Raw genomic sequence first — 57,671 nt, 5'->3', positions numbered from 1 at the left:
CGGCGTTTCCGGAGTTGTCCAACCAAGACTACCACCTTGTGCTGCAGAGTTCGGATCACTTGAAAGTTTCAGGAATTCTGTAAATTTAGCAGGAGTAGCTTTTACGATAGCTCCGATAGAGTCTGCCAATTTCTTAGCCTGCTCTTTGGATCTTGTCACTCCTTCTCCTGCAGGGCTTCCTTTGAAAGCAATCAGGATGTGTCTTGATAATGTAGAATCAGAAGTCTTTTTACCTACCAGTTTAGAAACTACATAGAAGTTTTGTTCTTTGTAAGGACCAAAAGTCTGTCCGATAGCAGCGGTTGCGATCTGACCTTGTATCGTTGCAGGCAATTGGGTAGGCTTTACATACTGAGGGTTGAAAGGCATATCAGAATTAGCCATTACAAACATCGAATCGTTCTTCGTGTTCTGGAAATTTTCTGTACCTCCGCTAGCGTCTGTACCTCCTGAGTATAATTTTGTAATTTCTTTCATCGCTGCTGCATCATCTGCTGCACTTGGCTTAGAAGGGAAATATACAATACCAAGATTTCTGCTTGGCTCAGCTTTAAACATTACAGGGTGCTGTTTGATGTAATTGGCAAGATCTTCTGTACTAACGTTAATTTTAGTTTTTTGAAGATATGCCGCATAATCAACCTTTACAAAGTCGATATCAGCAAGCTGATCTCTCTCCTTCATCATCTCTTCAGCTTCTTTTTTACCTGTTGTAATCCCTGCTGAAATATTGGTAAATACCTGTCTTGCCATCAATCTGTATTCAATAGTCTTTCTTGTCTTCAACCATTGAGTATATCCTTGAGGATTGGTATTTTTTAATGTTTCAATTTCTTTCTTTAGCTCTTGAGTTTTAAAATTACCTTTCTCATCAAAGAACTGTTGATTCTGAGCAAACATTTGATCATACTGGATCTGACTCCAGAAATAATCATCCGTCATTTCAAAGCCCAATTTCTCAAATTGTTGCTTGATAAGTTTAGATTGTACAAGTAACTGCCACGCCTGCTCTTCAAGACCGTTTTTCGGACGACCCTGTTGCTCAGCCTGTTGCTGCAACACGAAAAGCTGATCATTGAACTCTTCGCGGGTGATTTTCTCACCGTTTACTTTTCCTAAAACGTCAGGATTTTTACCAAAAACCTTGTCGATACTATCGGGGTTCACCAAAAACGCCAAAAGCGCTAAGGCTATTACTCCCATTAAAAGCCAAGGCTTACTCCTAATCTGTCCTAAAATTGCCATTTTATAAATTATAGTTTTTTATCAGTTTGCGAAAATACACATTTTTAAGAAATTACAGAAGCAGAAGTTCTTTATTTTGCTTTTTAATCTCAAAGATTATTAAAAAAAGGAAATTTTGACCATATTTTTTAGCAAAAAACAAATGGCATAAGTATTGTGCAATCTAAGACATTATAATATGCTACACGTTTTCAGGGCATATTATAAAAAATCACTTTAACGATTAAAAACGAAAATGACAATTTGTCATTCGATTAATTATGACAGAATTTGAAGATATTAGTTTAGAGGAAATGATCAGCGACGGATTTGACATCGTAACTGAGGAAATCAATCTTTCCGATTTTGCGGAAACTGATAAAAATTCCGAACAGAAAATATTCCCTATACTTCCTGTAAGAAATATGGTCATGTTTCCCAATGTGGTAATTCCTATTACAGCAGGAAGAAAAACATCAATACAGCTTCTTGAAGAAGCCCAGAAAAACGGAGATTTCATAGGAATTGTAAGCCAGAAAAATTCAGATCTGGAACAACCTACAGAAAAAGATATTTATACTACTGGTACTTTAGCAAAGATCATTAAGATCATTAAGCTTCCGGAAGGCAATATAACGGCTATTACAAAAGGATTTCACAGATTTAAGATCAAAAGAATCCTTGATAACCAGCCCTATTTCAAAGCTGAAATTTCAAAATTAAAGGATTCGAGACCAAAAAACCAGGAAGAATACGAAGCATTACTGGAAAACATCAAGGAACTGGCCCTTAAAATTATCGAGCTGGATCCGAATATTCCTAATGCAGCCAATTTTGCGATCAAGAACATCAATAACAACGATGACCTTCTTAATTTCATCTGCACGAATGCCAATTTCCCATCTTTGGAAAAGCAAAAGCTGCTTGAGGAAAAAAGCCTGATGGAAAGGGCTAATAAGTGCTACGAAATGATGCATGAGGATTTCAGAAAGCTTGAATTAAGAAACCAGATTCATCAGAAAACATCAAAAGACCTTGATAAGCAACAGAGAGAATACTTTCTGAATCAGCAGATCAGAACGATCCAGGAAGAACTTGGAGGCGGTCCTGAAAGTGATGTTGAGGATTTTATTGCCAAAGCAAAAACTAAAAAATGGAGCCGTGAGGTAGAGGAACATTTCCAGAAGGAAATCAACAGGCTACAGCGTCAGAACCCTAATTCCCCGGATTATAATGTACAAAGAAATTATCTTGATTTCTTTACAGATCTGCCTTGGGAAACGTATACAAAAGATATTTTTGATATCGCAAAAGCTGAAAAAGTTTTAGACAAAGCTCATTTCGGACTTGAGGATATCAAGAAAAGGATTTTGGAGCATATGGCTGTTTTAAAATTGAAAAACAACATGAAATCTCCTATTCTATTATTGGTAGGGCCTCCGGGAGTAGGAAAAACTTCTCTTGGAAAGTCTATTGCTGATGCTTTAGGAAGAAAATATGTTAGATTATCTTTGGGCGGGCTTCATGATGAAAGTGAGATCCGTGGACACAGAAAAACCTATATAGGTGCTATGGCCGGAAGAATTCTGCAGTCTATTAAAAAAGCAGGCACTTCCAATCCTGTAATTGTTCTGGATGAGCTTGATAAAATTTCCCAAGGAATTCATGGAGATCCGAGCTCAGCACTTCTAGAAGTTCTTGATCCTGAACAAAATAAGTCTTTTTATGATAACTTCCTTGAGATGGGCTACGACCTATCAAAAGTAATGTTTATTGCCACTGCCAATTCATTGTCAACGATACAAACTCCTCTTTTAGACAGAACTGAAATTATTCAGATTGCAGGATACACTTTAGAGGAAAAGATTGAGATCGCCAAAAGACATTTAATTAAGAAACAGCAGGAAGAAAACGGCCTGGATACCAAATCATTCAAGCTCGGGAATGCTGAACTTAAGCACATTATTGAAGCACATACTTCGGAAAGCGGAGTAAGAACTTTAGAAAAGAGAATTGCTTCTATTGCGAGATGGGTAGCTTTACAAACGGCTTTGGTAAAAGACTACGATCCAAAAATTTCGCTGGAAAAAGTAGACGAAATTCTTGGAGTTCCGAGACCGAAAAGCTTATCTGAAATTACGGGAGTTCCCGGAGTAGTAACAGGTTTAGCCTGGACCAGCGTTGGTGGAGATATTCTTTATATTGAAAGTATTCTTAGCAATGGTAAAGGATCATTAACAATGACCGGTAACCTCGGAACAGTAATGAAGGAGTCGGCAACAATTGCTTTAGAGTATATTAAAGCCAGACATGATGAACTGGGCATTGCGCAGGAAGATCTGGATAAGAAAAACATTCACGTACATGTTCCTGAGGGAGCAACTCCAAAAGATGGCCCATCAGCAGGTATTGCGATGTTGACTTCTATTGTTTCTTCTTTTAAAAATAAAAAAATCAAACCTCACCTTGCCATGACGGGAGAAATCACTTTGAGGGGGAAAGTACTTCCTGTAGGCGGTATTAAAGAAAAACTTCTTGCCGCAACAAGAGCCGGTATTAAGGATGTAATTCTTTGTGAGGCCAACAGAAAGGATGTAGAAGAAATCAAAAAAGATTATTTAAAAAATCTGAAAGTACATTATGTCAACAGAATGGAAGAAGTCATTGATATTGCCATTGAAAAATAAAACAATTTATAACATATTAACTTCTCAATAAAGAAACACGTCCCGGTAACCGGGACGTGTTTCTGCTTTTGGATAAAATATTCCTATTTATGCTCAGGTGGAATAAAATTTGATATAATACCGGAAAAATATACCCTAATTGAGTTAAAAATTTTTCAATTCAGAAGGGATTTCTTATTTTTATTCCACACTGCACATTTCACATTATGAATTTTCTTAGACTCCCTTTTCTGGTTAAACTTACATTGGTGGTTATTTCCATCATTGCTATTGGTTACCTTTTAGTACTGGAACAGACAATTATAGCTCCGTTCTTCTTTGCATTCCTTATGGCCATGCTTTTTTTACCGGCAGCCACTTTCATGGAAAGAAAACTGAGGTTTCCAAGGTCTGTATCCACAATGACTTCAGTTTTTATCATGTTGGTCATTTTAAGCGGGATTATTTATTTCTTTACGACGCAACTTTCGGATTTCAGTAAGGATATTCCTCATCTTAAAGAACAGTTTACAACCGTTTTCAATAATCTTCAGCATTGGGTATCCAAAACATTTAACGTTAAAGTTGATGAACAGGTAGATTATATTAATCAGGGGCTTAATAAACTCCTGTCTTCTTCGGGGGCTATTTTAGGATTTACGTTTGGGATATTCTCAACGGGGTTCGGCTTTATTCTTTTTTTCACTTTGTTTTTTATCTTCATTCTTAATTACAGAAGATTGCTGAATAATTTTATAGTGACTGTTTTCAATGAAAGACACAAAGCAAGTGTGCAGGAGGCGGTAACTGAAATCCGTATTATGACCAAGAAGTATATCTTCGGGCTTTGTCTTCAGGTTATTATAGTATCCATTCTTACCGCTACAGTTCTCACTATCTTAGGGGTAAAGTATGCTATCCTTTTAGGGGTTTTAACTGGTTTATTAAATGTGATTCCTTATTTGGGAATTTTCATGTCGCTTATTATTTCTTGCTTTATCGCTTTTGCCACTGCTACTCCATCCACGTGTATTTATGTAGCCATCGGATATATTGGCATTCATGCTGTTGACGGAAATATTATCCTTCCGTTTGTAGTGGGATCAAGAGTAAAAATTAATGCACTGTTTTCTTTTATAGGAATCCTTTTAGGAGAACACCTTTGGGGTATTGCTGGAATGTTTCTTTGTATTCCGGCCATTGCGATCATTAAAATCATCTGTGAAAGAGTTGATGATTTAAAACCTTGGGGAAAATTACTGGGAGAAGAAGAAAAACCTCATAAAAAGAAAAAAAGTTATAAAATTTCTAAGAATATTACCTTAAAAGAAATGGACTAGAACATAGATAATCAATGATGAGTAATGAGTAATGAATAATGATAAATCACAATCTATCATATAATCATCGGTTCTGATTAATTAAAGTTTACATAAAAGACTGCCTTTTTCCAAGGCAGTCTTTTTGTTTATTATTATTAAAGTGCATATCGTATTCCTTAGCTGGTTTCGCGCCCGTCACTCTTACACTCTTAAAAAAGCTAGTCCACCAGCACAAATAGGAATTACACCAAAATCATCATTAATCACATAATTACAACAACCGCATATTTTTTCATTAAATTAAATAAATATATTTCATTTTTATCATACATTTGATGTAAAATATTTAATTATGAAAATCGTAAAATTCATTCTTTGCCTGCTTTTCGGACTTATGTTTATCAATGCCGGGCTAGACAAGTTCCTTCACTACAATCCGGCTCCTAAACTCACGGATGCCCAAATGAAATTGTATGCTGCATTCGGTGAAATCGGCTGGCTGCTGCCCTTGGTGGGAGTCGTAGAAATTATCGGAGGATTATTATTTATCTTTCCGAAGACAAGAGCATTGGGAGCCATCATTATTTTACCAGTTATGGTTGGAATCCTGATTCATAACCTTTACAGAGATCCTTCCTCAACCGGAATTAGTATTTCTTCCGTACTTTTCCTGATCAATATCTGGATGATTATTGACAATAGAGAGAAATATAAAAAACTGGTGAGTTAATACACCTCAGATTGCAGGTAGCAGATTATCAATATTAATCATCTGCTACCTGCTATTAATACATTATACGAAAGCACTGAAGCCGGTAATTGATCGTCCTACGATGAGCGAATTGATTTCTTTTGTTCCTTCGTATGAATAGATCGCCTCGGCATCTGCTACAAATCTTGCTACATCATATTCCAGCAGAATTCCGTTTCCTCCCATCACTTCACGTGCCCTGGAAACGATATCCCGGGTTCTTAATGTACAGAATACTTTGGCAAGCGAAGCGTGTTCGTCTTTTAAAATACCTTCGTCCTGCATTTCGGACAATCTGAAAACCATAGTCTGCATAGCGGTAAGATTAGATAACATTTCCACGAGATGTCCCTGTATCATCTGAAATGAAGCAATAGGCCTTCCAAACTGCTCCCTTGTTCGTGTATATGCCAATGCACTTTCATAAGCTCCCCTTGCACACCCTGTGGCCATCCATGCTACTCCGGCACGGGTCATTCGCAGTACTTTTCCTGTATCTTTGAAAGAGTTTGCGTTTTGTAAACGGTTATCCTCTGTAACGACGCAGTCTTTCAACGTGATCAATCCGTTCTGAACAATTCTTAACGCCATTTTTCCCTTGATTTTTTCCACAGAATACCCGGGATTATCTTTTTCTACAATAAAACCTTTTACTTCTCCGCTATCCAGATCCCTTGCCCAGATAATAACGAGATCTGCAAAAGTTGCATTTCCTATCCATTTTTTCTGCCCGTTAAGAACCCAGCCTTCCTCAGTTTTTTTACAGGTAACGGTTAGTCCTCCGGCTGCACCGGATCCTACTTCCGGCTCTGTAAGTCCAAAAGCCCCGATTTTTTCAAACTTCTGCATTTGTGGAAGCCATTTTTGTTTTTGTTCTTCCGAACCACAGATATAAATTGATCCCATCGCCAACCCGGACTGTACTCCAAAAAAGGTAGCGATAGAAGCATCAATTCTGGCCATTTCCATTGCAATAACACCTTCCATCAGAAAAGGCATTCCGGGGCAACCATATCCTTCATAGGTAACACCACAGATATTCAGTTTTTGAAATTTCGGAATCAACTCGAAAGGAAATTCGTCTCTTAACCAGTAATGATTCACCAGAGGCTTCACTTCTTTTTCCATAAAATCTCTTACTTTAAGCTGAATTTCCCGTTGTTCAGGGGATAGTGTATGGTAGATATCATAAAAATCTCCGTCAATAGGGGGAAGTTCTTTCTTTTTTTTATCAGGATCAAGCATTTTCACCAATCCTGCAAGCTGTTTATCGTCGAGTTTTGAAAAATTATTCATAAGTTTTGGCAAATCCACTTTTTGGGAAATGGTGCTCAACTGATCAAAATCTATAGAAGTGAATAATCCGATTGCGTTTCTGATTTTAGAAAAGGTATTTGACATAATGATATATTGTGATTTGGTTTGTAAAAAGATAAGCAAATTTTGCTCCGAAACCAATTCACCATCATTACCTGTATTTTACAAACAACTTATTTACAGTAGGTTACTTCGGAAAATCACTTTACATTTTTTTTACTTCTGATTTTCAATCATTACAAAAGATCCATGCAGAACTTTGACTCAAGCAAAACATAAAGATCAACACTATGAAAACAACGTACATCAGATTATCAATATCAGCCATGATCCTTTTGGGAATATATTCATGTAAAAAAGGGGAAGCTTCTATCAATGGCCCGGAAACCTATACTTCTGCAGATTCAGCCAGTGCTATGGCATCAGACAGTGTTTCTTCAGCAGCGAGCATGAAAGTAGAAAACAAACAGTTTATCAAAACGGCAGACGTGAATATGGAAGTAAATGATGTCTATAATGCCACCATTTCTATTGAAAAATCAGTTCAGGAGCTTGGCGGTTTTGTCATCAACAGCAATCTGCAGAGCAACGTGATATCACAGGACACCTATAACACCTCGGATGAGGAAGCCATGTTGATTAAGAAATACCAGACGGAAAATAAGATGCAGGTCCGGGTACCTACTGAAAAGCTAGGGGAATTTTTAACATTTATCAATACTAATAAGCTATTTCTTAACTCAAGAACCATCAACGCTGAAGATGTTACATCCAATATCAAATACTCTGAATGGGAAAGCAAAAGAAATCAGAAAACCTCCGAAAATATAGACCAACTTAAAGCTAATAAGGATAAAGTAAACCTGGACGACGAAAATATGTCGGAAGGAAATCTTCAAAAACTGGCTAATATAAATATGACAGATAACCTGAAGTACAGCACTGTAGACATTTATATTAAAGAGCCCAAAGTACGTATCGCAGAAATCGCTGTTACCAATACCAACAGTATTGATAATAAATACAGATATAATTTTCTCTATGATGCAAAAGACGGGTTTGTGTACGGCTTTTATCTGATTCAGAAAATCATCGTTGCCATGATCAATATCTGGCCGCTCCTGTTAATTGCCGGTGGAATCATCTATTTTTTAAGAAAAAGAAAAGTCACCAAATCGGAACCTTCTAATGCACAGAAATAAGACTATCCTAACCTAAGCGTTATCATCATAATTTTAGATTTTACTGAAAGCTATCTTTTTTGAGATAGCTTTTATACATCCGGCAAACAAATTCTATGTTGACATACTCCTAACTGAAACTAAAATTTATAGTGTTTTGCATGATTGTTTTTTAAAAAATTGTTATTTATCATCTTCAAATTTAATTGAGGTTTTATTTTTCCTTAAATTTGCAAATCAGAAATAAAGCATTATACGTTTAAAAATTTTTAATCAGTTAATTTATTTCTGAACCCATTTAATTCCCAACATATGCTATCAAAAATAAACCCTATACAAACCAATAGCTGGAAAGCCCTTGATGAACATTTCGGAGGAAATGACTTTGACTTAAGAACTCTTTTCCAGTATAATCCTAACCGTTTTACAGAATTTTCTTTGCAAAAGGATAACTATCTTTTTGATTATTCTAAAAACTTAATCGATTCAAGAACTAAAGACCTTTTATTGAATCTGGCCGAAGAATGCCAGTTAAAAGACGCTATTTCCAAAATGTTCTCCGGTGACAAAATCAACGAGACAGAAGGAAGAGCTGTTCTGCATACAGCATTAAGAGACTTCTCAGATCGCGAAATTTTTGTGAACGGAGAAAATATCAAACCACAGATCAAAAGAGTTCTTGACCATATGAAATCTTTTTCCGGGAAAATCATTTCCGGAGAACATAAAGGTTTCAGCGGAAAAGAGATCACAGATGTCGTTAATATCGGTATCGGAGGGTCAGACCTTGGTCCTGTAATGGTTTGCTCCGCTTTAAAGCATTTCAAAACAAGATTAAACGTTCATTTTGTTTCCAATGTAGATGGAAACCATATCGCCGAAGTGGTAAAAGGCCTAAATCCTGAAACTACTTTATTTATCATTGCTTCCAAAACCTTTACGACCCAGGAAACGATGACCAATGCGAATTCGGCAAAGGACTGGTTCCTGAAAGCCGGAAAACAGGAAGATGTGGCAAAGCACTTTGTTGCCTTATCTACTAATATTGAAGAAGTGAAAAAGTTCGGAATCGCAGAAGAAAACATATTTGAGTTCTGGGATTGGGTAGGCGGAAGATATTCGTTGTGGAGTGCCATTGGATTAAGCATAGTACTTTCCGTAGGATATGAAAATTTCGAACAGCTTTTAAGAGGTGCTTTTGATACCGATCAGCACTTCCAGACAGCTGATTTCTCTGAAAACATCCCTGTACTAATGGGACTGTTAGGAATCTGGTATCGCAATTTCTACGCAGCGACAACCTATGCAATCCTGCCTTATTCTCAATACCTCGACAGGTTTGCAGCTTATCTTCAGCAGGGAGATATGGAAAGTAACGGAAAATGTGTGGACAGAAACGGCGAATTTGTAGAATATGAAACCGGACCTATTATCTGGGGAGAACCGGGTACCAACGGTCAGCACGCGTTTTATCAACTGATCCACCAGGGCACAGAACTCATTCCTGCAGACTTTATTGCCTATACACAAAGTCCGAATAAAGTTTCTGACCACCAGGATAAATTATTAGCTAACTTTTTCGCGCAAACTGAAGCACTTGCCTTCGGAAAGCTGGAAGAAGAGGTTGAAGAAGAGCTTAGAAATGCAGGAAAATCTGACGAAGAAATTGAAAGGTTGGTCAACTTCAAAGTTTTCCACGGAAATACTCCAACCAACTCCATATTATTCAAAGAATTAACTCCTTTTTCATTAGGTCAGCTTATCGCTTTGTATGAACACAAAATTTTCGTTCAGGGGGTGATCTGGAATATTTTCAGCTTTGACCAGTTTGGTGTGGAGTTAGGAAAAGTATTAGCCAACAAAATCCTTCCTGAACTCGAGAATAATGAAGCAGTAAGCTCTCATGACAGTTCTACCAATGGTTTGATCAATTACTACAAAGAATTTAAGAAGTAAAGTAAAAGTAAATAAATCTAATAAAGTAATAAAAAGTAAAAATGGCAGAAATTCTTGACGGACTGAAAGTATCCAAAGAAATAAAAGCAGAGATCAAGGTTGAAGTGGAAAAAATCCTTGAAAGCAAAAGAAGAGCACCTCATTTGGTTGCTATTCTTGTTGGAAACAACGGGGCGAGTAAGGCTTATGTAAACGCTAAAGTAAAAGATTGCGAAGAAGTTGGTTTTCAGTCAAGCCTGATTAAATTCCCAAGCACAGTTTCAGAATCTGAGTTATTGGAAAAAATCGATGAGCTGAATAAGTCTAAAGCAGTAGACGGTTTTATCGTTCAGCTTCCTTTACCGGATCAGGTTGATCAGGAAAAAATTATCAATGCTATTGATCCAAGAAAAGATGTGGACGGTTTCCACCCTGAAAATTTCGGAAAAATGGCATTGGAAATGGATACATTCTTACCGGCTACTCCTTTCGGGATTTTAACATTATTAGAAAGATATAATATTGAAACCAAAGGGAAAGACTGTGTAATTATCGGAAGAAGTAAAATTGTAGGGAGACCGATGAGTATCCTTATGGGAAGAAAAGATTTCCCGGGGAACTCTACTGTTACTCTTACCCACTCCTACACCAAAGATATTGAAGAATACACTAAAAAAGCAGATATCGTTATCACGGCTTTAGGTGATCCTCATTTCTTAAAAGGAGATATGATAAAAGACGGAGCTGTCATCGTAGATGTAGGAATTACAAGAGTAGATGACGATTCTCCAAAAGGTTACCATCTTGCCGGTGACGTAGATTTTGACAGCTGTGCTGCTAAAGCAAGCTGGATCACCCCTGTACCGGGAGGAGTTGGCCCAATGACCAGAGCAATGTTGATGAAAAATACAATCATTGCATACAAAACGTCGGTTTATAACGACTAATTTTAAGATGAATAAAGATCAAGATATTTTATTAAAAGAAGGTAAAATGCTCCCTGTGATGGAGCATTTTTACACTTTACAAGGAGAAGGAGCACACACCGGGAAAGCCGCTTATTTCATTCGATTGGGAGGCTGCGATGTCGGGTGCCACTGGTGCGATGTAAAAGAAAGCTGGGACCCGGATCTTCATCCGCTGATGAATGCTGAAGACATTGCGGAAACAGCAGCAAAACACTGTAAAACAATAGTTCTGACCGGTGGAGAGCCTTTGATGTGGAATTTAGACCTACTGACATCCAAGCTGAAAGAACTCGGATGTACCATTCATATTGAAACCTCCGGCGCATATCCTATGAGCGGGCAACTGGATTGGATTACGTTGTCGCCGAAGAAAACCGGGCTTCCAAAAGAAGAGATTTACCAAAAAGCTAACGAGCTTAAAGTCATTGTATTCAACAACCATGATCTTACCTTTGCTCAGGAGCAGGCGGCAAAAGTATCTGAAAACTGCAAACTTTATCTGCAAAGCGAATGGAGCAAGAGAAATGAGATGTATCCTAAGATCACAGATTTCATCCTGGAACATCCTGAATGGCAGGCTTCAGTTCAGACCCATAAATATCTGAATATCCCGTAAAAAAACGTACATTAGCTTGCCGTATCTGATAACCCCCGATAGATGCAGAGAATTCGATACTCTAGATACCTGAAATCGATTATTATTTTGCTTGACCTGATGGTTATTGCATCTATTTTTATATTCTTTTTTATAAGCAGAAACGAAAGTTTAAAATACAGTGAAGAAACCTGGTACCAGAATGTTTTTTCTCTGATATTGTTATTTTTGTTCTGGGTGCTTTTAAGCGGCAGGACAAAAATATACAATATCGCCAGGAACCTTACCTATACTTTATTCCTGGAAAGGCTTTTTACCCACTTCCTGTTTTTTATTCTCGGTGTCCTGCTTATAGGGAAAGTAAGCAAAAACGTTTTTTTTAATACAGATATATATTGGCTGTCGTTTTATCTTCTGATCTGCATCTTTCTGACCAAATCGCTGATCTATTTTGCCATAAAATATTTCCGCTCACTTGGGATCAACCACAGGAATGTCATGTTTTTAGGAGATAATAGTTCCACTGAAATTTTAAAAAGTATTTTTAAAAGCCGTAAAGACTATGGATACAGGATCTTTACCTATGAAGGCTCCGAGTCTAACATCCACGAGTTGGTCAGTTTCTGGAAAAGAAACGGGATTCATACGTTGTTTATATCGACGGAAAACTCGTATAATGAGGAACTGGAAAACCAGATTTTTAAGCTGGCTGAAGACAATAAGATTCACATTTCTTTGATACCAAGTATTACGCAGAATGATTTTTTCCTGTACGACCTTGGTTATATTCAAACACAACCGGTGCTGAATCAGGCAAGATATCCTCTGGATTATTATTCCAACTTCCTGATGAAAAGAACGTTTGACATATTTTTTTCTGTCCTGGTATTGCTTTTTATTTGTTCGTGGGCATTTCCCATTATCGCTATTTTAATCAAAACAACTTCAAAAGGGCCGGTTTTCTTTCTTCAAAAGAGATACGGTTTCCATGAAGAAGTTTTTAAGTGCATTAAATTCAGGACAATGGTCATCAATGATGAATCTGCCACTAAAACAACCATGGCCAATGATTCAAGAATAACCAGAGTTGGCAGGTTTTTAAGAAAAACAAGCCTTGATGAGCTGCCACAGTTCTTGAACGTACTAAAAGGTGAAATGTCTGTGGTGGGACCCCGTCCTCATATGTTGTCTGTAGATAATTATTACAAGCCAAAAATCGGAAGATACAGCTTAAGAAGTATGGTAAATCCCGGTATTACAGGCCTGGCACAAGTGAGTGGGTTGCGTGGCGACTATGGAGATGTAGAGGTAGATATGAAAAAAAGAGTTCTTGCCGATTCGTTTTATGTAAGAAACTGGAGCTTTGCTCTGGATCTTGTCATTATTCTAAAAACTATACTATTAGTTATCGGTGGAGATAAAAATGCAAAATAAGTTCAGGCTGATACTAAGATTGGTATAATTTTAACAGTAAATGACCATCAGTCTTTCATCTTGACACTGGCCTAATTAAATAAAAAAGTCTAATTTAGCGGTATGTTAAAAAAGTTTTTCACAGCAGTAGGGGAATATATAATCCTTCTGGGAAAATCCTTGCAGAAACCTCAGAAAATGAGGGTGTTCTGGAAGCTGTTCATGAGAGAAATTAATGATTTGGGAGTCAATTCTTTCGGGCTTGTAGTCTTCACATCGATCTTCGTGGGGGCTGTAGTTGCTATTCAGATGTTCAACAACTTTGATGCATCATCATTTCCCATTCCTCCTTCATTTGTAGGATATGCTACAAAAGCAGTATTGGTTTTAGAGTTTGCCCCTACCATCATCAGCTTAATTTTAGCCGGAAAAGTAGGTTCATATATTGCATCCAGTATTGGTACCATGAGGGTTTCCGAGCAAATTGATGCCTTGGACATCATGGGTGTTAATTCTCCCAATTTTTTAATTTTTCCAAAAATTATTGCGTGCGTCCTTTTTAATCCGCTTCTTATTGCCATCAGTATTGTATTTGGTATCGGCGGAGGTTATATTGCCGGAATTTTGACAGGAAACTGGACAGAGAATGATTATATAGTAGGGATCCAGATGTATATGCCCAACCTGTTCATCTATTATGCATTTGTGAAAACCATCGTGTTTGCATTCATCATCGCCACTGTACCTTCTTATTTCGGATACAATGTGAAAGGGGGATCGCTGGAAGTAGGTAGAGCCAGTACACAGGCGGTAGTATGGACCATGGTGTTCATCATTATCTCGGAATTAATTTTAACCCAATTAATATTAAGCTAATGATTGAGGTAAAAGATCTTAGGAAAAGTTTTGGAGATGTTGAAGTACTTAAGGGAATTTCAACGTCATTTGATAAAGGAAAAGTAAACCTGATCATTGGGCAGAGTGGTTCCGGAAAAACAGTTTTTCTTAAAAGTTTATTGAATGTTTATATGCCTTCATCCGGAGAAATTCTTTTTGACGGGAAGGATATCAATACGATGAACCGCGAGGAAAAGCAGCATCTTCGTTCAGAAATTGGAACGGTATTTCAGGGAAGTGCCTTATTTGATTCCTTAACTGTGGAAGAAAATATCATGTTCCCTCTTGATATGTTTACCAATCTGACGTACAGAGAAAAAAAGAAACGTGTTTTTGAAGTAATCGGTAGAGTTCACCTTGATAAAGCTGATAAAAAATATCCTTCAGAAATTTCTGGAGGAATGCAAAAAAGGGTTGCTATTGCAAGAGCAATTGTCAATAACCCGAAGTATCTGTTCTGTGATGAGCCCAATTCAGGGCTTGATCCCTATACATCGAAGGTTATTGATGATCTTCTGTATGAGATTACCAAAGAATATAATACAACTACCATCGTCAACACCCACGATATGAACTCGGTGATGACCATTGGTGAAAAAATTGTATACCTGAGATTGGGACTCAAAGAATGGGAAGGTAATAAAGATATTCTGATCACTGCAGGCAATAAAAATCTGATCGATTTCGTTTATTCTTCAGAACTGTTTAAAGAGCTGCGAGAATATTTACTTGAAAATAATAAAACGATTGAAAATACAATTACAAAAATAGACGATAATGAAAAAGGTACTTAGTGTAGCGTTAATAGGGTTTTCAATGTGGGCTTCTGCACAGATTTCACTGGCAGGTAAGGCTAATATAATATTTCCTACAGGCTCACCTTCGTGGTCAAATATCAAAGGAACCGTGAATGATGCTATTCAGGGAACAGGTAAAAACAATGTAGGGTTCAACGTGGGACTTTCATTAAAAGTAGGACTTCCTACTTCATTGTTTGTAATGCCTGAAATTTATTATACCCATTTCAAGAATGAGTTTACAACAGAGAACACTACGTTTGATGTGAAAAGCAACCGTATCGATGTTCCGGTTCTTTTAGGATATAATATTTTAGGTAATATGCTTGGCGTTTTTGTAGGTCCTGTCGGAAGTTTTAATCTGAACAAAGACAATACGTACAATGATTTTAAAGAAAATGCCAAAAATGATTTTACTGTGGGATACCAGTTCGGAGCTCAGCTTGAAATTAAAAAGCTGATTGTGAATGCGAAATATGAAGGAGCTTTCAGTAAAGATCAGAGAAACTTTATCAACAAAGTTTCAGGTTCTGAGATCAGATACGACAACCGTCCGAACCTGTTTATGGTAGGTTTAGGATATAAGTTTTAATCAACTATCGAAAATAACAACTGAAAAATCCTCAAGTCTAGACTTGAGGATTTTTATTTTGATTGTCCAGTTCAGCCTGGCGCTTTGCAATATCAGCAGCCTGCTTTTCCAGTTCTTCTTTCTCTTTTTGTAATTGCTTGAATTCTTTTTTCTTTTGTTCAGCTTTCATAGCACTTCCTTTGCTGACATAGCCAACCAGGCCACCGATGATAAGCCCTATCCCAACTCCTGCCATCATTCCCATGATATGAGAAATTTTAATTTGCTCTACGGCAAAATCAGTTGTAAGATAAAAAAGTAAAGCAGAAACAGCTAACAGTATAAGTCCGGTAATTGATAAACTCTTCATAATATTGTGTTTAGGTGGTTACATAAAAAAGCCTTACCAAATTTACTAAAAATTTAATAAGGCTTCACTCAAGATTAAAATTCTAATTATATTTTTCCTCCCGCAGCCTTATAATATTCCAAAGCTTTTGGTAAATCATTATTAATATCTGAGATTCTTGTTTCAGGATTTGGGTGGGTAGACAAGAATTCAGGTTGTCTTGCTCCGGATGAAGCTCCTTCCATTCTATTCCAGAAAGGAATGGCTGCCCTCGGGTCATATCCTGCCATAGACATCAGATAAAGTCCCATTTTGTCCGCCTCAGATTCCTGGTTTCTTCCATATTTCAATAAAGCAACCTGAGATCCGATCGGGTATACTTTCTGAAATACGCTTGCCCATTGTGCATTGGAGATTGCTCCTCCTAGAATTGCTCCTCCATACTGGGCCATCATAGCCTGGGAGATTCTTTCGTTTCCGTGTCCTGCCAGTGCATGGGATACTTCATGACCCATTACTACTGCAAGTCCGTTGTCATCTTTTGTAATAGGTAAAATCCCGGTATAAACGGCTACTTTACCTCCCGGCATACACCATGCATTGAGCTCATTGCTTTGCAAAAGATTAAATTCCCAACTGTAATTGGCCAGATCTGCTGACCTTCCTATACTCTGATAATATCTTTCTGCTGCGTTTTTAATTCTGTTTCCTACATTCACCACTCTCTTTGCATCTGATGTTCCGGTAATCACTTTACCTTTAGACAATGTCGTTTTATATTCCTGTGCAGACATTGTTAAAATTTCTGAATTATTGGCCAGCTGTAAAGACGATCTTCCCGTGATCGGGTTTGTAGTACAAGCAGCGACCGACAGAGCAATAGCTCCAATTCCAAATAGATGTGTAAATTTCATATTTTGAGTGTTAATAATTCAACCTTAACAATTTTTATTCCAAAAAACTCTTGAAAGAATAAATTTGCATACATTTTGCTATTTAAATGTAATAATTATTCAATTATGAAAAAATATATTTCTCTTCTGATGATCTTTGGATTTCTTTTCTTATTTCAGAGCTGTGCATCACAAGGGTCATTAGATTCAAAAACGGTGGATACTCTGGTAGACGCTCAGGAGTTTACCTTCAATGCACAGAGGGCAAATCCTATGAATTATGATGTCATCAATGTTATCAATTCAATTCCGAATTCTGCTGCAGCCCGAATGTTGAACCTTAACGGGGAATATAGCATTGATGTTACTAAAAAAACAGTTGATGTTGTGCTACCTTATTTCGGAAGGGCATTCAATACATCATATGGCAATACAGACAGTAACAGTTTTCGATTTACCTCAAAAGATTTCACTATCAATAAGTCTCAAAATAAAAAAGGAACATGGACTTTAAAGATTAAACCCAACGATGTAAGCAATGTGGATGAGATGAATATTGAAATTTTCAAAAACGGAAAAGCATTTGTCTCTATGAGAAGTAATGACAGACAGCCGATAACGTATGACGGTTACGTTTCAAAACTTGCCGTAAAGCAGGATAAGGCCAAACCTTAATTCCTATTTTCACTGGATAAAAATTTCTCAACAAATAATTTTGCTTCGGTACTTGGATTAGAAACCATTTCCGAAGCATTTTTTTTATGCATAAGATAAGCTTCTTCCACTGTATTGCTTTTTTTCATGAGCGATAAAATATATTCCTGAACCCAATATTCAAAACGTTTTTCTGCCTGTTGGGTACGGACTTCTTCAAAACGTCCGGCTTTCTTTTTGAGATCAATAAATTCTGAAATCTTATCATAAATTTCCTTCAGTCCTTCATTGTGTAAGGCAGATCCCAGTAGAACAGGAATTTTCCATCCTTTTTCTTTAGCGGGAATAAAATCCAGTGCCCGTTTCAGTTCAAGTCTTGTATTTTTGGCTTTCTGCAGGTTATCCTGATCAACTTTATTGATAAAAATGAGGTCTACCATCTCCATAATGCCTCGTTTTATGCCCTGAAGCTCATCTCCGCCTCCGATAATTTTTAAAAACAAGAAAACATCGGTAATATCAGCAACGAGAACTTCAGATTGTCCTACTCCTACGGTCTCTATTAAAATATAATCGTATCCTGCTGCTTCACAGATCATCATGGTCTCAAAAGTTGTGTTGGCGACCCCTCCTAAAAATCCCGAGCTTGGGGAAGGACGTATAAAGGCATTTTCTTCTTTTGCAAGTTCCTCCATTCTGGTTTTATCACCTAAAATACTTCCTTTATTGATTGAAGAACTCGGATCTATGGCGAGGACTGCCACTTTTTTGCCCTGAGCAATAGCCAGCCTCCCGAAACTTTCAATAAAAGTAGACTTTCCAGCACCGGGTACTCCTGTTACTCCCACTCTCACAGAGTTTCCGGTAAAAGGCATTATTTTTTTTAAAAGGTCCTCGGCCTGTATTCTGTGGTCTGCTTTTTTACTTTCAACTAATGTAATCGCTTTTGCAATCAGGCGTTTGTTTCCTGATCGTATTCCTTCTATTAGTTCTTCTGTAGAAAATTTCATTGATTCAAAAATAATAATTAAAAAGGGAATGATCAATACCTGTATTTAATGAAACGCAAAAACAGATTCCATATTTACAGTCATCTGTTGTTGATCCGGCACTACTTTAATTTTTATTTCTTCTAAATTAAAACTACATCACTCAGTATCAAAGGCCTGAGGAATTTATTACATTTGTTATATATCAAAATAATACGTATGAAAAGACTTATTGCTGTTGCATCATTTACGAGTATCCTGCTTGTTTCTTGTACACCTAAAGCATCAACAGCTGCTGCAACTGCCGGCACTTCAACCTCTACAGCAGAGCAGATTGCACAGGGGAAAACCATTTTTGAAAACTCTTGCGGAAAGTGCCATAAGCTGCCGGATCCAGCCTCACATAATCCTGTACAATGGGTGGGAATTATGAACTCGATGGCTCCAAAGGCAAAGCTTACGGATGAGCAGCATCAGTGGGTATACGATTATATCGTTTCTGCTAAAAAATAATCAACATCAAAAATAAATAAAGGTATGAAAAAGACAATTTTAATCGGCATTGCAGTTTCAGCTTTTTTGCTGTCCTGCGGACCTAAAAGTACGGCCGTAACAGGACCTAAGTATACCTCATCTGAAAAATTAGCTCAGGGGAAAACTATTTTTGAAAATTCCTGCGCAAAATGCCATCAATTACCGGAACCTACTAAACATGACAATCAGGGATGGATAAAAACATTGAGCAGAATGGCTCCAAAAGCGAAACTTAATGATGATCAACATCAAATGGTCTATGATTATCTGATTTCTGTAAACAAAAAATAAGCTTTCTCACGAAAGCTTATTTTTTGTTTTATTCATTATCTCATTTATCGTACGATCAATTTCTCAACCTGAGTTTTATCTCCCTGTTGGATATGAACCATATATACTCCTTTCTGGAATCCGTTGGTAGAAATTGCTTTCTTAGAACCGGCTTCCCTTGAATCGGTAAGCACTAATTTCCCTGACATATCAAACATTCTTATTTTAACTTCTTTTGAGGATTTATCGATATTTCCTACGAAAAATTCGTCATAAGTAGGGTTCGGGAAAACAACAAATTTATGATCTAAAGTCTTAAGATCTTGAGTTGCAAGTGTTCCGCATTCCGTCGGAACAGTGAAGTCCTGCACCTGATCGTTAAGGGCCGTACTACTTCCTGCAGAAGCATTTACGCCAAGACCTCTCTTAGCAAAAGCAGCCCAGATCATACACTTGTCTCCGCCAGCATTTCCAAGAGCATCAGCTTGAAGAAGGCCATCTCTTCCATCAATAAATGACGGATTACAGCTTTGTAATTTTAATCCATCTACTACTAATTGTAACACTTTAGCATTTCCGGAAGTATTGCTTGCTGTAACATCACTGTTGTATCCATATTTTTCTATATACTTCCAGGTAAGATCCCAGAGCATAGTAGCCCATACAAAACCTATAGAGTGGGATTCATTCATTGAATTGGTACTTCCATAGGTGAAACTATTGACTCCAAAATCAGGAGAGTATTTTGCAGGTCTGATCCCAACACCTGTAGTGGGCTCCCCGTTGGTGTAGGTTCCCATACCTCTGGCTAAAGCAGACGTATCACCTGGTCTTGTTGTAAGCATCAGGGCAAAATAATCTGACCAGCCTTCGCCCATCTGCTCTGCTGAATTTAGACAATCATACCCTTGACCTGTTAATCTATTTGAAATGCCATGTCCGTATTCATGGGCTACAATTCCATTATCTAAACTTGAATGTTTAAAACCGCTATAATCGAAATCTAATGTGACATTCACTGCTCCTGCTGTGGCCTGCGCCACAAGATATTCTCCTTCAGCTTTTCCCATCATAAGAGAAGGGATCGTGATTCCTGTAACCGCATTGTCCCTTCCCATAGAAATAGGATCGGCATTAACAGGATCATAGAGAATAGCTCCGATTGCTCCTGCTTCCTGCATTTTTTTTACTTTACTAGCAAAGCTGCAAGTTCCTCTTTTAGCAAGACCTATCTTCCCAGCCATACTTCCTGCAGCAATTGCAGTACAGGCATCGTCAGGTATTGCCACCATGATATTTCCTGTTACGGGAGGACCTCCCAATAAGAGAGAACCGAATGCCGCTCCGCCGGTAACTACTTTAGGCCTGCCTACCATAGATGAGGGGGAATTGTATTGATATCTGGAAATAGGATCTGCTGCACTTTGAGCTCTATCCCAGAGATACATTTGCATTCTCGGTGCTGCAAGATAGGTCTGACCGGAAATAACGACTTCATATCCTGAACTGAAATTGGCATTATTTAAACCACTTCCGTCAAATGCTTCCGCTCTTACGGCATCACCCTGCATTCCTCCTTTTCCGAAATTGTTGGTCTGATAATTCCTTGCTGGTTCGTTAAACCCGAATTTATAGAATATATCATGCATTTTATTATTCATATAAAATAATTGGGTTACAGCCGCATCTCTGTAGGTTAGTGGGTTTTCATATCTTCCGTCTGCAAAAGGAAAATTAAAGCTAAGACCACTTCCTCCATCTGGCGAATATCCTGCAGTATTGGTATTATTCTGGTCTGAATAGGCATAAACATTGTTCCCTCTTGTATTCGTATAGTTATTGGTACCATCCGAATGCCATCCTTCCGGAGATGCTGCTATATCCCATGGGTTATTTACTATCGAACGAGCTCCGAATGTAGGTGCTTCTACAGGCAATGCAAAAACATTGTAGGATGCATTAGTAGGTGCAAGCCAATTCATGAATGTATTCTGATCGGCATTTGAATCTCTTTTTACCAATTCAACGTTTTGCAGATGTGAGTCTGTGTTACCTTCAAATTTACAGCTGATTGTCATATTGCTTTTGCTTAATACTTCACCAGTCTCTGCATCAGCAACAACATGCCAGATATCTGACGAGCTTTTATCTGATACAAACAATTCTTTTGATAAAACATGTACTCCATTCTTTTCAAAATAGACATTAGGAAGATAGTCTATATTTGCAATATTCTCTAATCCAAGTCTTTGTTTCAATGCATCTTCGGAAAATCTCTCCTGTACCTTTTTTTGTAGAGCTACTGTTATATTTTTGCTAAAATCATTATTTTCAGAGATGATCTTATCTCCCTTAATGATTACTTTTCCCAGTGCATTATAAACTCTCAAGCCATCATACGTTTGTTGCACATTAACAACATTGGCTCCTAAACTTTCGGATGGATCTTCATTCAAAATGATAAATCCACTTTTATTATTAGCATTATTTTTTTGGATTAATTGTCCCTTGTTTTGATAATAGTCCTGAATTAATTTTGTTGAATTCTGAGCATTAAGTTGTGTAAAGCAAAAGAACACCGCCACAGACATTGGCAATAAAGATAGTTTTTTATTCATACAATCACTTTTTATCAAACAAATCTATAAATTATTTATAATATTTGCTTCTTTTTTCTGAAATATTACAAAAAAAGAAAACAGAATATGTTTTCCTTTTTTATAGTTATAGTGGTTTGAAATTTATCGTACGATCAATTTCTCAACCTGAGTTTTATCTCCCTGTTGGATATGAACCATATATACTCCTTTCTGAAATCCGTTGGTAGAAATTGCTTTCTTAGAACCGGCTTCCCTTGAATCGGTAAGTACTAATTTCCCTGACATATCAAACATTCTTATTTTAACTTCTTTTGAGGATTTATCGATATTTCCTACGAAGAATTCGTCATAAGTAGGATTTGGAAATATGATAAATTTAGTCTCTGCCATTTTGCTGTCCTGAACTGCTAAAGTTGTATTACATTCTTGAGGAACTGTAAAGTCTTCAACCTGGTCATTTGCCACTGTTTTAACACCTGCTGAAGCGCCTACTCCCAATCCTCTTTTTGCAAATGCGTTCCAAATCATACATTTATCTGCGCCTCCGTTTCCAACGGCATCTGCCTGAAGAATAGCATCTCTTCCGTCAATAAATGTCGGGCTGCAAGCCTGTAATTTAAGACCATCCATCACAATCTGAAGTGCTTTGGCATTTCCTGATGCAGGGCTTGCCAAAACATCACTATTATATCCGTACTTTTCAATATACTTCCAGGTAAGGTCCCAAAGCATCGTAGCCCAGATAAATCCGACTCCGTGCGGGATCACTGCAGTATTCGTTTTGGCATACGTATAATCATTTACTCCAAAATCAGGAGAATATTTAGCCGGTCTGATCCCTACTCCGGTCACAGGTTGTCCTTTTGGATAGGTACCTACTCCTCTTGCAAGAGCAGAGGTATCACCAGGTCTTGTGGTAATCATCAGAGCAAAATAGTCGGACCAGCCTTCACCCATTTGTTCTGTTGTATTGGTTGCAGAAAGACAGCTATATCCTTGTCCCGTAAGTCTGTTTGAAATTCCGTGCCCATATTCATGAGCGATAATTCCATTATCAAAACTTGAATGTTTGAAGCCACTGTAATCAAAATTCAATGTGACATTCACGGGACCGTTGTTCAACTCTGCGACCATAAATTCGCCTTCTGTTTTACCAATATTGATGGATGGAATGGTTACCTGGCTTCCGGAGTTTCCTACACCCATACCTACAGGGGCGTCAACAGCAGGCCTGTAAACAATTACTCCTATAGCACCGGCATTTTGCGCATTGAGTACTTTAAGTCCATATTCACAGCTCGTGCTTGTTATCAGAGCTATTTTATTGGTAAGACTTCCTGCTGCCGGCGCAGTACAAGCATCAGCAGGCACAGAAACGACAAGATCACCCGTAACGGCAGGGCCAAAAATAGGACCGAATGAAGCACCGGCGGTTAAGGCCTTAGGTCTGGTTACAATGGTTGCGGGAGCATTATATTGGTATCTTACAATTGGATCATCTGCTGTTTGTGTTCTGTCATACAGATACATTTGCATTCTTGGTGCTGAGACCTGAATTTGCCCCGAAGTAGTTACTCTTTCATATCCGGAGCTAAAATTGGCATTATTCAGACCACTTCCGTCAAACGCTTCAGCTCTTACTGCATCACCTCCAATTCCTCCATTGGCAAAGTTATTGGTCTGAAAATTCCTTGCCGCCTCAGTGAATCCAAACTTATAGAATATGTCATGCATTTTATTGTTCATATAAAACAAATTGGTAACGGCGGCATCTCTATAGGTAAACGGATTGGCATATCTGTCATCCGCGAAAGGAAAATTAAAATTCAGAACACTTCCTCCGTCCGGTGAATATCCGGGAGTATTGGCATTATCCTGATCAGAATAGGCATATACATTATTTCCTCTTGTATTGGTATAGCTATTGGTGCCATCTGAATGCCATCCTTCGGGGGAAGCTACCAGATCCCAAGGATTATTGACAATGCTACGATTTCCAAATGTCGGTGCCTCTATAGGGAGTGGAAAAATATCATAGGAAGCATTGGAAGGTACGAGCAGATTACCTGCTGTACTATTAATCGTCTCCTTAAAATTGATTGGTTGATCTACCATATTTTGAGATTCCTGAATCTCTCCAGATTTTTCGACTGAATCTGAGGTATGATCAAAATGGCAGCTCAATGTCATATTATCTTTACTGAGAATTTCTCCCGAACCGGCATCCAATATAATATGCCATACATCTGAAGAGCTTCCGTCTGATACAAAAATTTCTTTGGAAAGAACATATACTCCATTTTTTTCAAAATAGACATCAGAAGCGTAATCTGCACTTGCAATTTTTGTTAATCCCAGTTGTTGCTTCAGAAAACTTTCCGAAAATTTTTGTTCTTTTTGAAGAGCATTAGCAATCACTACATCTCTGCTGAAATCATTTTTTTCAGAAATAATCTTATCTCCTTTAATGATTACTTTTCCTAAAGCATTATAAAGCTTCAGTCCGTTGTAGGTTTGTTGTACATTAACAATATTGGCGCCCAGGCTTTTGGAAGGATCCTCGTTTAAAATGACCACGCCCACTTTGTCATTGCTGCCATTTTTTTGCGTTAGTTTCCCACTTTTTTGGTAATAATCCTGAATCAATTTTGTAGAATTCTGTGCATTTACCTGACCAAAGGCAAAAAACGCCGCTACAGAAATTGGCAGTAAAAATAATTTTTTATTCATATAATCGCTTTTTATTCGATAAATCTATGAATTATTTATACCATTTCAAACAATTGTATGAATTTTATAAAAAATAAAATTTTACCGTTTGCTCTTTTTCTTCTTGTCTGTAATAACTGACTCGCTTAGCCATTTTTACAAAGGTTCAAAAGCGCGGTTATATTTCTTCTTTTTTCAGACAAGAGTATTTCTTTTTAATTAGGGTCACTGCTATATTTTTTTAATTCATTTTTTAGGGTACTTCTCTTTTTTTTAAAGGATTTGTCTTCATAATTTTTTTTAAAATCTGTTCCGGAAAATGTCCGTACAGGGTTTCCACGCTGCACCTGTATCTGAAGTGTCCAGGTTTCTCTCATTTTCTTTTCCAATTGCTGAACGTGCATTGCCATCACTTTTTCTTTCAACCGGACCACAGAAAGTTTTTTATTCTCCAACTGTGATCGTGAATCCTGTACAAATACAGATTGTCTGCTTGGAATATGGGTAGCCCTCACTGCGGTATTGACTTTGTTTACATTCTGCCCTCCACTACCCTGGCTTCTTGCCGTCTGGAACTTAATATCTCTTTCCCTGAAATCTATCTTTTCAGGATTTTCCAATTCAAAGACCCCAATAAACCAGTTGCTTCTTTTGTGTAGTTTTCTGAAGGTACTCTTCCCTACCCAACAAATGCTTCCCACCCAGTTTTTTAAAAAAAGGGATAGTTCTTCTCCTTTTAAGAGAAGAGTTACGGATTTCAACGTCAGGTTTTCATCGCCGTTTTCACGATGGATGATTTCGTAGTCTATCTTATTTTGTATTGCTTCTTCAAGAAAAGTTTTCAGCACTTTGGCAACAACCCATTGACATTCTAAAGGTCCTCTTCCGGAAGTTATCTGTATTAATTTTTCCATGTTATTTTGGTATTTCGCTTAATCTGGGATGTCCTAAAGGATCAATTCCCTTTTGTAATAAATCTTTTGCAGCCATTACTGCCCAACATCTGTCACTGGAATGGATATTTCTGTAAAAGGAAAGCAGCAGCTCAGGTTCCACGATTGTGAACCCATTCGATTCTACCGTTTCCAGGTCATTTCTTTCAAAAAAATCGATGGTAATTCTGTGAAATTTTTCGTTTTCCAGTTCTACTGTTTTCTCATACCTGCGGAAGTTTTCCTGACTTGGTAAATGATCGTAGCGGGTCCATACTTTCTGAAATCCTTCATTCTGCAGGATCATTACAACCTCAGCTACGTTTTCCTTTTTTACAAAAACATCGATATCCTTGTGATCGTGAGCATGCTTATATTCTGTGTGCCCAGGTTCTGACATAAAATGCCAGGCCCATCCTCCTGATATGATAACTTTATTTTTAAGTTTATTTAAAATTTCAAGACCCAGCAGGATTCTGAATTCCGGCCATAGTTCTCCATATCTTTTTATGTTATGTGGTGCTCCCATTGCTTTGTTTTTTAAGTGATAAGGCAGGCATCTGATTATTTCCTGATTATCATAATCTGTTTATCGTCTTTTTTGTATTGTTATTAAAACCTAACAGGTTTTTGAAACCTGTTAGGTTTAGCCCCGATTGCAGCATTTGTCTGAGCTCATTTTTCTTTTGCAAAAAGAAAAATAGCGAGTGCGGAAAGCGGGATTAAGCTTCTGAATAGCCAAAAGCTATCGGTCCATTCTTACAATTCTCGGTTGAAATGTCCCCAGAATATCTACCAGCTCGCTTTGCGCGTTCATCACTTCATGAATGTTTTTATAGGCCATCGGTGCTTCTTCTGCATTTCCACCCATTAAAGTAACGTTCTTGAGTTTCAACTCTTTTTTGATATCGTTTTGGGTGAAAAGACTTCTGCATTCTCCTCTTGAATGGGCTCTTCCCGCACCGTGTGAAGCAGAATTCAAAGACTCCGGGTTTCCTTTTCCGCGGACGATAAATCCTTTTTCGGTCATTGATCCGGGAATCATTCCCAATTCATTTTCGTTGGCAGGAGTGGCTCCTTTTCTGTGAACAATAACTTCTTTTCCGTTGTGAATTTCCTTCCATGCAAAATTATGATGGTTCTCAATCCTGGCTTTCACTCTACCGCCGACGGCTTTCACCAATCTTCTGTGGATGTCGTCATGGCAGGCGGAAGCATAGTCTCCGGCGAGGTTCATGGCAGTCCAGTATTCCAATCCGAGGTGTGTACTGAGGTCAAGCCAGGCAAACTGTTGTGCTTCTTTGGGTAGAGGGCATTGGTCTGCAGCTACTCTTGAATAATACTGGGCAATCTCTGCTCCCAATCCTCTGGAACCGCTATGAGAAAGTATTCCCAGATATTTTCCTTTGGGAAGGCCGATCTGGTCTTCTTCTTCAGTGATTTCCACTTCCCCGAATTCTACGAAGTGATTTCCACCGCCGGAAGATCCCATTTGCTTGATGGCTTTACCTTTTAATCTTCTTAAAACCGGAATGAGATCAAAAGTATCCCTTTCGAAAATCTCATGGTCTATGTGAGACTTATGGGTCTCATACATTCCGAATTTTGTATGGTCTGCAAGGGCTTTTTCATATTTATCCCTAGCTCCGTTGAGATATGAAACCGGCGTATCCAAAATACTGAGGCTCATTCTGCAACCTATATCCATGCCTACTCCGTAAGGAATGACTGCATTTTCTACAGCAAGAACACCTCCGATCGGAAGCCCATATCCGCTGTGGGCATCAGGCATTAAAGCGCCCTGTGTAGAAACCGGTAGTTTCAGTGCGGTGTACAGCTGGTTTTTTGCTTCTTCTGAAATATTGTTCCCAAAGATCTGAAATGAGGCGCGCTGTGAATTCAGCTGTCTTTTTTCTGTCTTTTTTGAAGAAAGCAATGTTTCTGCGATCTGCCCGAAGGTTAAGTCTTTTTCAAAATTCTCCGGATTAATCAGAATTTCTTTTAAAAGAGATTTTACGTGATGAATATTTTTGGTTGCAAAATTTCTTTTCATGACTTCCAAAGCAACATTTACACTTTGATTGTTCGGATAGCCTAGTTTTAATATATCTTTTCCTTTTAGTTTTAAATTTCCCATTTTTTTGGTTTTAAATAATAGTCGGACTTATACGTCCTGAAAGCATTCTGCAATCTCTTTTGCAGAAAGTGCGCAGGTAAAATATTTCCCGCTTCTGATAAGATGTACATCTTCTTTTTGTGATCTCCACCGGTATGATTTACCATAGATTTTTTTGTGGATAATCCCTACTGTTTTATGCTGCTGCAGACAAGCTTCCAGCTCTGCAATTTCTTTTTCCATCTCAACGTCTACAGGCTTATAGTGGGTAATCATATTGGGTCTTATCCTTAAGGTAAACCTCCATGGCTCAGTAAATTCGTAGTATACTTCGTTGCATTTCCGATAAGGGCAGTATTCTTCGTATTTCAGGAAATATTGTCTTTCCCTTGCTGTAAGTCCGAGTTTCGGATCATTCCAGGACCAGGAAGAGATCGTCTTGAGCTTTTGTTCTTTTTCGACATATATTCCCCTCCCGAATTTCCTTTTCTTTTTGAGAAACTGGCGGCTTTCGGAGTACATCCAGGTATTGATTTTCTTTAGAATTTCTTCAAAAAATTCTCCATCTTTGGATCTCATGACGTCATCCCTGACGACAAAGAATCTTACAAATCCCCTTTGATAAGGACTATCTAAAGGAATCGGCGGAGTATTTCTCTTTATTTTCCAAAGTTCTTCACTACGTTTAAACTTTTTTCTGATCTGTTTTTCTACATCTTTTCTTTTTGTTCTTTTTCTGCTCCTCAGACTTCTTAAGCGAAGGGACAGAAGGTAATCATTTTCCATGTTAAGACACAGGATATCAGATACAAGACCAATAAATAAAGATCTGTTTTGTATCTTTTCCTTTTTTCAACTAAAATATTAGTTGATGCATTGACAATGACGGACATATATTGTTTTGAGATTAGACTCATCCAATTTTTTATCCTTTAACGACACTAAAAGATTTCGGGGAAACTTAAGTTTGAAATATTGCGCAATAAAAAACCCGAAATCTATACGACTCCGGGTGTTGATATATCTTTGTACTATTATTCTAAGACTGTACCAAACCACGAAGCCTTACCACGAAAAGTGGCAATCCAACTGTAGAATTCTGTTTATTTCTGAACATTGCTTCGTTGTTTTTAAATGGTTAAACTTGATTTTCAGGTGCAAATATATAACTATTTTTCAAATGTTCAATTTTTTAAATCTTATTTTTGTGAAAAAATTAATTTCATGCATAGACTTTTGTTAGGCTTACTTCCGTTATTGTTTATCGGGTGTAAGAAAGAATCCACAGCAAAAAAAGAAGAAGTAAAGGTGTTGGACAAGGCTTGTTATTCAACCGATTTCATGAAAAAAATCCTTGATCTTGATGAAATGAAGGAACAGGCTAAATTTCTGGATTCTCTGACTAATGGGAAAAGCGGCATTGCCTTTTTAGTAGACAGTACAAAGGTTAATGGTATCTGGAACTATTCTATTTCTGCGGGATATAACGGACCTGACCGTTTTGAAACGTATCATATTTTTCGGGCTTCGGGTAATGAATGTGATCAGCTGGAAATTATGGAGCCTGTTTCGGGAGATTATATATCTATTGAAAAATGGAGAAAGGCAACGACTGAGCCTGCACAGGAAAAATCCGGCTTACAAAAGGGAAAATACAGTTTGCCTTTAGAAAGTCTTCCCAGAGTAGATGTCAAGTTTATAGAAACCGATTTCTTACCGGAAGGTTCAGAACAATATACCTGTGGGGAACCCAAGTTCAGATATTTTCCGTTAACGCAGTATAAAGGGATGGAGCTTATTCTCGTTCCGATGGATTGCGGAGATTTTGATTACCGCTACTACCTGCTTACTGTAGTGAAAAACAGCATCATCGGTGAAGCTTATGTAGAAGGCATTTGGTTCGATCCTGGAAAGGATGATAAGAAAGAAGAGTTCAGCAGCTATGAAATCAGTAAAAGCGGTAAGGTGACCGTCACTACGGATCATACCTTAGATGGGGAGAGCCAAAGCATCACCAAAGCATATTACCAGATTTTAGATGACGGTAAAATTGTTGAAATCAAGAAATAAAAAAAGCTGCTTCAAAATTGAAGCAGCTTTTTTTATGGTATTGCCTGTCTACTGATTGGAAGACTGGGCTAATAATCGTTCTAAAATCTCAACCGCACATTTCGGAAGGTTGGTTCCCGGACCGAAGATAAAGTCGGCACCGTTTGCATACAGGAATTCATAATCCTGTTGAGGAATAACTCCTCCAACAACGATGGCAACATCGTCAGCTCCCAGTTTCTTAAGTTCTCCGACGACCTGAGGAACCAGTGTTTTGTGTCCTGCAGCGAGTGAAGATACTCCCAAAATGTGAATATCATTTTCTACCGCCTGTTTGGCTACTTCTTCCGGAGTCTGGAACAATGGAGCAACATCTACATCAAATCCCATATCGGCAAATGCGGTAGCTACCACTTTCGCTCCTCTGTCATGCCCGTCCTGGCCCATTTTTGCGACCATGATCCTTGGACGTCGCCCTTCTTCTTCTTCAAATTTCTGAGTCAGATTAAGGGCTTTTTCAAAGTATTCGTTTTTACCTGCATTCATGGCATATACTCCAGAGATGGTTTTAATGTTTGCTTTATATCTTCCGAAGGTTTCTTCCATGGCATCGCTCATTTCACCAAGAGTAACTCTTCTTCTTGCTGCTTCAATACACAATGCCAACAGGTTTCCTTTTCCTGTTTTAGCACTTTCACGGATATCGTTTAAGATTTGTGCCACGGCTTCAGGATTTCTTTCAGCTTTGATGGATTCAAGTCTTTCGATCTGTTTCCTGCGGACTTCTGTGTTATCAATATCAAGGATCTCGATGGCATCCTGCTTTAATGATGACCTGAATGAATTGACTCCTATGATAAATTCTTCACCACTATCAATCTTTGCCTGTTTTTTGGCTGCGGCTTCTTCAATTCTCATTTTCGGAATTCCGGCTTCAATGGCTTTGGTCATTCCGCCTTCCTGCTCTACCTCATCGATGTAGCGCATTGCCTCTTCAATCATTTGTTGGGTAAGGCTTTCTACTAAATTGCTTCCTCCCATAGGATCTACCACATCACATATTCCGCTTTCCTGCTGAAGAATAATCTGGGTATTCCTGGCAATTTTGGCGGAGTAGTCTGTAGGCAGGGCAATTGCTTCATCCAATGCATTGGTATGCAGGGATTGTGTTCCGCCTAATGCTGAAGATAGGGCTTCAATAGCTGTTCTTGTGATATTATTGAAAGGTTCCTGTTCTGTCAGTGACCATCCTGAAGTCTGAGAATGGGTTCTTAATGCTAGAGATTTAGGATTCTGAGGGTTAAACTGCTTTAAGAGGGTCGCCCAGATATATCTTGCAGCACGCATTTTAGCAATTTCCATGAAGTGATTCATTCCGATCGCCCAGAAGAATGAAAGTCTGGGAGCGAAATCATCTACATTCATGCCTGCTTTTATCCCTGTTCTTACATATTCAAGACCGTCTGCCAAGGTATAGGCCATTTCCAATACGGGAGTGGCTCCTGCTTCCTGCATATGGTATCCTGAAATGGAAATGGAATTGAACTTCGGGATGTTCTGAGAAGTATATTCAAAAATATCTGCAATGATCTTCATGGAAGGTGCGGGCGGATAGATGTAGGTATTTCTTACCATGAACTCCTTCAGAATGTCGTTCTGTATGGTTCCGGAAAGCAATTCCTGCTTTACTCCCTGTTCTTCGGCAGCGACAATATAGAAAGACAAAATAGGAAGTACGGCACCGTTCATCGTCATGGAAACAGAAATCTGGTCCAAAGGAATTTCGTTGAAAAGGATCTTCATATCTTCCACGGAATCAATGGCTACTCCTGCTTTTCCAACGTCACCTACAACCCTTGTATGGTCAGAATCATATCCTCTGTGTGTAGCAAGGTCAAAAGCTACTGAGAGACCTTTCTGACCGGCAGCGAGATTTCTTCTGTAGAAAGCATTGGATTCTTCTGCCGTTGAGAAACCTGCATACTGGCGGATTGTCCAGGGCTTTTGAACATACATGGTGGAATACGGTCCTCTCAGGTAAGGTTCAATTCCTGGAGAAGTCTGTGTTAATTCTTTATTTTTAACATCTACAGCTTTATAAGAAGATTTCAACTCCAATCCATCTTTTTCGAATGGATAAATTTCAGTTTCCTTTTCAGTGATGTTAAATTGAGGAGTTTTGTTCTGAACTTCCCGTCTCATACTTTCAGATTTATTAGATGGCTAAATTTAAGCATTTTTAGAATAATAAATAAGCATTGCTATTCTGATGATTACGTGAGTTTTAAATGATATTCTCTCAAAATTAAATTCTGTTTAAAAATCTCATCAAAAGGCAATTATCACATAGTTGTCCCTTATTTACAATATAAATTTCAGTACCTTTGTCACTGCAAACTATAAACTAAAAACCATGAAAAAATTACTATTTTCTGCTGTCGCATTAATGGCTGCAAACTTTGCTTTTGCACAATTAACTGTAGAACATTCGTTCACCAATGAAGATGCTTTCGTTTATTCCAGCCCCACAGAAACATTTTACGTTTCAAAGACCACTGATCATAAACTAAAGGTTTACAATTCGAGCTATGCACTTTATAAAACAGTAACCGTTCCAATGCCAGCAGGTTTTAATCGGTTAGATTTTTATGGCGAAGCATTTTCAATATCAAAAAATATATTTAATACTGACAGTAAATTTGAGTTTATGGTAAGCATTTCTAATGATACTTATACTTCCTATAAACTAATATTAATTAATGAAGATGGAACATTGATCAAGGATTTCCATACAGATCCCAATAAATTGTACGATGGAGGCTTTAACGTTTTTCATGATGGTGCAACGAATACAAATAAGTTAATAGTTCATAGTGGGACAGCCTTCAATAATAGCAGTATTCCACTCACCGAAGTTTATTCTTTACCAACTTCGGTTTTGACAGCTAAAGAAATTCAGGCCGGGAGTCAATTATCAGCATTTCCTATTCCTACTAATAAAATACTAAATGTTGTAAATCCCGGAAGTGGTGCGAATAAAATTGAGGTTTTTGATGTCACCGGAAAATTGGTTCTCAACCAATCTTTTTCAGCTTCAGAAGGTAAGATTTCAGTTGATGTAGAAAGCCTTCCAAAGGGAATATATATTTATAAGATCGGGACTTTGAGCTCGAAGTTTACGAAGAATTAATCAATGCAGTGTTAATAAATAAACCCCTGGATGAATTTCATCCGGGGGTTTTATATGATCATTGTTTATCTATCAGTCTTCCTTCTTGATCAGACTAATTTTTATAGTGTTCTGAATTAAAGCTTTATGCCCATTTCAAACAATGCAAAAGAAAGCAGATCCGCGTTTTCACCGATTACCTGATCAGTTGATCTTCCGGCTCCATGCCCTGCATTCTTCTCGATTCTTAATAAAATAGGATTTTTACATGCCTGTTTTTCCTGAAGCTCAGCACCGAATTTGAATGAGTGAGCGGGAACTACCCTGTCATCATGGTCGCTGGTGATAATCATGGTGGATGGATAGCAGGTTCCCGGCTTTACATTATGTACCGGAGAGTAAGATTTAAGATATTCAAACATTTCTTTGCTGTCTTCTGCTGTTCCGTAATCATATGACCAGCCCGCTCCGGCAGTAAATTTATTGTATCTCAACATATCCAGAACTCCAACTCCCGGAAAAGCTACTTTGGCAAGGTCCGGACGCATGGTCATTGTTGCTCCCACCAATAAACCTCCGTTTGATCTTCCCGAAAGGGCCATATATTCTTTTGATGTATACCCTTTACTTTGCAGATATTCACCTGCTGCGATAAAGTCTTCAAATACATTTTTCTTCTGTTGCTTTGTGCCCGCATCATGCCATTTTTTACCATACTCACCGCCACCACGGATGTTCGGAACGGCGTAGATACCACCGTTTTCCATCCAGATCGCATTGACTACTGAAAAAGAAGGTTGTAAGCTGATGTTGAAGCCTCCGTAAGAATAGAGGATCGTAGGATTTTTACCATTAAGCTTAGTTCCTTTTTTGTAGTTGATCATCATCGGAACTTTTGTACCGTCTTTGGATGTATAGAATACCTGTTCTGAAACATAATCGTCTGGATTAAATTTCACTTTGGGTTTCTGGTATACTTCAGAGGTACCGGAATCTACGTTGAATTTATAGGTTGTTCCCGGAGTGATATAGTTGCTGAAAGAGTAATAAACGTCTTTTTCTTTTTCTTTTCCTCCGAAACCTGAAATATTTCCTTTGCCCGGAAGCGTAATTTCTCTGATCAGCTTTCCTGTTTTATCAAACTGCTTCACCTGATCAATAGCATCCACCATATAGGTCGCAAAGAAATATCCACCACCTGACGAAATCCCCAACACATTATCTGTCTGTGGGATCACATCTTTCCAGGTCTCTGGAGCCGGATTAGCGATAGTCGTTTTTACAAGACGCATATTCGGGGCATCTTTGTCTGTTGAAATGAAAAGGGTATCTCCCTCTGTATCAACAATACCGGCATTGATCTCGAATCCTTTTACAATTTGCACGAAGTCGCCACCTTTCTTTAAATCTTTGATATACAATTCATTTCCATTGGTTGCATTGGCTGCAGAAATGATAAGATATCTCTGATCTTCGGAAACACTTGCTCCCAGGTATCTTCTCGGTGTTTTTTCGCCTCCGAAGATCAGTTTATCTTCAGATTGTTTGGTCCCCAGCTTATGGAAGTATACCTTATGCTTATCGGTCATCCCGGAAAGTACTGTCCCTTCTTTAGGTTTGTCATAGCTTGAGTAATAGAATCCTTCGTCACCCTGCCATGAGATTCCGCTGAATTTTACATCCAACAAGGTATCATCGATCTGTTTTTTAGTGATGGCATCAATGATAATGATCTTGTTCCAGTCGCTACCTCCTTCTGAGATAGAGTAAGCTGCCAGATTTCCTTTTTTATTGAAAGATAGATTAGAAAGCGATGTTGTTCCTTTTTCAGAGAATTTATTGGGATCTAAAAATACTTCGGTAGCTTTGGTTTTATTATGGGTTCTGTATAATACAGATTGGGCCTGTAGACCGTCATTTTTAGAATAATAGGTATAATCTCCTTCTTTAAAAGGGGCTGAAATCTTTTCATAATTCCAGATTTCTTTCAGCTGGTTTTTAATTTTATCTCTGAATGGAATTTTTGCAAGGTAATTCTGGCTGTATGCCACTTCTTCATCTACCCATTTCTTAGTGGCTTCAGAGTCGTTTTCAAGATCTCTGAAAGGATCCGCCACGGTGCTTCCAAAATACGTATCATTCTGGCTTCCTTTTACTGCTTTAGGATAATTCATTGTTTGAGAATAAAAAGACGCTGAAAACAGAACTCCAGCGGTTAATAACATAGGTTTAAAATTCATAGTAAACGGTTTTCTCAAAAATACGTAAAGTCTATGACATAAAAAAAGTCCCAAAAACCGGGACTTTAATGTATTTTATTTTCAATTATTCTTTCGTTCCAAAGCTATCAAAATAAAAATCGGTAAGATCGGTGACAATCTGGTCCGGACTTCCGTTCCAATAGTATATTTTATCTCCTTCTTTAAGCTCATAAAGGGTAAACTCCTGGTCTGTAGTCACCGTTTTATCTGCATTTTTAAAATCCTGGGCGGCCCCAACCAAATATTTTTTAAGATCATCTGCTTTTATTTTCTTGGGATCTCCTGCAGGTGAAGGTGTAAGTTTTGAAGGAACCAGGAAGCTTACTGAATAGCTGATTTCAGCAATTTTCTGATCTTCCACATATTCATTAGGAACAACTTTTACGTTTTTTACGGTAAGTTTTCCGGTTTTAAAATTCCCCAGCATTCCTTTGAAATAGTCTTCGGCTTCTTTTTTACAGGCAGCAGCAGTTGCTTTAGGAAAAGCAGCAAGGAAATTCTCCACACTTGACTTCATCATCTCGTCTGAGCTTTCTTTAAAGTTTACCTGATAAGCATTCTGCCCTTCTACGGTAGGTCTTAAATAATCATTCAGCTTGTTTAAGGAAGTTTCATCATTATTTACAAATGTTCCAAAGAAGAGTTCAAATGCCTCCTTAGGTTTTTTCACTTCTGTCTGGGCTGACACATACTGTCCCATCATGGTAAGAAATACCAATAAAATAATTCTGTAGTTTTTCATAGTTTATATTATTACATGATTTGAAAAAAGAAAAGCCTCCGAAAAATCAGAGGCTTTATTATATTTTTAAAACTTTTAGTAGTTTTCTTCTTCTCCCTTCATTTTCTCTGCATTCTCTGCCATGATTACCGCGTCGATCATTTCAGAAATATCACCATTCATGTAAGCATCCAGATTATACATTGATTTGTTGATTCTGTGATCCGTTACTCTACCCTGAGGGTAGTTGTAGGTTTTGATCTTTGCAGAACGGTCTCCGGTAGAAACCATTGTCTTTCTTTGGGCTGCGATATCTCCCTGAACTTCCTGCAATTTGATATCGTATAACTTGGCACGAAGCATTTCCATTGCCAATTCACGGTTAGCCAGCTGGGAACGAGCCTGCTGACAAACGACTACAAGCCCTGAAGGTTTGTGCGTAAGCTGAACTTTCGTTTCAACCTTGTTTACGTTCTGCCCACCGGCACCTCCTGAACGTGAAGTCTGCATTTCAATATCGGCAGGGTTGATCTCTACGTCTACTTCTTCAGCTTCCGGTAATACTGCAATTGTAATAGCAGAAGTGTGAACTCTTCCCTGAGATTCTGTTTCTGGTACACGTTGTACACGGTGAACTCCTGACTCGAACTTCATGATTCCGTACACTCCTTCTCCTTCCACTTTCATAATCAATTCTTTGTAGCCTTTTGCAGCTTCATTAGAATCGGTTACTTCATGTCTCCATCCTTTCGTTTTGAAATACATGGTATACATTCTGTAGATATCTTCTACGAAAATAGCAGCTTCATCACCTCCGGTTCCGGCACGTAATTCCACAATAACGTTTTTATCATCTGCAGGATCCTTAGGAATCAACAATACTTTAAGCTCTTCCTCTAATCCCGGGATCTTAGATTGAGCTTCCAGTTTTTCTTCTTTAGCCAGATCTACAAGGTCTCTGTCTGAACCATCTGCAATGATTTCATCTGATTCTGCAATGGAATCCAAAGCTCCTTTATACTGATCATAAACCCTAACAATTTTTCCCAAATCACTATATTCTTTGTTCAAAGAAGAATATCTTTTTTGGTCTGAAATAACATCAGGCTGTATAATAAGGTCTGCAACCTCATTATATCTTTGTTTTATAGCTTCTAATTTTGGAATTAATGATTTAGACATTGTGGAAATTTTGTGGGTGCAAAGATAAGGATTATTAATTCAAAATTAAAGCATAATTTTTTGAGCATTAGTGGTAAAATCATAAAAAGATGACCATGGAGATCTGTGTATTCATCATTTTATGTTTTCAGGACTCATTCTACACTCCTCCAGACAGTCTTCTGTCGATTAAGTACAGAATAATTCCTACCGCAATAATTCCGAGTCCAATCAGGCTTTCTTTAGGATTATGGATGAAAGTAAAATAAAGGATATACAAGCTGAAGAGTAAAAAAACCGTAGGAAAAATATAAAAAGTATTGGATTTAAATATTCTTCGGTTCTCTTTCTTCAGGAAAAACACCGTTGAAATGGCAAGACTGGCAAACAACTGCAGAATAAATGCTGTATATACAAAGATTTCTTTAAAACTTCCCGTTAGGATAATAACCGTGGCAATCACCGCATGGGCAAAAATAGCTCTCACCGGAATTCCTTTTTTATTGGATGCTGAAAGAGGTTTCCATAGGTAAGTGCTTTTTGCAAAGGCCTGTGTCAATCTTGAACCTACCCAAAGATAACCACTGATGGTGGCGATAAGCTGTAGTGCAATAAAAATATTAACAATCTTCCCGAAACTGGTGCCCAGCATATTGACAGCTGCTTCCCCCATGACATCTTCTTTTCCGGCCAATTGGCTTACCGGAGCATGTTTCAGCATAATGTAATTGACCAAGAGATAGCTGACCGTGACAAAAACAGTTCCTATAATCAGGGATTTTGGAAGGTTTTTCTGAACATCCTTAATCTCTCCTGCAATATATGACGCCGAATTCCAGCCGGTATAAGAATAGGTTACAAAAACAAGAGAAGTAGCAAAAGCAGGAAGCATGATTTCATTTTTCCAGCTATCACTAAAATTTAAGCTGTTTCCTATTTCCGGTGATTCTGAAAGGCTCACCCCCACGATCACCAGAACAATAATGAAAGCTATTTTAATGAAAGTAAAAAAATTATGAAATCTGCTGGAGGTTTTTAAACTAAAAGACAAAGTAATCGCGACCAGAAAAATTGCAGCGATGGCAAATCCGTTTCCAAATGAATAGTCGAACACGGAAAGATATTTAGACATCGCGAGCGCAGCGAGTGCTACGGGTGAGGAAAATCCGATGATCAAAGAAATCCAGCTGATCAGATATCCGAACAGCGGATGGTAGGTTTCTTTAAGGTAAATAAAATCGCCACCGTTTCCTTTGAAATGAGATCCCAATTCGGCATAGCAAAATGCACCGAATAAAGCCAGGATTCCTCCGATAATCCACAAGAGAAAAATGCTGTACGTGTTGGTAATATCCGATAACTGAAACCCAAGAGTGGTAAAAATACCGGTTCCGATCATGTTGGAAACAACAATGGCTGCCGCTGTTTTCCAGCCGATCTGATGTGAAGCAGTGCTCATGTAATGATTAAAAGTTAAAATTAAGTCTTCCGAAGAAATAGCTTCCCAAAGTTCCCATTTGAACCGGAGCATATTTAAACACACCATAATAGGAATTTTCATATATCTGAAGGTCAGGAAAGACATCAAAAACGTTATTGGTTCCTACAGTAAAATTGATATTTTTTGTAATATCATATCCTACACTAAGGTCTGTAATGATTTTGGGTGAAAATTCCTGAACGCCTCCAAAGGGGTAGCCATCTCTTATCACTTTGCCAAAATAGGTATTTCTTATGAGAAAACTGAATTTCCCGATGCCATAGTTTAAGCCTAAAGATGCTTTGGTTTTAGGAGATAAGGATTCTATAATATTGATTTGATCGGGCCCAAAAAATTCGTTTTGTGGAGTTCCGAGATTTTCCGGAAAATGGAAATCTGTAATTTTTGTTTCGGTATAGTTTCCGGCAAGGCTGATATTCAGGTTACCGCCTCCAAGCTTCCAGTCATAGGAAACGACCAGATCAAGTCCTTTGGTTTCGGTATCAACGGCATTGGCAAAAAACCTTCCGCTTTCCACTTCATTTCCTTTGCCTACAATATCAGAATCTGATAGTCTGGCATCGGTAATATTGCTTGTGATGACAATTCTGTCTTTCACTTTGATGAAATATCCATCTAGTGTAATAAACAATCCTTTAGCCGGTTTCAGGGTAAATCCCACACTTCCGTTTACAGATGTTTCCTGCTTTAATTGATCAAATCCGAGAACCTGGGCAGCTTTACTGTCATTATTAAAGATCCCTTTCGTCACAATTCCTGAACCGGAGGTAGAAATATCGGCATAGGAATTATTAAAGTACTGCTGCTGAAGAGAAGGTGCTCTGAAGCCTGTTCCTACAGCCGCTCTTAAAGCATAATTTTTTACAAATTCATAGCGGACTGCCAGCTTACCATTTAAAGAATTTCCAAAATCGGAATAGTTTTCAAATCTGGCAGCAGCATCAATATTCAGTTTTTTATTAAAATCATAGGATACATCAGCATACACCGCTGTAGAGTGCCTGTCTTTTTTCAATGCATTTTTAGGTGAAAAACCGATGAAAGACTGGGATCCTCCTGCTCCGATTACCGTTGAGCCTTGGGTTACAATATTTCCATTAGTGTCATATTGTGCATAAGACGCCTCATCTCCCTGCCTTATCTGGTATTGCTCGAATCTGAATTCACCTCCAAAGGCAAGGTTAAAATGGTTAATGCTTTTAGAAACATCAAGATTAATGGTATTCTGAAGAAATTCATGCGCCCCTGCATAAAAACGTGTAGGAGATTTTGCTCCCAGCGAAGCATTGTTGGTATTGCTGATATTGTAGTTGAAGGTATTGCTTCCTAACGTATTACTCAGGTCAATCAACCAGTTATTTACGGCATATTTTGCACCCACGGCATAGGATACATCATAAATCCGAGATCCTACTACCGCCTGAAAACCATTGGGATAAAGCGACGGAACCACATTAAAAGTTTCACTTGGAAGCCTTCTGAAGCCATAGCCTTTTCCTTCTTTAACACTAAAGCCTCCGAAAGAATATAATGTAAAATGATCACTAAAAGGATATTCAGCATTAAAAAACAGTTGTCCCTGTCTGATCTGTGCATCTCCGATCTGAAAATTGAAATCACTGCGTGACAATCCGTTTTTTGCGATTAAGGCATCATCATAAGCTCTTGAAATCTGACTTCCGGTCTCCGCAAAATCGTAAGCAAAAGAGTTGTTATAAACTCCTGTAGCAACCGGACTAACATCAGGCAAAGAAATCCCATTAGCACTGATAGATCCATTAGTATTGACGATATTCAGGTTCGATTGATCATAAATAATCAGATCAGGGTTCTGTGTTCTGGTTGTTTTCCCCCTGTGACTTAACTGCAGTGAAAGATTGATATAACCGTCCCTCTTTCCTAAAGAAGTTCCATAATTCGCTCCTGCCTGGTAAGTCTCCCCGTCATTCCTTCCACTTAAACCATAAGTAATACTGGCTGAAGCACCAGGATTTTTTTTCAGAATAATATTGATTACTCCGGCAATGGCATCTGATCCATATTGCGCTGCGGCTCCATCTCTCAGAACTTCTATCCTATCGATGGCAATAACCGGAATGGTACTTAAATCTGTTCCCACTGACCCGTTTCCTACTGTATTCTGATAATTTACCAGAGAGGTGGTATGTCTCCTTTTTCCATTCACCAATACCAGTACCTGGTCTGGTCCCATGCCTCTCAAAGTCACAGGGTCAATATGCTCCGTACCGTCCGAAGCAGATTGTCTTACTGAATTAAATGAAGGAATCAGATAATTCATCAAATCCTGAACGGTGATCTGTGGGGATGCTTTTTGTATTTTTTCAATACTGATCACATCTACCGGAACCGGTGTCTCCAGTTTCGTTCTTTTAAGATTACGGTTTCCAACGATAATGATATCTTCGATTTGTTTTCCCTTTTCCTCCTGCTCCTGGGCAGCGACTCCTATGGTCCCAAGCAGTAATACCGCGATGCTTAATTTTTTCATCTTTGTTCTTGCCAATTAAATACTAACGTTCTGACGGAACCTTCCGCAGATACATAAGACTTCAAGAAATGGAATTCATATAAGAATATTGACTTCACTTATCTCCCCCATCGGGTTGGAATTAGCACCTTTACACTTCTGGAACCGTGCAGGTTGCTAAGGTTTCATTGGGCCAAATCCCTCCACCTTTCTTGATAAATCTAGTGCAAAAGTAGACTATTTTTTTCAATAGGCAAAAAATGAAGTTTTCAGACTTCGTATATTTTGTATTCTTTCTTTAATTATATGCTAAGGTTCCTTTACTTTCTTTAATTGGAAAAAAGACCCATGAAAATATCATGAGCCTTCTGATAAAAGTAATTGTAATGAACTATATTTTAACCGAAGATCCGGCAAGAATATTAATAATGCTTGTTTGAGAATATCATTCCTTTATGATTTTTTTAAAGACAGACTGCCCTCCTTTCAGCTTTAATTCCAGAATATACAATCCGTTAGGAAATGAAGACATATCAATTCGATGGTCTGACATTTTTATGTCTAATTTTTGTCCGGCAGCATTGACAGCACTTACATTTTCAATTGCTGTGTCGGTTTTTATGAGAAGAATTCCCTTTGTAGGATTGGGAGATACGCCTACTTGAATATTTTTTAATGAAGTATCTGAAGTACCTAAACCTGATACCGTTTTGATACATCTTACTGAAGCTCCCTGCCCCCTGGGTCCTCCTGATGAAGGATTGGCAATAGTTGCTCCTATGTAAAGGTATTTTCCGCCGGATCCGGAAGTATCTGAGCTCCAGAAATATCCTCTTTGTCCCACAAACGTAAAATCCCCATTACCAGATCCCCTGTATCCTCCTGCCGGCAGTTTCAGATGACTGTTGTAAGCTGTAGCCGGGTTTGTGATGTTTGCGGCACTCACCAACGATGCCCACTCTGCCTGTGAAGGCATTCTCCAGTCAACCGCTATTGCCTTACAAGGGTCTACACCTATAAAATCGCTGGCATCTTCTTTAGATTTCCCACTCCACTCATCAGTAGCGGCGAAGCCTGACCACCAGGCAGGAGAGCCTGCAATATAGGATCCTGTTGTAATACCTGACGGAGTATTGGGAGATGGCGGTGAAACAACAGGAGAATTTCTCAACTGGTGGCCATCATCCCATCTGCCCCACTGAAAAAGATCTCCGTAAGAATCCTGATCCGTAGCTGATGTTGCCACCTGAGCACTACCAAGATTCTGCTGAAGCCATATTTTCCCATCCTCGCCCCTTACGGTAGTATAGACAACCTGCTGCCCTCTATAGGTAAAAGTGACACACCCTAAGTCGCCAGTGTTGCCTCCGGGATCGGTATTATTACAGTTTTGCGGCAGAGTCTGGGCATGCAAGACATATCCTGTGAAAGCGATGGATGCTCCGATGCCTATTTTTTTTAACACAAAAAATAAATTTTCAAGCATATGTATTATTTTTATTTATTCTAAATTTAATTTAATTTTGCGCAAAAGTACCGTACATTCTTGATCCGGAGGTTATCATTTTCAAATTTTAGTTATCCTGTCCGGAGTTTATCGATTACGGTTGTAAAAAAATGGGTTGTATGAGAAACGGATTCGTATTTAAATCTAAGGATATGGAGATCATGATGAAGGAGGTGTCAGCGGTTGAAAATACTACCAAACCCTTTACCACTGAAAGTCAATCAGGTTTTAATTTGTTTTTCCTCCTCCATTCCAATATGAATCTAAAGGTTCATGATGATAGCAGAGTATTTTTACTTAAGAAAAATCAATACATCCTGTACCATGAATCAGAAGAAAATACTACACTGATATGGCCGGAAGCAAAAGAAACTTTAAAATATTTTCATCTAAGACTCAGCTATCATCATATTACCAACCTGATCAATCCTGCATCCAATAGAGAAGGGGCCGAAATACTGGACAAAATGATCCATAATAAATTCATCTTTCTTCATAAAGGAACACCGCCGGATATGACTGTTGAGATGCACATGATCATCAATGAGATGGTCCATTATTCTAAGGAAGGAATAGTGCAAAAATTATTTATGGAAGCTAAAGTTATTAAGCTTCTGATCCTGATTTTTGAGCAGTTCAGTGAAAAAAAGGCAATGACCTCATCTTTTAAAACCCCTGAAATTGTTAAGAGATTTATTGACGAAAATTATCACAGAAATATAAAAGTTGAAGAAATCGCAGAGCTGGTAGGAATCAGTCAGAACAGGATCAGAAAAGAATTTAAGACACAATATCATACGACTATGGTCCACTATATTTCAGAATTACGCATGCTGAAAGCCAGGAAACTGATTACAGACAAAGAAATTATGATTAAAGAAATAGCTATAGAATGCGGGTATGAGTATCTTCAAAATTTTACCCGGGCATTTAAAAAGAAATTTGGGGTATCTCCGGAAAAACTCAGGAATAATACATAAGAAAAACCGCCTAAAAAAATTAAGCGGTTTTATATATGTTGTTTTGCTTTGATATTACTTTTTCAGAATTCAGGTGAAAAAGCAATGACAGTCAATTAATGATGATGTCCGTGATCGTGAATGAAAGGTCCGTTCCCTTTAGGCTGGTTATAAACAACCTCTACACCTTCTTGCTCTGTAATAAGCTTTCTTCTGATATCTTCAGGGTCGAAAGGCTTCACTTTTCCGAAGTACTCTTTCAAACCTTCAGTCAGCCACATAGGGATAACTAATCCGAAGAACATAAAAATACACCAGAATCCTACTAAAAACATAGTAATGAAAAATACAGTCCAAAGGAACTGGTAGAACGGCCAAAATGCTGATAAAATCGTTATCATTCTCTTAAAGATTTTAGGCAAAAATAGAACTTTTTTCTTTTTTACACAAAAGATCAGGGTTCTATTTTCTTATTTATTTTTATTTTAAACTAATATTCAGACGATGAGAAAATAGATTGATAGATAATAGACCGTTTATTTATCATCTTTTCGACTATTATCTATCCGTCATTTTTATCTTTTAGTGGGCAAGATCTGCAAAGAAATCGTTTCCTTTATCGTCAGTTATAATGAATGCCGGGAAGTCTTTTACTTCAATTTTTCTTACGGCTTCCATTCCTAATTCCGGGAAATCCACAACATCTACGGACACAATATTATCTTTTGCAAGGATTGCAGCCGGCCCTCCGATTGATCCAAGATAAAACCCGCCATATTTATGACAAGCATCAGTCACATCTTTACTTCTGTTTCCTTTTGCAAGCATGATCATGCTTCCTCCATTACTCTGGAACTCATCCACATAGACATCCATTCTTCCGGCTGTCGTTGGTCCGAAACTTCCTGAAGCCATTCCTTCCGGTGTTTTTGCAGGTCCGGCATAATAGATCGGATGATTTTTGAAATATTCCGGCATCGGTTTTCCGCTATCAAGGATTTCTTTAATCTTAGCATGCGCAATATCTCTTGCAACGATAAGGGTTCCGTTTAATTTCAATCTTGTTTTGATCGGATATTTTGACAGCTCCGCCAGAATCTCAGGCATCGGCTTATTCAAATTGATTTCAACTGCTTCTTCAAGGTGTGGCGGAGTATCCGGTAAGAATCTCTTCGGATCCTGTTCCAGCTGCTCAAGGAAAATTCCTTCTTTTGTTATTTTACCTTTGATATTTCTATCTGCAGAACAGGAAACACCCATTCCTACAGGACAAGATGCAGCGTGACGCGGTAGTCTGATCACTCGCACATCGTGGGTAAGATATTTACCTCCGAACTGAGCACCAATGGCACTTTCCTGACAGATTTTCTGAACTTTAGCTTCCCATTCCAGGTCTCTGAACGCCTGTCCTGCTTCATTACCTTCTGTAGGAAGGTTATCATAGTATTTGGCGGAAGCTTTCTTTACAGCAGCAAGGTTTGCTTCTGCTGAGGTTCCACCGATTACCAAAGCCAGGTGATAAGGCGGACAAGCTGCTGTTCCAAGATCTGAAATTTTGTCTTTGATGAATTCCTCAAGGGATTTTTCGTTCAATAACGATTTAGTCTTTTGATATAAAAAGGTTTTGTTGGCAGAACCTCCTCCTTTTGTCAGGAATAAAAATTCATAGTAATCTCCTTTTTTAGCATAGATATCAATCTGAGCCGGAAGGTTTGATCCTGAGTTTTTCTCTTCAAACATTGTTAAAGGAACGACCTGAGAATATCTAAGGTTTCGTTTCTGATATGTATTGAAGATTCCACGGCTTAAAAATTCGCCATCATCTACTCCTGTGTATACATTTTCACCTTTCTTTCCCATGACAATAGCAGTTCCTGTATCCTGGCAAGACGGAAGTGCTCCTTCAGCAGCTACTGCAGCATTTTGTAATAAGTTGTAGGCAACGAATCGGTCGTTATCGGTAGCTTCAGGATCATCAATAATTCTTCTAAGGCTTTCCAAGTGAGATGAGCGCAACATGAAAGATACGTCTGCCATAGCTTCTTCAGCTAATAATTCCAATCCTTTCGGATCAACGGTTAAGATTTCTCTGTCACCCAGTTTTTCAACCTTTACATAATCTGATGTAAGCTTTTTATACACCGTATCATCTTTCTGAATTGGATACGGATCCTGATATCTAAAGTCCATTCAATTTTTTGTTTGTGCAAAAATACGGCTTCCATTAAAAAAATATGAGTAAAATCAGTCATTTCCATTGATATTTATAATGATTATAAATTGCAAATTATTTCGTTTATCAGTAACTTTATAAAAATTTCAACCACAATGAATTACAGAATAGAAAAAGACACCATGGGTGAGGTTCAGGTACCTGCAGATAAGCTTTGGGGCGCACAGACAGAGCGTTCAAGAAACAATTTCAAAATAGGACCGGAAGGTTCCATGCCGCACGAAATTATAGAAGCATTTGCGTATCTGAAAAAAGCGGCAGCTTATACCAACACTGACCTCGGGGTGCTTCCTGCAGAAAAAAGAGATATGATTTCTAAAGTTTGTGATGAGATTCTGGATGGAAAACTCAACGACCAGTTTCCTCTGGTAATCTGGCAGACAGGATCCGGGACTCAGTCGAATATGAATGTAAATGAAGTGATTTCCAACAGAGCTCATGTGAATAACGGAGGAACGTTAGGAGAGAAATCTGAAATACATCCAAATGATGATGTCAATAAATCTCAGTCATCTAATGACACTTATCCAACAGCTATGCATATTGCAGCTTATAAAAAGGTAGTTGAAGTAACAATTCCGGCTGTGGAGAAGCTAAAAAATACTCTGGCTGAAAAATCAAAAGCGTTCAAGGATGTTGTAAAAATAGGACGTACACACCTGATGGATGCAACTCCATTAACTCTCGGACAGGAGTTTTCAGGATATGTAGCTCAACTGGAATTCGGTTTGAGGGCTTTAAAAAACACTTTACCTCATCTTTCTGAGCTTGCTTTAGGAGGAACTGCCGTAGGAACAGGACTCAATACGCCAAATGGCTATGATGTAAAAGTAGCAGAGTATATTGCCAGATTTACCAATCTTCCGCTCATTACTGCAGAAAATAAATTTGAAGCTTTGGCTGCTCATGATGCTATCGTTGAAAGCCACGGTGCATTGAAGCAACTTGCCGTTTCTCTATTTAAAATCGCACAGGATATCAGACTCCTGGCCTCAGGACCGCGTTCCGGGATCGGAGAGATCCACATTCCTGAAAATGAACCGGGATCTTCTATTATGCCGGGAAAGGTAAATCCTACTCAGAATGAAGCGATGACGATGGTTTGTGCCCAGGTTTTAGGAAATGATACCACCATCTCTTTTGCAGGAACGCAAGGAAATTATGAACTGAATGTTTTCAAGCCGGTAATGGCGTACAATTTCCTTCAGTCTGCACAACTTATAGCTGATGCGTGTATTTCGTTCAATGATCATTGTGCTGTGGGTATTGAGCCGAACTACGAAAGAATTAAAGAACTGGTTGACAAATCCTTAATGCTTGTAACGGCATTAAATACCCATATCGGATATGAAAACGCTGCAAAAATTGCAAAAACAGCCCATAAGAATGGAACCACTTTGAAGGAAGAAGCCGTTAATCTTGGATTATTAACCGCTGAGCAGTTTGATGAATGGGTAAAACCTGAAGATATGGTGGGAAGTCTGAAATGATTTTGATATACTGAATTAAATGACAGAAAGAGATTGTTTTTAGGACAATCTCTTTTTTTGTTGATTCATACATCTATTAAAAAATAATAATATAGAAAATAAAATAATCAACATAATTAAATTATTTATAAATTTATATCAAAACTAAGACCCAAATTACCAATATATGAAAACTTATTTATTACCATGGTTCCTTTTTAGAAAGGTTGTGCTTCTGTTTTTCATTATGAGTATAATGAGCAATTTATTATACTCACAAAAAGTATACGTCAGCAGCCAGAATAACCAAATTTACGGCATATGTGCCGGCTGCTCCGTTCAAAACCCTCAAAATGTTGTGGGACCTGATGAAAACAATTATACTTCCCTGATTATTCCGCTCGGATTAGCAGGCAGGATTGAGCAAACGCTTATTTTCCCAGCTGTAAAAACACATACAAAAGTTGCAATAGGTATAGGGAACAACCTTTCCGGTTTATCGGTACAATTACTGGCAGGGGTATCGGTGGAAACTTTTAACGGCAATGTCTCAAACAATGATTACAGGATCGTCAATAATGAAATGCTTACGATCGGACTATCAGGCCCTAATTTGAGTAAAGGAACTATAGAGTTTACCACTACAAAACCTTATGACCGGATCAGAGTAAGTTTAAATGCAGGGCTCCTAAACCTTAACGGAGGGCTCAATCTTTATTATGCCTATCAGCTTGATAACAGAATTTATGCAAACAGCGAAACCCATATAGCAGAATCCACTGGCTGCAATAACTGTAGTGTTCAAAATCCACAAAATGCGGTGGGCTCCAATGAAAATGATTATTCAAAATTAACTATAAGTACCTATGGAGAGCACAGAAATATTCAACAAACACTCTATTTCCCGACCACCCGCACCTTTACTAAACTTGTGGTGGGTGTAGGCAGCGATAATAAACCTATAGATCAGATTATAAAGGAAAGAGCCTTTATCAAAACAGTTACTGAGGACAATATAAATGCTGAGCTCATTTTAGCAGAAGTAAAAAAAGACCCTCAGAATCCCAACCGGGGAACATTGGAGATCTTAACATCAATACCTTATAAAGGAATCAATTTTACACTACACGGTATCAATGATAGCAATACCGGATATTACGTTGATGATTTAAAAATCTATTATGCCTATCAGGAAGAACTCGATATGAGCGCCTGCAAAAGCGTTCCGTTTGATCCGTTTTATTATTTTTCTTTTAATGGAAATACCAACAGTACAAAATTTGGATTCAGTCTAAATCCGCCTCTTTTTGTTTTCCCGGAATACAAAAATAATATAGCGTGTCAACAAGGACTCACTTCCACAACTACTCCATACATTCTTGAAAGCCCTGATATATCACCAGATCTTTACACAGGAGACATTAGTATTTCATTCTGGGCCAATATAAGAGAGGGTGATCCACCTGTTCCGGATCCGGAAAATCCAGGAGAATATCTTCCTCCTACCAAACCTCAGCCATATCTTAAACTAGAGGCTTTTGGTGAAAAGTTCCATATGTTTCCCAATAATCTTATGATCGGTGAGGAACTTGAGGGCGAACAGATCAGCCAACGAGGAGGATATGCTCACTACGTACTTGTTTTAAAAGCAGATGATTCAGACTTCGATAATGCCTGTGTCTATATAAACGGAATTCCTGGAGGTGGCTCTACTGATGAGAATGGTAATTGTACTGCATGGACCCAACAGAAAAGAATTAACCATAAAAAAATCAAAATTGCTCTTGACCGCGCAGATATTGATGAGCTGATTATCTATAACAAAGCCCTCAGTGAAAGTGAAATCCGACTGCTTTACCACTCGTATGGTATAGCTCCTCATCATGCAGCCACTGCATTAACATCATTATCAAAGAAAACACAGTCATCTGTACTTTCGCAGAAAGATATTCTAACCTTATCTCCTAACCCAACTACCGGACTAATAACCTTCGGAGGAAATATTTCTTTAGAAGATACTGAAGTTTTTGTGAGTAATACTTTCGGAACAGAAGTATTCCGCACCAGGTTAACATCAAAAATTATAGAATTACCTCAAACATTGCCTGATGGAGTGTACATCCTTAATCTTCAAACTAAAGATAAAAAAACATTTACCCGAAAAGTCTTTCTGAGAAGGTAAAAACTTAAGAGAATTAAAAATTAAATCCAAAAGATTATGAAAAATTTGAAAAAAATAAACCGAAACGACTTACAACAAGTCCTTGGAGGAACCAATGGATCAATCTGCTCAGGAAGGTTGCAATATCTTGTTGCTTTTAACGGATATTATGCATGCTGCAAAGAGCAGGTAGAAAATCCCTGCTCAACAACAGTGATGTGCCAGCTTCCGATTGGAATGTGCGACTAAAAAATGTAAAGGTCAGAAAATGTATTTTCTGACCTTTTTACGATGCACCAATTTTTCACTCCTGCGTGGATGAAACCTGTTCTGAAAAGTAACTTTCAAGTTCTTTTAAGGTTTCAGGATTGGTCTGAATATCTTTTACCAGCCTGCCTTTATTTACTACTACAATCCTGTTGCAGACTTCCGTAGTATGTGACAAGTCGTGGCTTGAAATAAGAAAGGTAACGCCGTCCTGCTTAGACAATTCTTTGATTAAATTTTTAAGTTTGATCTGCGTAGACGGATCCAGATTGGCAAAAGGCTCATCAAGGATAATAATTTCCGGGTTGCCAATAATGGCACCTACAATTCCCACTTTCTTCTGGTTTCCTTTAGATAAGTCGCGAACGTACTTCCCTGATTTTAAGATTTCTCCATTAAAAAAATCATGAAAAGGTTTTAGAAATTCATCAACAGACGCTTTATTCTGTCCCCTTAGTTCGCCGATAAAATAAAAATATTCTTCCGGAGTGAGATATCCTATCAGGAAAGAGTCATCTACAAAAGCTGAGACTTTATTTTTCCAAACTTCTGATTTATTTACTTCAATTCCGTCAATACTCACTGAACCGGTAGTAGCCTGAATCAGGTCCAACATTAAACTGAAAAGTGTTGTTTTACCGGCCCCGTTATTTCCTACCAGGCCAAATGTTTCACCATTTGCAATTTCAAGGTGATCGATACTAAGAACAGTTGCAGCTCCGTATGTTTTGGATAAATTATGGATATTGATCATGATTTAAGCTTTATTTTTAAACGCATCAAGTGTGCTGTATTTTTCTTTTTTGTAATGTTTTACGATGATACCGAAAATCTTTTCCCTGAAGAGAAAACCCGCAAATCCTAACACCGCAATACTTATCACTCCTGCGGCCATTCCAAAGAAATATTTTGTAACTGCAAAAACAGCCATTGGAAGCAGCATTTTAGGAATCAGCAAAAGCATGGACACCAAATTAAAACTATTCTTCTGCCCTAATCTTTTTTCTTTTGAATTCAGATCAATCTGACTTTTATTAAAAGCTCCCGACCAAAGAGTAAACTGGGAATTCACTCCCATATTGTACAATCCTGCCGCAAAAAAAGTAATATATACTTCCCATCCGAAATAGATATAAAATAGTGCTACTATAACCGACACTGCAGTTACAATATTCATCAGCCACCATTTTGCTTTTAAATAGTCCTTGTAAGGCACATTTAGGGTCATCATCAAAGGATAATATGAGCTGTCAAAAGCAGGAACCCTCTGCCCGAACAAAAACTGGAACCCTCCTGTTACAAAAAGTCCCATAAACATCATCATGGCCGGAGTTTTATAAAGTGACGACGAGAACATCAGTAATCCGTAAAAAAGAAACATAAAGCTTCCAAAAAGAATCCCTTTGGTTACTTTATTTCGCCTTAACATTTTAATGTCGTTATTGATAAAGGTACCGATGGCTCCGTATTTATTTAAAAATGCAATATTTTCAGTTTTTCCGACTGTTTTCTTTGCCTCAAGTCCCTGATCAACATAAAATTCATTTCTGATATACCTAAAACAAAGCATCCATACCCCAACAAATAAGACAACAGGAACCAAAGCAAAATACCCGGTTTCATAAAAACTATAAAAAAACAGCTCAGAATAGGATAATATGGGAATGATATTATAATAGGCCAATGCACCCAGCCCAATGCAAACTACTCCTGCAGCTACCGCTACCGTTTCTTTATCGTTAAAAAAAATATTTAAAAAGCTATTCAGATAAAATAAGGCAGAAATCCCGATGAGCCATGTGAGAATTCCCGGTAAACTATAACCGTGAAAGAGGAGAATCCCTGCAAACGTGATGAAAAAAATAGAATTCAGCCAGCTGAAAGCTGATAAAAAAGTTTTCACCAGCATATAGTTAACCAGTGTGTTCTTTTTGATATTGAGTGTGAGGAATGGTTTGATATTCTGTGTAGGAATTTCCTGCCAGAGATATTTCAAGGCCAGATCTAAGATCCATGCAACAACTAAAAATTTAGAAACAACCTTCAGGGGGTCCTGATGTATTTTTTCCTGCACAAAGAAGTACACAAGAAAGGCTCCGCCTGCAAGACATCCTATAAAATAGAGAATACCGATCAACCGAAGGATTTTCATAGTGAGGTTAATCCCAAAAGAAGTGCCGCGAAAGAAGCTTTTGATTTCAAGCTTAAGGAACTTTAGAAACATATGTTAGTTTTTTACATTAGTCAGTATAATGCAAAATATGTTACAGTTTTTTAGCCCATTAACTCTTTTGCCTGCGCTAAAGCCGCCTCCGTAATTTTGTTTCCGGAGAGCAGTTGAGCGATTTCATTCAGTTTTTCGTCATCGCTTAAAGGAATGATTGTAGATTGGGTCTTCCCTGCAATATCCTGCTTTACTACCTTATAATTGTCATTTCCTTTAGCTGCAACCTGTGCAAGATGGGAAATTACGATCAATTGCATATCCTGAGACATTTCCCGCATCAGGTTTCCAATTTCTTCGGCTACTTTTCCGGAAACACCGGTATCAATTTCGTCAAGAATAAGTGTCGGCAGCTCATCGCTTTCGGCAATGATCTTTTTTACAGCAAGCATCACTCTGGACCTTTCACCTCCGGAAATTGCTGTCTGAATAGGTTTTAGCGGAAATCCGGAATTGGCCTGGAACAAGAGCTGTATATTTTCTTTTCCAAATGGATTAAATTCAGTTGCATCTTGCAGTTCGATATCTACTTTAGCTTTTTCAAGCCCCAGCTTTCTGAGAAGTCCTTCTGCTTTTTTGATGAAAACAGAAATACTTTTCTTTCTGTTTTTTGAAAGTTTATCCGCAAGAGTCTGGAGAGCCTTTTCTTTTTCGGCTATGTTTTGCTCGGCTTCTGTAATCTGAGCCTCCAGCTCTGATGCTCCTTTCTGATCACCGGCAAGCTCGTTCCTGACTGCAATAAGTTCATCAAGGTCTGAAACATTATGTTTTAGGAACAAAGCATTGATCTTATTATTCAGCTCGGTAAGGTACATCAGATTTTCAGGATTGATTTCTACTTTTTCGGCTTCATTTTCCAACTCGGAAATAATATCTTTCAATTCAACAAAAGAGGTTTCAAGTCTTTCATTAAGTTCTGCGAAACTGGTTGAAACTTCGGATATCCTAGAAAGTTTTGCCTTAGCTTCATTAAAAAATGAAAGAATTCCGATTTCCTCCTGATGAAATCTTGACAGGATCTGACCTACATTTTCAGAAATCATCCCTGCATTTTCCTGAATGGAAAGCTGATTCTGAACTTCTTCAAAATCCACGTCATCCAGTTTTAATTCTTCGAGCTCATTGAGTAAAAATTCTTTGTAGTCACTTTCTTTCGTAGTTTCTGAAAGTTGAGTCTTTAGTTTTTTAAGCAAGACTTTCAATGTCTGGAAATCTGAAAACTCGCGTTGATAGTCTTCAATAATCTTTTTATTTTCAGAAAGACCATCTATAATTTTAAACTGATATTCTGAAGTGAAAAGGTTTGAGGTTTCAAACTGGGAATGGATATCGATAAGCTGAGAAGACAGTTCTTTGAGAACGTCCAATGTTACCGGAACGTCATTAATAAAGGCTCGTGATTTTCCTGAAGGAAGGATTTCTCTTCTTATAATGGTATGGAGTTCGTAATCCAGATCATTCTCGATAAAGAATTTTTTGAATTGATTATTCAGCGCAAATTCCGTTTCCACAACGCTTTTTTCTTCTGCTTTGGATATTGATTTTACATCGGCTCTTTCTCCTAAAATAAGTCTGAGGGCACCTAAAATAATAGATTTACCGGCTCCTGTTTCTCCGGTTATTACCTGTAAACCGTTTTTGAGAGATACTTCAAGAGTATCAATTAAGGCAAAGTTTTTAATGTAAATTCTCGAAAGCATTGATAAATGACTGGTTACTTTAAATGCAAATATAAAACTTTAGATGTCAGGATTCAATAGCAGAAAACAGAGTCTCTACACTTTCCATTTATTCCACTTATTGTCAATATTTTTCGGGGAAAGGATAATCATTGTTTGCTTTAAATCGTTCAGGATAATTCCTCCGTTATTTCCGGAGTTGAAAATATTAAAGATTTCATCGCTTTTACCATCCATAAACAGATTGAAAAAATAACTCTGCTGGAATGTGTTTTCGTACATTTTCAGCTGCATCAGTGCATCAAAAATCACTTTCTTTGCTGGAGTCTGATCCTGATTGAAGAGATTATCCAATCCTGCCCTGTGATAGGTATACATGGTAGAACGCAGCTGGTTCCAGTTCGGGTTCATAATTTCATTTATCAGTATCGAACGGCTTCTTGGTTCATTGATGGTGTTCCAGCCATCATAGTTTCTATTTTGAGAGTTCTGGGCGATCTGCTGGGCTTTTGTAAACCATTGCGTTCCTCCCATAGCCTGAAAGCTGTCTGCATCATATCCTAAGATCATATAGACATAGAAACTGATAATATCGGTAAGGTTTTTACCGGAAAACTGCCTTTCGTTAAAAATAAGGTTCTCGTTTTCAACATATTCAAAAGACAGTCTCTGATCCTGAAGGTTAAGCAAAGGAGATTCATACGTGGTATTGAAAACAGGACGCACGGCCTGAATCACAATTGAGCCCTGATACCTGTTACCATCTTTACCGGCAATAACAAGGGCAAAGCCACATTTGATTTTTTCAAAATTCTGAAGCTTCTTCCCTGTCCAGCTGGTATTATTGATAAAGTCTCTGAGACTTTTTTCCAATGCTTTATAGGCCTGCTGGTTACTTCCACCCAACTGCTGGGAATTGACCTGAACGGTCGCCAACAATTCCTGCGAAAACCCGGAGGTATAGATGAAAAACAGAAAAAATAAACTGATAATTTTTTTCATTGCCTTATTAATAATTGAGAACGGAAATTTATTAAAATTATTTTAAAAGTTGAGATTCTACAAAATTGAGAATATCTTTAGCTACATCTTCTTTTGATTTCAGATTAAATTCTTTCTTCTCCGTTTTCGTAAATATTTTGATTTTGTTGGTATCGTTCTTAAAACCAGCTCCCTCATCACGCAGGGAATTTAAAACAATCATATCCAGGTTTTTCTTTTCCAGTTTTCCTTTGGCATTTTCCTCTTCATTTTGGGTTTCCAGGGCAAAACCAACCAAAAACTGGTGGGTTTTCTTTTCACCCATTGTTTTAAGGATATCCGGATTTTTAACCAGTTCGATGGTAAGGTTTTCATCATTTTTCTTGATTTTTTCCTTTGCTATTTCTTTCGGGGCATAATCTGCGACCGCAGCACTGGCAATCCCGATATCGATTCCGTCATAAAATTCAAATACTTTTGCCATCATTTCTTTAGCAGAAGTCACTTTATGCAGTTCAATCTTTTTATCATGAATATTTTGGGAACTGGGTCCTGAGATCAGAATGACTCTCGCCCCTCTTTTTGATGCTTCTTCAGCAAGAGAATAGCCCATTTTCCCGGAAGAATGATTTCCAATGAACCTTACCGGATCAAGGGCTTCGTAAGTAGGTCCGGCAGTAATTAAAACCGTTTTACCTACAAGGTTTTTACTGAGAGTACTTTCGGTGAAAAAACTTTTAATGCTATTACAAATTGTTGCCGGTTCCGCCATTCTTCCCTGTCCTACAAGCCCGCTTGCCAACTCTCCGTTTTCTGCAGGAATAATGATATGCCTGAAACTTTCTGCAAGCTCAAGGTTTTTCTTTGTGGAAGGGTGTGCATACATATCGAGATCCATTGCAGGAGCAATAAATACCGGGCACTTGGCAGACATATACGTCGCAATGACCAGGTTATCACACATCCCGTGAATCATTTTAGATAACGTATTGGCAGTACAGGGAGCAACAATCATAACATCGGCCCAAAGTGCCAATTCAACATGACTGTTCCAGGTTCCGTTATCTCCATAAAAATCTGAATACACCGGTTTTCTGGATAATGTAGACAAACTTAGCTTTGTTACAAATTGTTCTGCATCAGGTGTCATAATCACCTGTACGTCGGCTCCTTTTTTCACAAAATCCCTTATCAGGAAATGAATTTTATAAGCCGCAATTCCTCCTGAAACGGCGATCAGTATTTTTTTACCGGAAACACTCATTTAGTTTTAATTTTTGAAATACTAAAGTACTTATTTTTTCCCACAATCAGGGTTTAAAACAACAAAGGTCATAAAAGAAACCGATTCTTTTATGACCTTAATTTATTAAAAAACAAAAAAGATTATTTTCTGTCTTCTGTTTTTCTGAAATAGATATCTTCATTCAACCACTCTTCAATAGCAATTGAAGTGGGCTTTGGAAGTTTTTCGTAATGTTTAGAGATCTCAATTTGTTCTCTGTTTTCGAAAACTTCTTCTAATGTAGAATTGTGAACGGCAAATTCATCCAATTTGTTGTGAAGTTCCGTACGGATCTCCGCATTGATCTGCTCTGCTCTCTTTCCCATGATAACAATAGCCTCATAGATAGAACCTACTTTATCTTCAATCTTATCCTTGTCGTAAGTAATGGTATTTACTTCTGCTTTTGTATCTTTTACACTCATTTTGAGAAAATTATTTTTATTTTAAGATGGCAAATTTACGAATTATCTTTGAATTTTGAAAGTCGCTGCAGGTGGAGGGGTCTGAAGTGCCGCACTATCCCTCTGCATCTGCTTTGCCTGCTTTTCATTACTGATCTGATCTTTAACCTGCTGCTCACTTTTTGTCTTATCAGCCATTTTTGCAGCTTCCTTTTTTTGCTTTTCTGTTAAGGCTGCAATTCTGGCTTCAGTTTGTTTCTTAACGACAACGAAATCTTTCTTTTCTTTTTCCAGCTTTGCTCTTAAATCGGCAGCTGTTTTCGAATATTCTGTATTAGGAAGCTCTTTCTCTACCAATTTAGCATACGTAAGTGCACTTTCAATACGCTCATCCTTAAGACTATAGACAGATCTTACAGCCAATTCGTAACGGGCTTTCATGATATAGTCATAAATTTTCGGACGAAGTTTTGTACTTGGAAAATCCTCCAATACGTTTTCTAAAGCTACGCTGGCTGCTTTGTACTCACCCATTTTAAAATATTGACGGCCATTTTCATACGCCTTAAATTCTAATTTATAAGACAATTCGTCAATAAGCTGGGTAATATTCTTAGACCTTTCAGAGTTTGGATAATTGGTCAGGAAGTCCTGAAGCTCGTTAATAGCCAATTCTGTACTGGTTTGGTCCAGGTTATAATCCATAGATCCTTCATAATAACAAAGTGCCGACATATAGGCCGCCTCCTCTGCTCTGGGGTCTTTTGGAAAGTTGACTGCAAAATTTTTAAATTGGTGCCCTGCCAGCTTATAACTCTTATCATAATAATTGGCATAGGCGGTATTGAATCCTACATTAGGGAAATCATCCGTTCCTGCAACAAGATTGGCAAGCCTGTCGTAAAGAGCCAATGCATTTTTCCAATTTTTCTTGGCAAAGTTATCATTTGCCGCTTTTAAGATAAAATCTTTATCAGCACTCTTCATTGCTTTTTCCTGGCGACTAACACATGAAGCAACCACTGCTACAGCAAAAAGACCTAAAATATATTTTTTCATATAAAAAATTCAACAGTTTTCGGATTATACAGCCGATTTACTAATTTGCAAAAATATAACTTTTTTGTCAATAGATTTTTTTTTATGAATATTTAACGTAATTTTAGTCTGCAGCGTATCCTAAAATCGCAAAAACACTTAATAAAAGATTCATTCTCACTTTTTTCTCAGCTTCTTTTGTATAAGTTTCTTCGTTTTTACTGGGCACATAAAGTTCATAAAAGTTTTTATTCCTGATCACAAATAACGTAGACCCGATGATCATGGTAAGGATATCTTCAGGTTTTGGGGTAAAGGTAAAGACTCCTGAGGCCACTCCTTTTTTAATCACCTCATCCAATTTTTTTACAAACAGCTGATAGAAATCTAAAAGCTCATCTTTTAAATTTTCTGTGTGACGCAGCTCCTGG

Annotated in this window: 48 protein-coding genes and 1 riboswitch (2 of these 49 running past the window's edge); of the genes, 20 read left to right on the top strand and 28 right to left on the bottom strand. The window is 38.0% G+C overall.

The annotated features are described in order from the left end of the window. A protein-coding gene (locus M030_RS0107855) for a peptidylprolyl isomerase (protein ID WP_027373001.1) crosses the window boundary here: on the bottom strand, positions 1–1,245 show its 5' portion. 906 nt of this gene lie to the left of the window's left edge; 1,245 of the gene's 2,151 nt are visible here — the first part of the coding sequence; its start codon is at positions 1,243–1,245; its stop codon lies beyond the left edge, outside the window. Positions 1,246–1,505: 260 nt separating this feature from the next. On the opposite strand from M030_RS0107855, the gene lon reads away from it, so the two are divergent. The 3 genes from lon to M030_RS0107840 all read left to right on the top strand — a co-directional run bounded on the left by lon (position 1,506) and on the right by M030_RS0107840 (position 5,942). Beyond that, positions 1,506–3,911 (top strand): endopeptidase La, encoded by a 2,406-nt coding sequence (gene lon, locus M030_RS0107850; RefSeq protein ID WP_027373000.1) that lies wholly within the window; start codon positions 1,506–1,508, stop codon positions 3,909–3,911. A gap of 206 nt (positions 3,912–4,117) precedes the next feature. After that, positions 4,118–5,230 carry an AI-2E family transporter gene (locus tag M030_RS0107845; RefSeq protein ID WP_027372999.1) on the top strand — a complete coding sequence of 371 codons (1,113 nt, stop codon included), beginning with the start codon at positions 4,118–4,120 and terminating at the stop codon, positions 5,228–5,230. A gap of 334 nt (positions 5,231–5,564) precedes the next feature. Then, positions 5,565–5,942 carry a DoxX family protein gene (locus M030_RS0107840; protein ID WP_027372998.1) on the top strand — a complete coding sequence of 126 codons (378 nt, stop codon included), beginning with the start codon at positions 5,565–5,567 and terminating at the stop codon, positions 5,940–5,942. 63 nt (positions 5,943–6,005) lie between these two features. Here M030_RS0107840 and M030_RS0107835 read toward each other — a convergent pair whose 3' ends face one another. Continuing rightward, a complete protein-coding gene (locus tag M030_RS0107835) occupies positions 6,006–7,364 on the bottom strand; it encodes an acyl-CoA dehydrogenase family protein (protein WP_027372997.1) in 1,359 nt (452 codons plus the stop codon). A 206-nt stretch (positions 7,365–7,570) separates the two neighbouring features. On the opposite strand from M030_RS0107835, the gene M030_RS0107830 reads away from it, so the two are divergent. From M030_RS0107830 to M030_RS0107795, 8 genes are all read left to right on the top strand, one after another. After that, positions 7,571–8,482, top strand: coding sequence for a DUF4349 domain-containing protein (locus M030_RS0107830; protein WP_027372996.1), 912 nt, complete (start codon positions 7,571–7,573; stop codon positions 8,480–8,482). Positions 8,483–8,773: 291 nt separating this feature from the next. Continuing rightward, positions 8,774–10,417 (top strand): glucose-6-phosphate isomerase, encoded by a 1,644-nt coding sequence (gene pgi, locus M030_RS0107825; RefSeq protein WP_027372995.1) that lies wholly within the window; start codon positions 8,774–8,776, stop codon positions 10,415–10,417. 41 nt (positions 10,418–10,458) lie between these two features. Continuing rightward, the gene (locus M030_RS0107820) at positions 10,459–11,343 is read left to right on the top strand and encodes a bifunctional 5,10-methylenetetrahydrofolate dehydrogenase/5,10-methenyltetrahydrofolate cyclohydrolase (RefSeq protein WP_027372994.1); all 885 of its coding nucleotides are present in this window, start codon (positions 10,459–10,461) and stop codon (positions 11,341–11,343) included. 7 nt (positions 11,344–11,350) lie between these two features. Further along, positions 11,351–11,980, top strand: a complete 630-nt coding sequence (locus M030_RS0107815; RefSeq protein WP_027372993.1) for a 7-carboxy-7-deazaguanine synthase QueE — start codon at positions 11,351–11,353, stop codon at positions 11,978–11,980. Between the two features lie 42 nt (positions 11,981–12,022). Next, positions 12,023–13,393: an exopolysaccharide biosynthesis polyprenyl glycosylphosphotransferase gene (locus tag M030_RS0107810; protein ID WP_027372992.1), complete on the top strand. Its 1,371-nt coding sequence runs from the start codon at positions 12,023–12,025 to the stop codon at positions 13,391–13,393. A gap of 102 nt (positions 13,394–13,495) precedes the next feature. Beyond that, a complete protein-coding gene (locus tag M030_RS0107805) occupies positions 13,496–14,248 on the top strand; it encodes an MlaE family ABC transporter permease (protein ID WP_027372991.1) in 753 nt (250 codons plus the stop codon). Then, entirely contained in the window at positions 14,248–15,063 is an 816-nt protein-coding gene (locus M030_RS0107800; RefSeq protein WP_027372990.1) for an ABC transporter ATP-binding protein, read from the top strand. Before M030_RS0107805 ends, M030_RS0107800 begins: the two co-directional genes overlap by 1 nt. Further along, positions 15,047–15,658: an outer membrane beta-barrel protein gene (locus tag M030_RS0107795; RefSeq protein WP_027372989.1), complete on the top strand. Its 612-nt coding sequence runs from the start codon at positions 15,047–15,049 to the stop codon at positions 15,656–15,658. Before M030_RS0107800 ends, M030_RS0107795 begins: the two co-directional genes overlap by 17 nt. Before the next feature lie 37 nt (positions 15,659–15,695). On the opposite strand, the gene M030_RS0107790 is transcribed toward M030_RS0107795, so the two are convergent. Beyond that, on the bottom strand, positions 15,696–16,007 hold the full coding sequence (locus tag M030_RS0107790) for a lipopolysaccharide assembly protein LapA domain-containing protein (protein ID WP_027372988.1): 312 nt from the start codon (positions 16,005–16,007) through the stop codon (positions 15,696–15,698). A gap of 86 nt (positions 16,008–16,093) precedes the next feature. Next, entirely contained in the window at positions 16,094–16,900 is an 807-nt protein-coding gene (locus M030_RS0107785) for a M48 family metallopeptidase (RefSeq protein WP_027372987.1), read from the bottom strand. Between the two features lie 105 nt (positions 16,901–17,005). On the opposite strand from M030_RS0107785, the gene M030_RS0107780 reads away from it, so the two are divergent. Then, positions 17,006–17,554 (top strand): DUF4251 domain-containing protein, encoded by a 549-nt coding sequence (locus tag M030_RS0107780; RefSeq protein ID WP_027372986.1) that lies wholly within the window; start codon positions 17,006–17,008, stop codon positions 17,552–17,554. Here the strand turns inward: M030_RS0107780 and meaB are convergent. Continuing rightward, on the bottom strand, positions 17,551–18,543 hold the full coding sequence (gene meaB, locus M030_RS0107775; RefSeq protein ID WP_027372985.1) for a methylmalonyl Co-A mutase-associated GTPase MeaB: 993 nt from the start codon (positions 18,541–18,543) through the stop codon (positions 17,551–17,553). The genes M030_RS0107780 and meaB overlap by 4 nt on opposite strands. 198 nt (positions 18,544–18,741) lie before the next feature. Between meaB and M030_RS0107770 the strand changes: the two genes are divergently transcribed. Together M030_RS0107770 and M030_RS0107765 are read left to right on the top strand one after the other, a co-directional pair. Continuing rightward, positions 18,742–19,035 carry a c-type cytochrome gene (locus M030_RS0107770; protein WP_027372984.1) on the top strand — a complete coding sequence of 98 codons (294 nt, stop codon included), beginning with the start codon at positions 18,742–18,744 and terminating at the stop codon, positions 19,033–19,035. A gap of 24 nt (positions 19,036–19,059) precedes the next feature. Then, a complete protein-coding gene (locus tag M030_RS0107765) occupies positions 19,060–19,347 on the top strand; it encodes a c-type cytochrome (RefSeq protein WP_027372983.1) in 288 nt (95 codons plus the stop codon). A 44-nt stretch (positions 19,348–19,391) separates the two neighbouring features. On the opposite strand, the gene M030_RS23865 is transcribed toward M030_RS0107765, so the two are convergent. The 6 genes from M030_RS23865 to M030_RS0107735 form a co-directional block, all read right to left on the bottom strand. After that, positions 19,392–21,944: a T9SS-dependent M36 family metallopeptidase gene (locus M030_RS23865; RefSeq protein WP_074942092.1), complete on the bottom strand. Its 2,553-nt coding sequence runs from the start codon at positions 21,942–21,944 to the stop codon at positions 19,392–19,394. Positions 21,945–22,067: 123 nt separating this feature from the next. Continuing rightward, complete coding sequence (locus M030_RS0107755) at positions 22,068–24,656, bottom strand: T9SS-dependent M36 family metallopeptidase (protein WP_027372982.1); 2,589 nt, start codon at positions 24,654–24,656, stop codon at positions 22,068–22,070. Between the two features lie 194 nt (positions 24,657–24,850). Then, the gene (prfH, locus tag M030_RS0107750) at positions 24,851–25,549 is read right to left on the bottom strand and encodes a peptide chain release factor H (protein ID WP_027372981.1); all 699 of its coding nucleotides are present in this window, start codon (positions 25,547–25,549) and stop codon (positions 24,851–24,853) included. Position 25,550: 1 nt separating this feature from the next. Beyond that, positions 25,551–26,096, bottom strand: a complete 546-nt coding sequence (locus M030_RS0107745; protein ID WP_027372980.1) for a nucleotidyltransferase domain-containing protein — start codon at positions 26,094–26,096, stop codon at positions 25,551–25,553. Between the two features lie 216 nt (positions 26,097–26,312). Beyond that, positions 26,313–27,704: an RtcB family protein gene (locus M030_RS0107740; RefSeq protein WP_027372979.1), complete on the bottom strand. Its 1,392-nt coding sequence runs from the start codon at positions 27,702–27,704 to the stop codon at positions 26,313–26,315. 27 nt (positions 27,705–27,731) lie between these two features. Beyond that, a complete protein-coding gene (locus tag M030_RS0107735; RefSeq protein WP_027372978.1) occupies positions 27,732–28,469 on the bottom strand; it encodes a hypothetical protein in 738 nt (245 codons plus the stop codon). A gap of 438 nt (positions 28,470–28,907) precedes the next feature. Between M030_RS0107735 and M030_RS24900 the strand changes: the two genes are divergently transcribed. After that, entirely contained in the window at positions 28,908–29,753 is an 846-nt protein-coding gene (locus tag M030_RS24900) for a hypothetical protein (RefSeq protein ID WP_155860239.1), read from the top strand. A 48-nt stretch (positions 29,754–29,801) separates the two neighbouring features. Here M030_RS24900 and scpA read toward each other — a convergent pair whose 3' ends face one another. Next, on the bottom strand, positions 29,802–31,934 hold the full coding sequence (scpA, locus tag M030_RS0107720) for a methylmalonyl-CoA mutase (protein WP_027372977.1): 2,133 nt from the start codon (positions 31,932–31,934) through the stop codon (positions 29,802–29,804). A 211-nt stretch (positions 31,935–32,145) separates the two neighbouring features. On the opposite strand from scpA, the gene M030_RS0107715 reads away from it, so the two are divergent. Beyond that, positions 32,146–32,922, top strand: coding sequence for a T9SS type A sorting domain-containing protein (locus M030_RS0107715; RefSeq protein WP_027372976.1), 777 nt, complete (start codon positions 32,146–32,148; stop codon positions 32,920–32,922). Positions 32,923–33,038: 116 nt separating this feature from the next. Here the strand turns inward: M030_RS0107715 and M030_RS0107710 are convergent, their stop codons facing one another. From M030_RS0107710 to M030_RS0107685, 6 genes are all read right to left on the bottom strand, one after another. Then, positions 33,039–35,141 (bottom strand): prolyl oligopeptidase family serine peptidase, encoded by a 2,103-nt coding sequence (locus tag M030_RS0107710; RefSeq protein ID WP_027372975.1) that lies wholly within the window; start codon positions 35,139–35,141, stop codon positions 33,039–33,041. 85 nt (positions 35,142–35,226) lie between these two features. Continuing rightward, positions 35,227–35,904: a hypothetical protein gene (locus M030_RS0107705; protein WP_027372974.1), complete on the bottom strand. Its 678-nt coding sequence runs from the start codon at positions 35,902–35,904 to the stop codon at positions 35,227–35,229. 75 nt (positions 35,905–35,979) lie between these two features. Beyond that, entirely contained in the window at positions 35,980–37,065 is a 1,086-nt protein-coding gene (prfA, locus tag M030_RS0107700; protein WP_027372973.1) for a peptide chain release factor 1, read from the bottom strand. Between the two features lie 139 nt (positions 37,066–37,204). Continuing rightward, a complete protein-coding gene (locus M030_RS0107695) occupies positions 37,205–38,503 on the bottom strand; it encodes an APC family permease (protein ID WP_027372972.1) in 1,299 nt (432 codons plus the stop codon). A gap of 7 nt (positions 38,504–38,510) precedes the next feature. Further along, the gene (locus tag M030_RS0107690; protein ID WP_027372971.1) at positions 38,511–41,054 is read right to left on the bottom strand and encodes a TonB-dependent receptor plug domain-containing protein; all 2,544 of its coding nucleotides are present in this window, start codon (positions 41,052–41,054) and stop codon (positions 38,511–38,513) included. Between the two features lie 95 nt (positions 41,055–41,149). Then, positions 41,150–41,255: riboswitch (SAM riboswitch) on the bottom strand. Between the two features lie 223 nt (positions 41,256–41,478). Beyond that, entirely contained in the window at positions 41,479–42,519 is a 1,041-nt protein-coding gene (locus M030_RS0107685) for a T9SS type A sorting domain-containing protein (protein WP_027372970.1), read from the bottom strand. Between the two features lie 140 nt (positions 42,520–42,659). On the opposite strand from M030_RS0107685, the gene M030_RS0107680 reads away from it, so the two are divergent. After that, a complete protein-coding gene (locus M030_RS0107680) occupies positions 42,660–43,520 on the top strand; it encodes a helix-turn-helix transcriptional regulator (protein ID WP_027372969.1) in 861 nt (286 codons plus the stop codon). A 95-nt stretch (positions 43,521–43,615) separates the two neighbouring features. Here the strand turns inward: M030_RS0107680 and M030_RS0107675 are convergent, their stop codons facing one another. Both M030_RS0107675 and M030_RS0107670 read right to left on the bottom strand, forming a co-directional pair. Further along, a complete protein-coding gene (locus tag M030_RS0107675; RefSeq protein WP_171032578.1) occupies positions 43,616–43,900 on the bottom strand; it encodes a hypothetical protein in 285 nt (94 codons plus the stop codon). A gap of 181 nt (positions 43,901–44,081) precedes the next feature. Continuing rightward, complete coding sequence (locus tag M030_RS0107670) at positions 44,082–45,689, bottom strand: fumarate hydratase (RefSeq protein WP_027372967.1); 1,608 nt, start codon at positions 45,687–45,689, stop codon at positions 44,082–44,084. Positions 45,690–45,827: 138 nt separating this feature from the next. Between M030_RS0107670 and fumC the strand changes: the two genes are divergently transcribed. The 3 genes from fumC to M030_RS0107655 all read left to right on the top strand — a co-directional run bounded on the left by fumC (position 45,828) and on the right by M030_RS0107655 (position 49,611). After that, the gene (gene fumC / locus M030_RS0107665; RefSeq protein ID WP_027372966.1) at positions 45,828–47,222 is read left to right on the top strand and encodes a class II fumarate hydratase; all 1,395 of its coding nucleotides are present in this window, start codon (positions 45,828–45,830) and stop codon (positions 47,220–47,222) included. Positions 47,223–47,388: 166 nt separating this feature from the next. Further along, positions 47,389–49,383, top strand: a complete 1,995-nt coding sequence (locus tag M030_RS0107660; RefSeq protein WP_081806303.1) for a T9SS type A sorting domain-containing protein — start codon at positions 47,389–47,391, stop codon at positions 49,381–49,383. 36 nt (positions 49,384–49,419) lie between these two features. After that, on the top strand, positions 49,420–49,611 hold the full coding sequence (locus M030_RS0107655) for a bacteriocin-like protein (RefSeq protein WP_051584936.1): 192 nt from the start codon (positions 49,420–49,422) through the stop codon (positions 49,609–49,611). A gap of 55 nt (positions 49,612–49,666) precedes the next feature. Here the strand turns inward: M030_RS0107655 and M030_RS0107650 are convergent, their stop codons facing one another. From M030_RS0107650 to M030_RS0107615, 8 genes are all read right to left on the bottom strand, one after another. After that, on the bottom strand, positions 49,667–50,383 hold the full coding sequence (locus tag M030_RS0107650) for an ABC transporter ATP-binding protein (RefSeq protein ID WP_027372963.1): 717 nt from the start codon (positions 50,381–50,383) through the stop codon (positions 49,667–49,669). 3 nt (positions 50,384–50,386) lie between these two features. Continuing rightward, complete coding sequence (locus M030_RS0107645; RefSeq protein WP_027372962.1) at positions 50,387–51,853, bottom strand: DUF5687 family protein; 1,467 nt, start codon at positions 51,851–51,853, stop codon at positions 50,387–50,389. Between the two features lie 50 nt (positions 51,854–51,903). After that, entirely contained in the window at positions 51,904–53,553 is a 1,650-nt protein-coding gene (locus M030_RS0107640) for a DNA repair protein RecN (RefSeq protein WP_027372961.1), read from the bottom strand. Positions 53,554–53,628: 75 nt separating this feature from the next. Then, the gene (locus M030_RS0107635) at positions 53,629–54,534 is read right to left on the bottom strand and encodes a DUF4835 family protein (protein ID WP_027372960.1); all 906 of its coding nucleotides are present in this window, start codon (positions 54,532–54,534) and stop codon (positions 53,629–53,631) included. A 37-nt stretch (positions 54,535–54,571) separates the two neighbouring features. Continuing rightward, positions 54,572–55,777 (bottom strand): bifunctional phosphopantothenoylcysteine decarboxylase/phosphopantothenate--cysteine ligase CoaBC, encoded by a 1,206-nt coding sequence (coaBC, locus tag M030_RS0107630; protein ID WP_027372959.1) that lies wholly within the window; start codon positions 55,775–55,777, stop codon positions 54,572–54,574. A gap of 122 nt (positions 55,778–55,899) precedes the next feature. Further along, positions 55,900–56,223, bottom strand: coding sequence for a DNA-directed RNA polymerase subunit omega (locus M030_RS0107625; protein WP_027372958.1), 324 nt, complete (start codon positions 56,221–56,223; stop codon positions 55,900–55,902). A 42-nt stretch (positions 56,224–56,265) separates the two neighbouring features. Continuing rightward, entirely contained in the window at positions 56,266–57,261 is a 996-nt protein-coding gene (locus tag M030_RS0107620; RefSeq protein WP_027372957.1) for an outer membrane protein assembly factor BamD, read from the bottom strand. Between the two features lie 103 nt (positions 57,262–57,364). Then, a protein-coding gene (locus tag M030_RS0107615) for a TetR/AcrR family transcriptional regulator (RefSeq protein ID WP_027372956.1) crosses the window boundary here: on the bottom strand, positions 57,365–57,671 show its 3' end. The gene runs 323 nt beyond the window's last position; only the last 307 of its 630 coding nucleotides appear in the window; its start codon lies beyond the right edge, outside the window; its stop codon occupies positions 57,365–57,367.

The organism is Chryseobacterium sp. UNC8MFCol, assembly GCF_000482305.1.
GTDB classification, from domain to species: Bacteria; Bacteroidota; Bacteroidia; order Flavobacteriales; family Weeksellaceae; genus Chryseobacterium; species Chryseobacterium indologenes.
Note: the sequence above shows the minus strand (reverse complement) of the source record. Positions and strands in the feature narration are given on the sequence as shown.

Excerpts from the sequence above, each read along its gene's own strand:
- lon (WP_027373000.1), top strand. The coding sequence starts at position 1,506 with ATGACAGAATTTGAAGATATTAGTTTAGAGGAAATGATCAGCGACGGA.
- M030_RS0107845 (WP_027372999.1), top strand. The coding sequence starts at position 4,118 with ATGAATTTTCTTAGACTCCCTTTTCTGGTTAAACTTACATTGGTGGTT.
- M030_RS0107840 (WP_027372998.1), top strand. The coding sequence starts at position 5,565 with ATGAAAATCGTAAAATTCATTCTTTGCCTGCTTTTCGGACTTATGTTT.
- M030_RS0107835 (WP_027372997.1), bottom strand. The coding sequence starts at position 7,364 with ATGTCAAATACCTTTTCTAAAATCAGAAACGCAATCGGATTATTCACT.
- M030_RS0107830 (WP_027372996.1), top strand. The coding sequence starts at position 7,571 with ATGAAAACAACGTACATCAGATTATCAATATCAGCCATGATCCTTTTG.
- pgi (WP_027372995.1), top strand. The coding sequence starts at position 8,774 with ATGCTATCAAAAATAAACCCTATACAAACCAATAGCTGGAAAGCCCTT.
- M030_RS0107820 (WP_027372994.1), top strand. The coding sequence starts at position 10,459 with ATGGCAGAAATTCTTGACGGACTGAAAGTATCCAAAGAAATAAAAGCA.
- M030_RS0107815 (WP_027372993.1), top strand. The coding sequence starts at position 11,351 with ATGAATAAAGATCAAGATATTTTATTAAAAGAAGGTAAAATGCTCCCT.
- M030_RS0107810 (WP_027372992.1), top strand. The coding sequence starts at position 12,023 with ATGCAGAGAATTCGATACTCTAGATACCTGAAATCGATTATTATTTTG.
- M030_RS0107805 (WP_027372991.1), top strand. The coding sequence starts at position 13,496 with ATGTTAAAAAAGTTTTTCACAGCAGTAGGGGAATATATAATCCTTCTG.
- M030_RS0107800 (WP_027372990.1), top strand. The coding sequence starts at position 14,248 with ATGATTGAGGTAAAAGATCTTAGGAAAAGTTTTGGAGATGTTGAAGTA.
- M030_RS0107795 (WP_027372989.1), top strand. The coding sequence starts at position 15,047 with ATGAAAAAGGTACTTAGTGTAGCGTTAATAGGGTTTTCAATGTGGGCT.
- M030_RS0107790 (WP_027372988.1), bottom strand. The coding sequence starts at position 16,007 with ATGAAGAGTTTATCAATTACCGGACTTATACTGTTAGCTGTTTCTGCT.
- M030_RS0107785 (WP_027372987.1), bottom strand. The coding sequence starts at position 16,900 with ATGAAATTTACACATCTATTTGGAATTGGAGCTATTGCTCTGTCGGTC.
- M030_RS0107780 (WP_027372986.1), top strand. The coding sequence starts at position 17,006 with ATGAAAAAATATATTTCTCTTCTGATGATCTTTGGATTTCTTTTCTTA.
- meaB (WP_027372985.1), bottom strand. The coding sequence starts at position 18,543 with ATGAAATTTTCTACAGAAGAACTAATAGAAGGAATACGATCAGGAAAC.
- M030_RS0107770 (WP_027372984.1), top strand. The coding sequence starts at position 18,742 with ATGAAAAGACTTATTGCTGTTGCATCATTTACGAGTATCCTGCTTGTT.
- M030_RS0107765 (WP_027372983.1), top strand. The coding sequence starts at position 19,060 with ATGAAAAAGACAATTTTAATCGGCATTGCAGTTTCAGCTTTTTTGCTG.
- M030_RS23865 (WP_074942092.1), bottom strand. The coding sequence starts at position 21,944 with ATGAATAAAAAACTATCTTTATTGCCAATGTCTGTGGCGGTGTTCTTT.
- M030_RS0107755 (WP_027372982.1), bottom strand. The coding sequence starts at position 24,656 with ATGAATAAAAAATTATTTTTACTGCCAATTTCTGTAGCGGCGTTTTTT.
- prfH (WP_027372981.1), bottom strand. The coding sequence starts at position 25,549 with ATGGAAAAATTAATACAGATAACTTCCGGAAGAGGACCTTTAGAATGT.
- M030_RS0107745 (WP_027372980.1), bottom strand. The coding sequence starts at position 26,096 with ATGGGAGCACCACATAACATAAAAAGATATGGAGAACTATGGCCGGAA.
- M030_RS0107740 (WP_027372979.1), bottom strand. The coding sequence starts at position 27,704 with ATGGGAAATTTAAAACTAAAAGGAAAAGATATATTAAAACTAGGCTAT.
- M030_RS0107735 (WP_027372978.1), bottom strand. The coding sequence starts at position 28,469 with ATGGAAAATGATTACCTTCTGTCCCTTCGCTTAAGAAGTCTGAGGAGC.
- M030_RS24900 (WP_155860239.1), top strand. The coding sequence starts at position 28,908 with ATGCATAGACTTTTGTTAGGCTTACTTCCGTTATTGTTTATCGGGTGT.
- scpA (WP_027372977.1), bottom strand. The coding sequence starts at position 31,934 with ATGAGACGGGAAGTTCAGAACAAAACTCCTCAATTTAACATCACTGAA.
- M030_RS0107715 (WP_027372976.1), top strand. The coding sequence starts at position 32,146 with ATGAAAAAATTACTATTTTCTGCTGTCGCATTAATGGCTGCAAACTTT.
- M030_RS0107710 (WP_027372975.1), bottom strand. The coding sequence starts at position 35,141 with ATGAATTTTAAACCTATGTTATTAACCGCTGGAGTTCTGTTTTCAGCG.
- M030_RS0107705 (WP_027372974.1), bottom strand. The coding sequence starts at position 35,904 with ATGAAAAACTACAGAATTATTTTATTGGTATTTCTTACCATGATGGGA.
- prfA (WP_027372973.1), bottom strand. The coding sequence starts at position 37,065 with ATGTCTAAATCATTAATTCCAAAATTAGAAGCTATAAAACAAAGATAT.
- M030_RS0107695 (WP_027372972.1), bottom strand. The coding sequence starts at position 38,503 with ATGAGCACTGCTTCACATCAGATCGGCTGGAAAACAGCGGCAGCCATT.
- M030_RS0107690 (WP_027372971.1), bottom strand. The coding sequence starts at position 41,054 with ATGAAAAAATTAAGCATCGCGGTATTACTGCTTGGGACCATAGGAGTC.
- M030_RS0107685 (WP_027372970.1), bottom strand. The coding sequence starts at position 42,519 with ATGCTTGAAAATTTATTTTTTGTGTTAAAAAAAATAGGCATCGGAGCA.
- M030_RS0107680 (WP_027372969.1), top strand. The coding sequence starts at position 42,660 with ATGAGAAACGGATTCGTATTTAAATCTAAGGATATGGAGATCATGATG.
- M030_RS0107675 (WP_171032578.1), bottom strand. The coding sequence starts at position 43,900 with ATGATAACGATTTTATCAGCATTTTGGCCGTTCTACCAGTTCCTTTGG.
- M030_RS0107670 (WP_027372967.1), bottom strand. The coding sequence starts at position 45,689 with ATGGACTTTAGATATCAGGATCCGTATCCAATTCAGAAAGATGATACG.
- fumC (WP_027372966.1), top strand. The coding sequence starts at position 45,828 with ATGAATTACAGAATAGAAAAAGACACCATGGGTGAGGTTCAGGTACCT.
- M030_RS0107660 (WP_081806303.1), top strand. The coding sequence starts at position 47,389 with ATGAAAACTTATTTATTACCATGGTTCCTTTTTAGAAAGGTTGTGCTT.
- M030_RS0107655 (WP_051584936.1), top strand. The coding sequence starts at position 49,420 with ATGAAAAATTTGAAAAAAATAAACCGAAACGACTTACAACAAGTCCTT.
- M030_RS0107650 (WP_027372963.1), bottom strand. The coding sequence starts at position 50,383 with ATGATCAATATCCATAATTTATCCAAAACATACGGAGCTGCAACTGTT.
- M030_RS0107645 (WP_027372962.1), bottom strand. The coding sequence starts at position 51,853 with ATGTTTCTAAAGTTCCTTAAGCTTGAAATCAAAAGCTTCTTTCGCGGC.
- M030_RS0107640 (WP_027372961.1), bottom strand. The coding sequence starts at position 53,553 with ATGCTTTCGAGAATTTACATTAAAAACTTTGCCTTAATTGATACTCTT.
- M030_RS0107635 (WP_027372960.1), bottom strand. The coding sequence starts at position 54,534 with ATGAAAAAAATTATCAGTTTATTTTTTCTGTTTTTCATCTATACCTCC.
- coaBC (WP_027372959.1), bottom strand. The coding sequence starts at position 55,777 with ATGAGTGTTTCCGGTAAAAAAATACTGATCGCCGTTTCAGGAGGAATT.
- M030_RS0107625 (WP_027372958.1), bottom strand. The coding sequence starts at position 56,223 with ATGAGTGTAAAAGATACAAAAGCAGAAGTAAATACCATTACTTACGAC.
- M030_RS0107620 (WP_027372957.1), bottom strand. The coding sequence starts at position 57,261 with ATGAAAAAATATATTTTAGGTCTTTTTGCTGTAGCAGTGGTTGCTTCA.